The 54,894-nt window shown below is 47.4% G+C and carries 72 protein-coding genes and 2 pseudogenes (1 of these 74 only partly in view); 66 read left to right on the forward strand and 8 right to left on the reverse strand.

Going from position 1 to position 54,894, the window contains the following annotated elements; genetic code table 11:
- The 5 genes from ACTHPM_RS02155 to ACTHPM_RS02175 form a co-directional block, all read left to right on the forward strand.
- A protein-coding gene (locus ACTHPM_RS02155; protein WP_440393538.1) for a hypothetical protein crosses the window boundary here: on the forward strand, positions 1–1,915 show its 3' portion. The gene continues 137 nt to the left of window position 1, outside the view; the window shows 1,915 of its 2,052 coding nt (coding positions 138–2,052); its start codon lies beyond the left edge, outside the window; the stop codon is at positions 1,913–1,915.
- Positions 1,916–1,954: 39 nt separating this feature from the next.
- Entirely contained in the window at positions 1,955–2,710 is a 756-nt protein-coding gene (locus tag ACTHPM_RS02160) for a vWA domain-containing protein (RefSeq protein WP_440393539.1), read from the forward strand.
- Positions 2,711–2,723: 13 nt separating this feature from the next.
- Entirely contained in the window at positions 2,724–3,530 is an 807-nt protein-coding gene (locus ACTHPM_RS02165; RefSeq protein ID WP_440393540.1) for a hypothetical protein, read from the forward strand.
- Between the two features lie 219 nt (positions 3,531–3,749).
- Entirely contained in the window at positions 3,750–4,556 is an 807-nt protein-coding gene (locus ACTHPM_RS02170; protein ID WP_440393541.1) for an SDR family oxidoreductase, read from the forward strand.
- 136 nt (positions 4,557–4,692) lie between these two features.
- A complete protein-coding gene (locus tag ACTHPM_RS02175) occupies positions 4,693–5,070 on the forward strand; it encodes a DnaJ family domain-containing protein (RefSeq protein WP_440393542.1) in 378 nt (125 codons plus the stop codon).
- A 72-nt stretch (positions 5,071–5,142) separates the two neighbouring features.
- Here the strand turns inward: ACTHPM_RS02175 and gluQRS are convergent, their stop codons facing one another.
- Complete coding sequence (gene gluQRS, locus ACTHPM_RS02180) at positions 5,143–6,123, reverse strand: tRNA glutamyl-Q(34) synthetase GluQRS (protein WP_440393543.1); 981 nt, start codon at positions 6,121–6,123, stop codon at positions 5,143–5,145.
- A gap of 124 nt (positions 6,124–6,247) precedes the next feature.
- Here gluQRS and hrpB point away from each other — a divergent pair, with 124 nt between their 5' ends.
- Both hrpB and ACTHPM_RS02190 read left to right on the forward strand, forming a co-directional pair.
- A complete protein-coding gene (hrpB, locus tag ACTHPM_RS02185; RefSeq protein WP_440393544.1) occupies positions 6,248–8,743 on the forward strand; it encodes an ATP-dependent helicase HrpB in 2,496 nt (831 codons plus the stop codon).
- 53 nt (positions 8,744–8,796) lie between these two features.
- Complete coding sequence (locus tag ACTHPM_RS02190) at positions 8,797–9,393, forward strand: general stress protein (protein WP_440421412.1); 597 nt, start codon at positions 8,797–8,799, stop codon at positions 9,391–9,393.
- Positions 9,394–9,528: 135 nt separating this feature from the next.
- Here ACTHPM_RS02190 and ACTHPM_RS02195 read toward each other — a convergent pair whose 3' ends face one another.
- Positions 9,529–9,798 carry a hypothetical protein gene (locus ACTHPM_RS02195; protein ID WP_440393546.1) on the reverse strand — a complete coding sequence of 90 codons (270 nt, stop codon included), beginning with the start codon at positions 9,796–9,798 and terminating at the stop codon, positions 9,529–9,531.
- A 500-nt stretch (positions 9,799–10,298) separates the two neighbouring features.
- Between ACTHPM_RS02195 and ACTHPM_RS02200 the strand changes: the two genes are divergently transcribed.
- From ACTHPM_RS02200 to ACTHPM_RS02220, 5 genes are all read left to right on the forward strand, one after another.
- Complete coding sequence (locus ACTHPM_RS02200) at positions 10,299–10,685, forward strand: DoxX family protein (protein WP_440393547.1); 387 nt, start codon at positions 10,299–10,301, stop codon at positions 10,683–10,685.
- A 44-nt stretch (positions 10,686–10,729) separates the two neighbouring features.
- Positions 10,730–11,500: a pirin family protein gene (locus ACTHPM_RS02205; RefSeq protein ID WP_440393548.1), complete on the forward strand. Its 771-nt coding sequence runs from the start codon at positions 10,730–10,732 to the stop codon at positions 11,498–11,500.
- Positions 11,501–11,624: 124 nt separating this feature from the next.
- A complete protein-coding gene (locus ACTHPM_RS02210; protein ID WP_440393549.1) occupies positions 11,625–12,812 on the forward strand; it encodes an acyltransferase in 1,188 nt (395 codons plus the stop codon).
- A gap of 318 nt (positions 12,813–13,130) precedes the next feature.
- On the forward strand, positions 13,131–13,490 hold the full coding sequence (locus ACTHPM_RS02215; RefSeq protein WP_440393550.1) for a helix-turn-helix transcriptional regulator: 360 nt from the start codon (positions 13,131–13,133) through the stop codon (positions 13,488–13,490).
- A gap of 35 nt (positions 13,491–13,525) precedes the next feature.
- Positions 13,526–14,533: a Gfo/Idh/MocA family protein gene (locus ACTHPM_RS02220; RefSeq protein ID WP_440395325.1), complete on the forward strand. Its 1,008-nt coding sequence runs from the start codon at positions 13,526–13,528 to the stop codon at positions 14,531–14,533.
- 83 nt (positions 14,534–14,616) lie between these two features.
- On the opposite strand, the gene ACTHPM_RS02225 is transcribed toward ACTHPM_RS02220, so the two are convergent.
- Together ACTHPM_RS02225 and ACTHPM_RS02230 are read right to left on the reverse strand one after the other, a co-directional pair.
- Entirely contained in the window at positions 14,617–15,186 is a 570-nt protein-coding gene (locus tag ACTHPM_RS02225; RefSeq protein WP_440393551.1) for a TraR/DksA C4-type zinc finger protein, read from the reverse strand.
- Positions 15,187–15,296: 110 nt separating this feature from the next.
- On the reverse strand, positions 15,297–16,229 hold the full coding sequence (locus tag ACTHPM_RS02230) for a cation diffusion facilitator family transporter (protein ID WP_440393552.1): 933 nt from the start codon (positions 16,227–16,229) through the stop codon (positions 15,297–15,299).
- Positions 16,230–16,493: 264 nt separating this feature from the next.
- On the opposite strand from ACTHPM_RS02230, the gene ACTHPM_RS02235 reads away from it, so the two are divergent.
- The 16 genes from ACTHPM_RS02235 to ACTHPM_RS02310 all read left to right on the forward strand — a co-directional run bounded on the left by ACTHPM_RS02235 (position 16,494) and on the right by ACTHPM_RS02310 (position 28,097).
- Entirely contained in the window at positions 16,494–16,871 is a 378-nt protein-coding gene (locus ACTHPM_RS02235; protein ID WP_440393553.1) for a DivIVA domain-containing protein, read from the forward strand.
- Between the two features lie 183 nt (positions 16,872–17,054).
- Positions 17,055–17,714, forward strand: a complete 660-nt coding sequence (locus ACTHPM_RS02240; protein WP_440393554.1) for a DUF2625 family protein — start codon at positions 17,055–17,057, stop codon at positions 17,712–17,714.
- A gap of 114 nt (positions 17,715–17,828) precedes the next feature.
- A complete protein-coding gene (locus tag ACTHPM_RS02245) occupies positions 17,829–18,194 on the forward strand; it encodes a GNAT family N-acetyltransferase (protein WP_440393555.1) in 366 nt (121 codons plus the stop codon).
- A 156-nt stretch (positions 18,195–18,350) separates the two neighbouring features.
- Entirely contained in the window at positions 18,351–18,578 is a 228-nt protein-coding gene (locus tag ACTHPM_RS02250; protein WP_440393556.1) for a DNA-binding protein, read from the forward strand.
- 203 nt (positions 18,579–18,781) lie between these two features.
- Positions 18,782–19,264 (forward strand): tetratricopeptide repeat protein, encoded by a 483-nt coding sequence (locus ACTHPM_RS02255; protein WP_440393557.1) that lies wholly within the window; start codon positions 18,782–18,784, stop codon positions 19,262–19,264.
- 94 nt (positions 19,265–19,358) lie between these two features.
- On the forward strand, positions 19,359–19,724 hold the full coding sequence (locus ACTHPM_RS02260) for a DUF4180 domain-containing protein (RefSeq protein ID WP_440393558.1): 366 nt from the start codon (positions 19,359–19,361) through the stop codon (positions 19,722–19,724).
- A gap of 49 nt (positions 19,725–19,773) precedes the next feature.
- Positions 19,774–20,049, forward strand: coding sequence for a YciI family protein (locus tag ACTHPM_RS02265; protein ID WP_440393559.1), 276 nt, complete (start codon positions 19,774–19,776; stop codon positions 20,047–20,049).
- Between the two features lie 127 nt (positions 20,050–20,176).
- Positions 20,177–20,440, forward strand: a complete 264-nt coding sequence (locus tag ACTHPM_RS02270; RefSeq protein WP_440393560.1) for a hypothetical protein — start codon at positions 20,177–20,179, stop codon at positions 20,438–20,440.
- A 167-nt stretch (positions 20,441–20,607) separates the two neighbouring features.
- Positions 20,608–22,203 (forward strand): PucR family transcriptional regulator, encoded by a 1,596-nt coding sequence (locus ACTHPM_RS02275; protein ID WP_440393561.1) that lies wholly within the window; start codon positions 20,608–20,610, stop codon positions 22,201–22,203.
- A 132-nt stretch (positions 22,204–22,335) separates the two neighbouring features.
- Positions 22,336–23,601 (forward strand): cytosine permease, encoded by a 1,266-nt coding sequence (locus tag ACTHPM_RS02280; RefSeq protein WP_440393562.1) that lies wholly within the window; start codon positions 22,336–22,338, stop codon positions 23,599–23,601.
- Complete coding sequence (locus ACTHPM_RS02285) at positions 23,602–24,705, forward strand: DUF917 domain-containing protein (RefSeq protein WP_440393563.1); 1,104 nt, start codon at positions 23,602–23,604, stop codon at positions 24,703–24,705.
- Positions 24,698–26,248, forward strand: coding sequence for a hydantoinase/oxoprolinase N-terminal domain-containing protein (locus ACTHPM_RS02290; RefSeq protein ID WP_440393564.1), 1,551 nt, complete (start codon positions 24,698–24,700; stop codon positions 26,246–26,248). The genes ACTHPM_RS02285 and ACTHPM_RS02290 overlap by 8 nt, the downstream gene beginning before the upstream one ends.
- 205 nt (positions 26,249–26,453) lie before the next feature.
- Complete coding sequence (locus tag ACTHPM_RS02295) at positions 26,454–26,897, forward strand: GNAT family N-acetyltransferase (protein ID WP_440393565.1); 444 nt, start codon at positions 26,454–26,456, stop codon at positions 26,895–26,897.
- A 147-nt stretch (positions 26,898–27,044) separates the two neighbouring features.
- Positions 27,045–27,218, forward strand: a complete 174-nt coding sequence (locus tag ACTHPM_RS02300; protein WP_440393566.1) for a hypothetical protein — start codon at positions 27,045–27,047, stop codon at positions 27,216–27,218.
- Positions 27,219–27,222: 4 nt separating this feature from the next.
- A complete protein-coding gene (locus tag ACTHPM_RS02305; protein ID WP_440421414.1) occupies positions 27,223–27,657 on the forward strand; it encodes a GNAT family N-acetyltransferase in 435 nt (144 codons plus the stop codon).
- 14 nt (positions 27,658–27,671) lie between these two features.
- On the forward strand, positions 27,672–28,097 hold the full coding sequence (locus ACTHPM_RS02310) for an AAA family ATPase (RefSeq protein WP_440393568.1): 426 nt from the start codon (positions 27,672–27,674) through the stop codon (positions 28,095–28,097).
- 189 nt (positions 28,098–28,286) lie between these two features.
- Here ACTHPM_RS02310 and ACTHPM_RS02315 read toward each other — a convergent pair whose 3' ends face one another.
- Positions 28,287–28,922, reverse strand: coding sequence for a Vat family streptogramin A O-acetyltransferase (locus tag ACTHPM_RS02315; RefSeq protein ID WP_440393569.1), 636 nt, complete (start codon positions 28,920–28,922; stop codon positions 28,287–28,289).
- A 112-nt stretch (positions 28,923–29,034) separates the two neighbouring features.
- Here ACTHPM_RS02315 and ACTHPM_RS02320 point away from each other — a divergent pair, with 112 nt between their 5' ends.
- From ACTHPM_RS02320 to ACTHPM_RS02365, 10 genes are all read left to right on the forward strand, one after another.
- Positions 29,035–29,508, forward strand: a complete 474-nt coding sequence (locus ACTHPM_RS02320; RefSeq protein ID WP_440393570.1) for a GNAT family N-acetyltransferase — start codon at positions 29,035–29,037, stop codon at positions 29,506–29,508.
- Between the two features lie 88 nt (positions 29,509–29,596).
- Positions 29,597–30,586, forward strand: coding sequence for a phosphotransferase enzyme family protein (locus ACTHPM_RS02325; RefSeq protein ID WP_440421416.1), 990 nt, complete (start codon positions 29,597–29,599; stop codon positions 30,584–30,586).
- A 46-nt stretch (positions 30,587–30,632) separates the two neighbouring features.
- A complete protein-coding gene (locus ACTHPM_RS02330; RefSeq protein ID WP_440393572.1) occupies positions 30,633–31,433 on the forward strand; it encodes a GNAT family N-acetyltransferase in 801 nt (266 codons plus the stop codon).
- 584 nt (positions 31,434–32,017) lie between these two features.
- The gene (locus ACTHPM_RS02335) at positions 32,018–32,938 is read left to right on the forward strand and encodes a GNAT family N-acetyltransferase (RefSeq protein ID WP_440393573.1); all 921 of its coding nucleotides are present in this window, start codon (positions 32,018–32,020) and stop codon (positions 32,936–32,938) included.
- 53 nt (positions 32,939–32,991) lie between these two features.
- On the forward strand, positions 32,992–33,555 hold the full coding sequence (locus ACTHPM_RS02340) for a phosphoglycerate mutase family protein (RefSeq protein WP_440393574.1): 564 nt from the start codon (positions 32,992–32,994) through the stop codon (positions 33,553–33,555).
- 102 nt (positions 33,556–33,657) lie between these two features.
- On the forward strand, positions 33,658–33,861 hold the full coding sequence (locus tag ACTHPM_RS02345; RefSeq protein ID WP_440393575.1) for a zinc ribbon domain-containing protein: 204 nt from the start codon (positions 33,658–33,660) through the stop codon (positions 33,859–33,861).
- 252 nt (positions 33,862–34,113) lie between these two features.
- Positions 34,114–34,623: a GNAT family N-acetyltransferase gene (locus ACTHPM_RS02350; RefSeq protein WP_440421534.1), complete on the forward strand. Its 510-nt coding sequence runs from the start codon at positions 34,114–34,116 to the stop codon at positions 34,621–34,623.
- Positions 34,624–35,086: 463 nt separating this feature from the next.
- Complete coding sequence (locus tag ACTHPM_RS02355; protein WP_440395417.1) at positions 35,087–35,413, forward strand: hypothetical protein; 327 nt, start codon at positions 35,087–35,089, stop codon at positions 35,411–35,413.
- A complete protein-coding gene (locus ACTHPM_RS02360) occupies positions 35,352–35,576 on the forward strand; it encodes a GNAT family N-acetyltransferase (RefSeq protein WP_440395326.1) in 225 nt (74 codons plus the stop codon). The genes ACTHPM_RS02355 and ACTHPM_RS02360 overlap by 62 nt, the downstream gene beginning before the upstream one ends.
- 1 nt (position 35,577) lies before the next feature.
- Positions 35,578–35,850 carry a hypothetical protein gene (locus ACTHPM_RS02365; RefSeq protein WP_440393577.1) on the forward strand — a complete coding sequence of 91 codons (273 nt, stop codon included), beginning with the start codon at positions 35,578–35,580 and terminating at the stop codon, positions 35,848–35,850.
- Between the two features lie 93 nt (positions 35,851–35,943).
- Here ACTHPM_RS02365 and ACTHPM_RS02370 read toward each other — a convergent pair whose 3' ends face one another.
- Complete coding sequence (locus ACTHPM_RS02370) at positions 35,944–37,191, reverse strand: cytochrome P450 (RefSeq protein ID WP_440393578.1); 1,248 nt, start codon at positions 37,189–37,191, stop codon at positions 35,944–35,946.
- 249 nt (positions 37,192–37,440) lie between these two features.
- Here ACTHPM_RS02370 and ACTHPM_RS02375 point away from each other — a divergent pair, with 249 nt between their 5' ends.
- Positions 37,441–37,959: a PadR family transcriptional regulator gene (locus ACTHPM_RS02375; RefSeq protein WP_440393579.1), complete on the forward strand. Its 519-nt coding sequence runs from the start codon at positions 37,441–37,443 to the stop codon at positions 37,957–37,959.
- A 6-nt stretch (positions 37,960–37,965) separates the two neighbouring features.
- Here the strand turns inward: ACTHPM_RS02375 and ACTHPM_RS02380 are convergent, their stop codons facing one another.
- Entirely contained in the window at positions 37,966–38,268 is a 303-nt protein-coding gene (locus tag ACTHPM_RS02380; protein ID WP_440393580.1) for a DUF3889 domain-containing protein, read from the reverse strand.
- 267 nt (positions 38,269–38,535) lie between these two features.
- On the opposite strand from ACTHPM_RS02380, the gene ACTHPM_RS02385 reads away from it, so the two are divergent.
- The 26 genes and pseudogenes from ACTHPM_RS02385 to ACTHPM_RS02510 all read left to right on the forward strand — a co-directional run bounded on the left by ACTHPM_RS02385 (position 38,536) and on the right by ACTHPM_RS02510 (position 53,636).
- The gene (locus tag ACTHPM_RS02385) at positions 38,536–38,895 is read left to right on the forward strand and encodes a hypothetical protein (RefSeq protein ID WP_440393581.1); all 360 of its coding nucleotides are present in this window, start codon (positions 38,536–38,538) and stop codon (positions 38,893–38,895) included.
- Between the two features lie 179 nt (positions 38,896–39,074).
- Positions 39,075–39,593, forward strand: coding sequence for a YfiT family bacillithiol transferase (locus ACTHPM_RS02390; RefSeq protein ID WP_440393582.1), 519 nt, complete (start codon positions 39,075–39,077; stop codon positions 39,591–39,593).
- On the forward strand, positions 39,594–40,031 hold the full coding sequence (locus ACTHPM_RS02395; protein WP_440393583.1) for a helix-hairpin-helix domain-containing protein: 438 nt from the start codon (positions 39,594–39,596) through the stop codon (positions 40,029–40,031).
- Complete coding sequence (locus ACTHPM_RS02400) at positions 40,031–40,636, forward strand: histidine phosphatase family protein (RefSeq protein WP_440393584.1); 606 nt, start codon at positions 40,031–40,033, stop codon at positions 40,634–40,636. The genes ACTHPM_RS02395 and ACTHPM_RS02400 overlap by 1 nt, the downstream gene beginning before the upstream one ends.
- A 67-nt stretch (positions 40,637–40,703) precedes the next feature.
- The gene (locus tag ACTHPM_RS02405) at positions 40,704–41,510 is read left to right on the forward strand and encodes a GNAT family N-acetyltransferase (RefSeq protein WP_440393585.1); all 807 of its coding nucleotides are present in this window, start codon (positions 40,704–40,706) and stop codon (positions 41,508–41,510) included.
- Positions 41,511–41,664: 154 nt separating this feature from the next.
- Positions 41,665–41,913, forward strand: coding sequence for a hypothetical protein (locus ACTHPM_RS02410; RefSeq protein WP_440393586.1), 249 nt, complete (start codon positions 41,665–41,667; stop codon positions 41,911–41,913).
- A gap of 26 nt (positions 41,914–41,939) precedes the next feature.
- Positions 41,940–42,149 (forward strand): SDR family NAD(P)-dependent oxidoreductase, encoded by a 210-nt coding sequence (locus ACTHPM_RS02415; RefSeq protein ID WP_440393587.1) that lies wholly within the window; start codon positions 41,940–41,942, stop codon positions 42,147–42,149.
- Between the two features lie 7 nt (positions 42,150–42,156).
- Positions 42,157–42,708 carry an SDR family NAD(P)-dependent oxidoreductase gene (locus ACTHPM_RS02420; protein WP_440393588.1) on the forward strand — a complete coding sequence of 184 codons (552 nt, stop codon included), beginning with the start codon at positions 42,157–42,159 and terminating at the stop codon, positions 42,706–42,708.
- Positions 42,709–42,773: 65 nt separating this feature from the next.
- Entirely contained in the window at positions 42,774–43,235 is a 462-nt protein-coding gene (locus tag ACTHPM_RS02425; RefSeq protein ID WP_440393589.1) for a hypothetical protein, read from the forward strand.
- A gap of 121 nt (positions 43,236–43,356) precedes the next feature.
- Positions 43,357–43,428 (forward strand): annotated as a pseudogene (locus ACTHPM_RS02430) (histidine phosphatase family protein); the annotation flags it as partial.
- Positions 43,429–43,444: 16 nt separating this feature from the next.
- Positions 43,445–43,753 (forward strand): annotated as a pseudogene (locus ACTHPM_RS02435) (histidine phosphatase family protein); the annotation flags it as partial.
- Complete coding sequence (locus ACTHPM_RS02440; RefSeq protein ID WP_440393590.1) at positions 43,750–44,277, forward strand: SF0329 family protein; 528 nt, start codon at positions 43,750–43,752, stop codon at positions 44,275–44,277. The pseudogene ACTHPM_RS02435 and the gene ACTHPM_RS02440, both read left to right, overlap by 4 nt.
- A complete protein-coding gene (locus ACTHPM_RS02445) occupies positions 44,274–44,744 on the forward strand; it encodes a hypothetical protein (RefSeq protein ID WP_440393591.1) in 471 nt (156 codons plus the stop codon). Before ACTHPM_RS02440 ends, ACTHPM_RS02445 begins: the two co-directional genes overlap by 4 nt.
- Before the next feature lie 347 nt (positions 44,745–45,091).
- Entirely contained in the window at positions 45,092–45,376 is a 285-nt protein-coding gene (locus tag ACTHPM_RS02450; protein WP_440393592.1) for a hypothetical protein, read from the forward strand.
- 34 nt (positions 45,377–45,410) lie between these two features.
- Complete coding sequence (locus tag ACTHPM_RS02455; protein ID WP_440395327.1) at positions 45,411–45,932, forward strand: GrpB family protein; 522 nt, start codon at positions 45,411–45,413, stop codon at positions 45,930–45,932.
- 61 nt (positions 45,933–45,993) lie between these two features.
- Positions 45,994–46,704, forward strand: a complete 711-nt coding sequence (locus ACTHPM_RS02460; protein ID WP_440393593.1) for a class I SAM-dependent methyltransferase — start codon at positions 45,994–45,996, stop codon at positions 46,702–46,704.
- A gap of 39 nt (positions 46,705–46,743) precedes the next feature.
- The gene (locus ACTHPM_RS02465) at positions 46,744–47,289 is read left to right on the forward strand and encodes an NUDIX domain-containing protein (protein WP_440393594.1); all 546 of its coding nucleotides are present in this window, start codon (positions 46,744–46,746) and stop codon (positions 47,287–47,289) included.
- 34 nt (positions 47,290–47,323) lie between these two features.
- A complete protein-coding gene (locus ACTHPM_RS02470) occupies positions 47,324–47,830 on the forward strand; it encodes an N-acetyltransferase family protein (RefSeq protein WP_440393595.1) in 507 nt (168 codons plus the stop codon).
- A 144-nt stretch (positions 47,831–47,974) separates the two neighbouring features.
- Positions 47,975–49,207: an anaerobic sulfatase maturase gene (locus ACTHPM_RS02475; protein ID WP_440393596.1), complete on the forward strand. Its 1,233-nt coding sequence runs from the start codon at positions 47,975–47,977 to the stop codon at positions 49,205–49,207.
- A 115-nt stretch (positions 49,208–49,322) separates the two neighbouring features.
- Positions 49,323–49,460, forward strand: coding sequence for a hypothetical protein (locus ACTHPM_RS02480; RefSeq protein ID WP_440393597.1), 138 nt, complete (start codon positions 49,323–49,325; stop codon positions 49,458–49,460).
- Between the two features lie 60 nt (positions 49,461–49,520).
- A complete protein-coding gene (locus ACTHPM_RS02485; RefSeq protein WP_440393598.1) occupies positions 49,521–49,979 on the forward strand; it encodes an SRPBCC family protein in 459 nt (152 codons plus the stop codon).
- 69 nt (positions 49,980–50,048) lie between these two features.
- Positions 50,049–50,528, forward strand: a complete 480-nt coding sequence (locus tag ACTHPM_RS02490; RefSeq protein WP_440393599.1) for a hypothetical protein — start codon at positions 50,049–50,051, stop codon at positions 50,526–50,528.
- 27 nt (positions 50,529–50,555) lie between these two features.
- Positions 50,556–51,605, forward strand: a complete 1,050-nt coding sequence (locus ACTHPM_RS02495; RefSeq protein WP_440395328.1) for a DUF4037 domain-containing protein — start codon at positions 50,556–50,558, stop codon at positions 51,603–51,605.
- Between the two features lie 22 nt (positions 51,606–51,627).
- Positions 51,628–52,578, forward strand: a complete 951-nt coding sequence (locus ACTHPM_RS02500; RefSeq protein WP_440393600.1) for a helix-turn-helix transcriptional regulator — start codon at positions 51,628–51,630, stop codon at positions 52,576–52,578.
- Between the two features lie 35 nt (positions 52,579–52,613).
- Entirely contained in the window at positions 52,614–53,159 is a 546-nt protein-coding gene (locus tag ACTHPM_RS02505) for a GrpB family protein (RefSeq protein ID WP_440393601.1), read from the forward strand.
- A 63-nt stretch (positions 53,160–53,222) separates the two neighbouring features.
- Positions 53,223–53,636, forward strand: a complete 414-nt coding sequence (locus ACTHPM_RS02510) for a DUF6508 domain-containing protein (RefSeq protein WP_440393602.1) — start codon at positions 53,223–53,225, stop codon at positions 53,634–53,636.
- Between the two features lie 53 nt (positions 53,637–53,689).
- On the opposite strand, the gene ACTHPM_RS02515 is transcribed toward ACTHPM_RS02510, so the two are convergent.
- A complete protein-coding gene (locus tag ACTHPM_RS02515; protein ID WP_440393603.1) occupies positions 53,690–54,220 on the reverse strand; it encodes an SMI1/KNR4 family protein in 531 nt (176 codons plus the stop codon).
- A gap of 161 nt (positions 54,221–54,381) precedes the next feature.
- Here ACTHPM_RS02515 and ACTHPM_RS02520 point away from each other — a divergent pair, with 161 nt between their 5' ends.
- Entirely contained in the window at positions 54,382–54,855 is a 474-nt protein-coding gene (locus ACTHPM_RS02520; RefSeq protein WP_440393604.1) for a hypothetical protein, read from the forward strand.
- The last annotated feature ends 39 nt before the right edge of the window (positions 54,856–54,894 follow it).

Genomic DNA, 54,894 nt, shown 5'->3' on the forward strand with positions numbered 1-54,894 from the left:
CGAAGGCGGGCCGCAAGAGGCGAAGGCTTTAAAGGTCTTTTTTCCTAAATTTCGTATTCCGGCGATGGTTTATCAGTCGGAAACAATGGAGATTTACAGTGAAAGCCCGGGCTTGCAGGTCTGCAATCGAGACGTGCTCACTCCCGAAAGAAACGGAGAAATCATAGCCGAACATCCGGACCTGCTGTATGCAGTGTTGATGCCTTGGGTCTACGGATTAACCTGGTTTGATGTCATCGCAGACCAGCGGCAGCTCAAACGCACGGAGAGTCTCTCGCTCGCAAAGGCGCTTGCCAGCATCGGTTCCGGAATGGAGCAGCGCGGCCTCGCCCACTGTGATTTGTCCGCTCCAAACGTGATGCTTCCGTTTTTTTCTGAAGTCGATCTACCGGAAAAAAGCTCGGCCGTCGAGCTAGTAGATGTGGAGCAGATGTACAGCCCGAAAATGGACCGCCCGGACGTGCTGCTGACGGGCTCGCCGGGATATGCGGCCCACCGGACAGTACAGAGTGGTCTCTGGAGCGCGTATGCCGACCGCTTCGCCGGTGCCATCATTCTTGCGGAAATGCTTGGATGGTGCGATCCGCAGGTCGTGGGTAAAGCCTGGGGAGAAAGCTACTTCGACCAGCATGAAATGCAGAATCCTTGCGAACGGTATTTCGTGCTGAAAAAGTCGCTCAGTCAGAACTGGGGAGCCAAGGTTGCTGATTTGTTCGGACGTGCCTGGGAAAGCCAGGATGTAAGCAGCTGCCCAACCTTTGGAGAATGGCTCGTTACGTTGTCTTCCATTAATGAAGAACAGTTGATGCAGCGGGAATTTGAAATCGCAGCGGATCCGACTGGTGAAGAGGACATGTTGCCTGCGGCTCCGCAAGCAGCTGCTGAGGTGGCTGCGGCGGTATCATCGGCCTCAAAGGCAGAGCCCCCATTCCCTGCACCTTCACCGGAAATGAACGGGAAAGTTCAAGGGCCGGACAGCGGTGTCGTCAACCGTCTGTTCAACCAAGCCCGGGAGATGGAGCAGAAGGGGGATCTCAAAGGAGCGCTTGAAGTTTACCGCTCCGCGCATCATTTTGTGCCTGCCGGTTCGCCGATGCAGGTTGAGCTTGAAGCCGCTATTCAGGGGCTGGAGGATCAGCTGAATCCGAAGCCTCAGGCAGAGGAAAAAGGAAGGGTGCCGATCTATCGTAACCGCAAATGGATGGCGATTGGCATCGCGGCGATTATTCTGATCGGTGGCTCCGGGTTTACGGTGAATCAAATCCTGGCCGACCGGGCGGAGAATCGCCAAAAGGAAGCCGCTGCCAGCGAAGCCCTTGCGAAACAGCAAGCGGAAGCGAAACAGCGGGCGGAAGCGATGCTGGCTGAGCAGAAGCAGCAGGAGGAAGCGAAGCGGAAAAAGGCGCTGGAGGAGCAAAAACGCAAGCAGGCAGAAGAAGCTGCCGCCCTGGCCAAGCAAACCGCCGAAAAACAAAAGCTGCAGGAACAGTACGACAAGCAGGCCAAATATGAGGCATACCTGGCTCAGCAGAAGCTCAGCCAACAGAAAAAGGAAGCCGAACGCAAGCGTCTGCAGGACATGTACGACAAGCAAGCCAAATATGAGGCGTATCAGAAGCAGCTGAAAATACAGCAGGCCAAGGAGGAAGCGGCCCGCAAGGAGGCGGCAGCAAGGGCCAGAGCGCTCCAGCAAAAGCGCTCTAAGCAGGTCGTTTCCCTGATCGCTTACTATAACCAGGCGTATAATGCTCAGAAGGGCGGCAACGTGGCGAAAGCCAGAGAATACGCCAGAAGCTTTGCGAACCTGTATGAGCAGGATGCGAGATATTTCAGAACGGTAGGGAAAACAAGTACACGCGCGAACGGCATTTACAAGTTTCTCGCCAACAAAAACTATCTGCTGCCTAACATCTAGCCACGACTCATCATACACAAAGGGGAGTTATATCAAAAGATGAATTATACCATTCAGGCTTCCCAGCGCACGCCCGCGCTTATTATCTATTTGATTGACATCAGTGCGTCGATGAATATGCTGATGGATGACAAGCGCCGGATCGACGTCGTTTATGAAGCCTTATCACTCGCCATACGCCAAATGGTATTTCGCTCCACGAAGGGGAACCGGCTTACACCTCGTTACCGGATAGCTATTTTGGCCTACAGCGATGATGTCTATGACCTCTTGAACGGTATCAAGGGCATCGACGAAATCGCTGCCGTCGGCTCCCTGCCGGATCTGACGCCCAAGAGATTCTCAGATTCGGCCAAAGCCTTCAGACAAGCCGAACGGATTCTCCAGTCCGAGATACCGCACATGCAGGATTGTCCGGCGCCGCTCGTCTGCCATATGACGGACGGGGTGGCAACCGGTGACGATCCGGAGCCGATCGCTAGGCGCATTATGAGTATGAGCGTGCCGGATGGAAACGTGCTTGTCGAGAATATTTTCATTTCCGATCGAATGCTTGACCAGCCTATTCCACAGCCGCGGCGATGGAAAGGGATACTTCCGGAAACTGAGCTGCAGGACGAGCATGCATCCAAGCTGCGGAACATGTCCTCGCCGCTGCCGGAGAGCTATCGCGAGATGCTGGCAGAAGCCGATTACCTGCTCGCTCCCGGAGCCTTGATGATGCTTCCGGGAAGCTGCGCGGAGCTTGTGTCCATCGGATTCCAAATGTCGGCGGCAACGCCGGTCAGAGCGTAGGAAGGGGTAATCCATGAAAACCAATACGGCTGATACCCAAGACAGCTTTTCGTTTGTCAGTTCCCAGTCTTCCGAGCATCGGCTTTCATCTTACCAAGGGCGTTTTGCCTGCCGATATGCTTACGGACGCGCCATGGAAAGCCTGATCCAAGGGGAGAAGGGACAGGATTTCGTTGGTGTCCAAATTGCCGGCGATGCATGCAACTTTGTATTATGTGACGGTGTCGGCCAGAGCTACCAAGGGGATTTCGCGGCGAGGTTCCTCGGCAACACGCTGCTGGATTGGCTCGGAACGACCCGGGAGTGGTCCTCGGCTGCTTTTACCCGCTTTATGAAGGACATAACCGGTGCGGCATCGGACCAGCTCCAGCAGCTGACGCCGCCCGGAGGAGTTCCTTCGCTGCTGCGTGAAGTACTGGAAGATAAGCAGCGTTTGGGCAGCCAAACGATGTATATCTGCGGCCGGATCGAGCTGCCGCAGGCCAGGAAGAAGCACGGAAGGATCTGGATGGCTTGGCAGGGTGATTCCCGGCTGCGTTTTTGGAAGCACAACACGGAGATCAGCGAGCACTTTCATGCCACCATGCTCACCGCCGAACGATGGTCCACATTGACGGGACCGGTCGGAGGGGCTCCTCATGTATATCAAACCCGTCTGGAGTACGGCATTCCAATGCGCCTACAGCTTTATACGGACGGGCTGGACGATCTGGATCCGATCCGTCAGGTGCTGCCGGACGAACAGATTCAAGTGCTGCTTGACGCGCCGCATACAGGCGGACTGCAGGATGATGCGGCATTTCTCGAGCTTCAGTGGTAGGCAATCATGATGGTGTTCATCAAGCTGTGCTTTTCATGATGATGAAAAGCATGGCTTTTTCGTTTCTAAGCTGTGTGATTCATGGGTGCCCACATCCTTGTTCACATCGGACGGGAGCAATAAAAATGTTTCCCGCACCTGATTAAGCTCCTCCTCTTTTTGGGTAATCTTGAGACAGATGAAACATAATAGAATCAGGAACCCAAAGGAGAGATACGAATGAGCCAGGAGCAGGTAAATAAACTGCGTTTTACAGGAAAAACAGCGATTGTGACGGGAGCCGGTTCCGGCATTGGGAAAGCGGCCGCCATCAAGATGGCTACAGAGGGAGCCAATGTGGCTTTGTTCGATCTGCTGAATGACCGTACCGCCCAGACGGAAGCGGAAATCAACGCCATCCGGCCCGGCGCGGCCCGCGCATTTGACGTGGATACCTCTGATGCCGCACGCGTGGAAAAGGCGGTGCTTGAAACGGTGGAATTGTTCGGGACGGTCGATGTCGTGTTTGCGAATGCAGGCATCAACGGCGTGCTCTCACCGATCGAGGACATGAAGCTGGAGGATTGGCAGCAAACGTTGAACGTCAATCTGAACGGTACGTTTCTGACCGTGAAGTACGCGATTCCTCATTTGAAAAAACAAGGCGGCAGCGTTATTATTACGAGCTCCATCAATGGCAACCGGACGTTTTCCAACTTCGGAATGTCTGCATACAGCACGTCGAAGGCCGGTCAGGTTGCTTTCGCGAAGATGGCCGCGCTGGAGCTGGCCAAATTTAAGATCCGGGTCAACGTGATCTGTCCCGGCTCCATATCGACCAACATCGATCAGAGTACGAAAAAGACGGACGAGCTTAAGGAAATCACCATCCCGATTCAATTCCCTGAAGGACGGCAGCCGCTTGCCGACGGTCCCGGGGATCCGGCCAACGTGGCCGACCTGGTAGCGTTCCTCGGGTCGGATGAGTCCTGCCATATTACAGGGGCACAGATCATTATCGACGGAGCGGAATCCCTGCTCTGCTAAAGGAGATCCTCTCGCATCCTATCCAAAGCCGTTTCCGCCATTGCGGGGACGGCTTTTCTGCTTCCGTTTGACATTCCGCGCCAGCCATGATTACATGGATGAAGTAAACCTTATTCCAGAGGGAGGCTGCCTGGTAATGAGCATCATGTCTTGGCTTGCTGAACAACGAATCCATCAGGCCGTGGACCAAGGGGAATTCAAGGATCTGGCTGGCAAGGGCAAACCGCTTGTGCTGGAGGATCTTTCTCATATTCCCGAAGACCTGCGGATGTCATATAAGATCATGAAGAATGCGGGAATGATACCTGAAGAGATGCAGCTGCAGGGCGAACTGGTCAAGCTGCATCAACTCATTCATGTTTGCGAGAATGCCGGGGAAAAGGAGAAGCTGTCCCGGACGTTCACCGAAAAGAAGCTGCGCTTTCAGCTGCTGATGGAGCAAAGAGGACTCAGCGGCAGCACCGCCTTTCTCCAATACGAGCAGCAAATGCGCGATAAACTGCTGGATGAATAACATGTTCATTTACTCCAAAAACCTCTGTCTTGACCCTTTTCAAAGGTTGAGACAGAGGTTTTTGGCATAAAGTTATCGCTTATGCAGGGATTGAAGCATTTCATCCGTTATCGTGATGGCTTGGGACGGAAGCTTATCCATCTGAAAATGCGGAATGCATTCCCTTGGGGATAAAGGTTCCGGCTTCGGCTGAAGCCCGGCGACCCACATCAGCCAGCCGACGACCTGCCTTGCATCTGTTCCCTGCTCGCGAAGCCAGGCGAGGCTGGTTCCTCCGTGCCTTTTGGCCAGCCGTTTGCCATCCGGACCGATGAATAAGGGGACATGGGCGAAAGTCGGTGCATGAAGATCCAGCGCCTCGTAGAGCATCAGCTGCCGGGGGACCGAATCAAGGAGATCGGCGCCTCGCAGCACATCCGTGATTTGCATCAGGTCATCATCCACCACGACGGCAAGCTGGTAAGAAAACATGCCGTCCGCTCTGCGTACAATGAAATCGCCGCCTGCTGCGGCATCCCATTCCTGCGGACCGGCAATGCCGTCATGAAACGCAATGTGCTTGGAATCCACCTTAAACCGCAAGGAAGGCTGCTTGATCCGTGCGTGAATAGCGGCCTCTTCGTCCGAAAGGGTTCGGCATGTCCCCGGATAGGCAGGGCCTTCCGAAGAGAGTCCGTGAGGCGCGCTCGCGGCAGCGAGCAGATCGGCCCGGCTGCAAAAGCAAGGGTACAGGAGACCTTGACGATCAAGCCGCTTCAGAGCAGCCTCGTAATATTCCATCCGTTCACTCTGCGTGTAGGGCCCGAATGGACCGCCGACATCCGGACCTTCATCCCAGTCCAGCCCGAGCCAGTATAAATCATCTATGATTTGGCTTGCCAAGCGGGGCCGGGAGCGCTGGGTATCAATATCCTCCATCCGCAGCACGAAGGTTCCGCCAAGGCAGCGGATTTGAAGCCAGGAGAGCAAAGCGGCCCAGGCGTTGCCGATGTGCAGCTCTCCTGAAGGCGTCGGTGCGAATCTGCCCCGCACCGGACGTTGATTGTGGCTCACATAAATCGTCTCCTTTGTAAAGGCTTCGTACATTTTATAGCAAACCGGCGTGGATATCCAGTGCTCACGGGCTCTATAATGGAAACAGGACAAGTATATGACGGAAAGACATGGTGAGAAGAAGATGAATGAACTACCAATACAAAGGGTGCTGCCCGAACTGCTGGCAAACCTGAGATCGGGCACTTCCGCCGTTCTCGTGGCCGAACCGGGAGCGGGGAAGACGACACAGGTGCCTATTGCCTTCCTCGGTGAGCCTTGGCTGTCCGGTCGCAAAATCATCATGCTGGAGCCACGCCGTCTGGCGGCGCGGTCCGCTGCTGATTATATGGCTCGAATGCTCGGGGAACAAACCGGCGAAACGGTTGGCTACCGCGTGAGAATGGACAGCAAGACAGGCAGGAATACAAAAATCGAGGTGGTCACAGAGGGCATCTTAACCCGAATGCTGCAAAGCGACCCGGAGCTTGAAGGCGTAGGGATGATCATTTTCGATGAATTTCATGAGCGGAATTTGCAAGGGGACCTGGGTTTGGCGCTTGCCTTGGAATCCAGAGCCGTCCTAAGGGATGATCTCCGGATTCTGGTTATGTCGGCAACTCTCGAAGCTGAGCCGGTTGCCGCCCTCCTGGGCAGCGCTCCGGTGGTCAACTGCCCGGGAAGGCAGTTTCCCGTGGAAACTTTGTACAGGCCGCAGTCTTCCGGGATGAGGCTGGAGCGCCAGATGGCAGATGTCATTCGTGAGGCTGCTGCTGCCCATCCGGGCGATGTGCTGGCCTTTCTACCCGGAGCCGGAGAAATCCGGAGGCTTCACGCCGAGCTGATGCGAGGAGGGCTTCCCGCGGAGGCCGTGATCCGGCCTCTCTACGGACAGCTGTCGCAGCAAGAACAGGATGCCGCCGTGCGCCCGGACCCGGGCAATCGGCGTAAAATCGTTCTGGCGACCTCTATCGCAGAGACAAGCTTGACGATCGAAGGCGTCCGGATCGTGGTCGATAGCGGGCTGATGCGTACGCAGCTCTTCTCTTCCAGAACCGGAATGCCGTATCTGGCAACGGATCAGGTTTCGCAGGCTTCCGCGGACCAGCGACGCGGCCGGGCGGGACGTACGGCACCCGGTGTCGTTTACCGGCTATGGAGCCCTGAAGCACAGAATCTTTTGAGGATCCGGAATCAGCCCGAAATCCGGATGACGGACCTTGCGCCGCTGGTGCTGGAACTAAGCGCATGGGGTGTTCGAAATCCCGGTGACATGCTGTGGCTTGACCCGCCGCCTCAGGAGGCCTTCGAGCGCGGGAGAGAACTGCTGCAGCGTCTCGGCGCGCTGGGCCACGATGGAAACATCACGGGGCGCGGCAAACGGATGGCAGAGCTCGGTATGCACCCGCGGTTGTCGGCGATGCTGCTTCACGCTGGTGATATGGGTCTCGGCGATCTTGGTGCCATGCTGGCCGCGGTATTACAGGAGCGTGACCTGTTCCGCGGCCATGCCGTTGAGCGGGACGCAGACCTTCGGAGCCGCATCGAGGCCATAGCGTTGTGGGAGCTAAGGGGCTTGGCGGCTGCCGGGGCAGATGAAGCTGCGTTAAATCGCATCGCGCTGGAAAGCAGGCATATTCGCAAGCAGCTGGGAATCGCTGCGGTGCAGAAGCCGGATATCGAGAAGATTGGGCTATTGCTGTCCTTCGCGTACCCCGACCGTATCGGGCAGAACCGCGGCGACGGCAAGTTTCTGCTGACATCGGGTCGCGGCGTAGAGCTGCCGCGTGCTCAGCTGCTTAGCCGTTCTGCCTATCTAACCGTTGGCAGCGTCGATGATCAAAAAGGAGCGGACGGTAGAATTTTGCTGGCCGCTCCGCTAAGCCTGAATGACCTGCTGCAGTATCATCAAGACGGGATCACGGAAGAGCTGATTGTCGAATGGGATTCTTCACTCGGCGGCGTCAAAGCGCGAAACCAAGTGAAGCTGGGAACGCTTTTGCTGCGGGAATCGCAAGCAAATCAGCCTGATCCCGAGCAGGTGGCAGCGGCCCTGATTTCAGGCATTCGGCGTGAAGGTCTGGGCATTCTCCCCTGGACGAAGCAGGCCAAGCAGCTCCGTCAGCGGCTTCAGCTGATGCATACGGCGGATGCGAGCTGGCCTGATATGGAGGACGAAGCGCTGCTCGGAAATCTCGAAACATGGCTGTATCCGTATCTTCACGGCATGAGGAACCGATCCGATCTGCAGAAGCTGCAGCTCGTTTCAGTTCTGGAGCAAGCGATCGGCTGGGACAAGAAAACCCGCCTTGATCGCGAAATTCCGACGCACGTCACCGTCCCCAGCGGATCAAGAATCGCAGTGGACTACAGCAATCCGGGACAACCTCTGCTCGCTGTCAAGCTGCAGGAAATGTTCGGGCTGCAGGAAACGCCCACGATCGGTCACGGCAGAATTCCTCTGACCCTTCATCTCTTGTCACCGGCGCAGCGCCCCGTGCAAATTACGTCCGATCTGGCGAGCTTTTGGAGAAACGGATATTTTGAAGTGAAAAAGGACTTAAAGGGACGATACCCGAAGCATTACTGGCCGGATGATCCCCTTGAAGCCGTTCCGACGAGAAGAACGCGTCCGCAATAAGCGCCGCTATGCCCAGCTCTCATGTTGTTTGTTTTTCTATGGAAGAGGGTAATATGAAGACAAACAGTGAAATGGAGGAAAGGGTCATGGATGAGAAGAAAATCGTAGGCGTGTTCGAAACGGAGCAGGAGGCTTCCCGGGCCATTGAGGGCTTGCAGAGCTATGGCTTTCCTTCCACGGATATTTCAGTGATTACGAAGGATCGTGAGGATCTGGAGTCGATTACCGCGGATACGGGTACGAAAGCGCCTGAAGGCGTTGCGGCAGGGGTGGCGACAGGCGGCATGCTGGGAGGCGTTACCGGACTTCTGGCGGGCATCGGAGCCCTGGCCATTCCGGGCATCGGACCTATTCTGGCGGCAGGACCGATCGCCGCAACGCTGGCAGGGCTGGCTGTAGGAGCGGGAGCCGGGGGCATGGTGGGCGGTTTGATCGGCCTCGGCATCCCGGAGGATGAAGCGAAGGACTATGAAAACTATGTAGATAAAGGCAAAATTCTGGTCATCGTGAACGCGGAGGGAAGAGATCGGGAGATCTATGATGTTTTCCGGGAGAACCGCTCGCTGAATGCTGAACGCTATAATAATGATTTAGGCCTGATTACCGATGACACCATCCGTATTCCAAGTGATGATTCCAAACCTCATTAAACATACATGAAAAGCAAACCGGTTGCTGCCTCCGCAGGGCCGGTTTTTTTAAGGCTAAACATCCTTATCTCTTAAGGAAAAACATCTCTAAAGCGCGTTCTGTCACCTTTGAAAGTACGTCGATAGGCTTTTTTCTTATCGTTTCTGCGCAAGATGGCAGGCTTTTTTGGCCCAATTCAAATCCCTTTTCAGCTGCTCGTTCGGGTCCACGGTTAACCACTCCTTCGACAGCCCCAGTTCAAGCAGGCTCTGCTCCAGCCGGATACCATAGGTGAGCTGCAGCAGAAACTCTTGCACGAGAGCTTCCTCCGCTGTAGACTTCAGACTCTCCAGGAGCATCGTCATTCGAAGCCGGTTGCTCAGCAGCAGTTCTTCCGCTATGAATTGGTCATTGAAAGCTTTCATGCCTAACAGGCTTTCCACCACGGGATTCAATACCTTCACCTCTTCAGGTTATAACCGCTCAATTCATCTATTGAAAATAATGGTTGCTCAACAGCTCGAGGACTTGCTTATTCATCTTCATGTTCCTCGTTAACATCTCTTTGAGCTCCGGACAGGAGACCAACGGATACAACGTTTCGAGCTTAATCAACTGCAGGGTATCATGCCTGAGAAGGCCCTGAAATGCTGGGGCAGGTTCTTTTTCCATAGGAGAATTCTCCATTCTTTTCGTGTATTATCCGCAAGCACCGGAAGATCTATCCGTCCATGACAAGAAACGAAATAAAAAGGGGTTGACTAATATCTAAAAATAATATATCTTTAAATCAAGATAAAACAAACGATGCATACAGGAGAGATCAGGATGATCAAGTTTACGAAATATTAGCGGAGTACAAGAGAATCTTATATCTTGAAATAAAGCTAAATCAAATTAAGAATTATAAATGGAGGAATGAAATATGATCGCATGGGGTTTGTTAATTATTCGATTGATCGTAGGATTGACGTTCGCAGGACATGGGGCACAAAAACTGTTCGGATGGTTTGGAGGACCCGGCTTGAAGGGAACAGCCGGCTGGCTTGGTTCAATGAACGTTAAACCGGCGCTTCCGGCGGCAATCATCACAGGTTTGTTTGAGCTTCTGGGCGGTTTGCTCTTTGCGGCTGGCGTATGGACGCCAGTAGCAGCAGTCATGATTGCATTAACGATGCTGGGTGCCATCGTGACGGTACACGGTAAAAATGGATTCTGGGCCACCTCAAACGGCTTTGAATACAATTTGATCCTGATCGCTGTCGTCGTTGGTGTCGCTTTAACGGGTCCTGGCGCCTATCATTTGTTCTAATACAAAGTCGCTCAAGCCAATTGAACATGAAGGAGGACATTTCAATGAGAATGCGTTTATATACACCGGCGATGCAGGGTAAGGGAGCTTTTGACGGAGGCCGAATCACGGAACAAAAACCGATCGGCTTCCCTGGGGAGGGCTCCGTAATTAACCGGGTGGGTCCCTTGTTCTACTGGGCTTGGGCGCATACGCCAGAGGAAGGCTATATTCCGTCCCATCCGCATTACGGTTTTGAAATCATGACGTATGTGCTGAAAGGAACGGCCGCGCACGGTGATTCTCTTGGAACACGCAGCAGCGTGGGTGAAGGGGGTGCCCAGGTTATTAAAGCAGGCAGCGGCGTCAGCCATGAGGAGAGGTTCTTCGGACCGGATATGGAGGGTTTCCAAATCTGGTTTGAGCCTGACTTGCAGCTGGAGGCGAAGAAACAGCCGTCCTATGTGCAGTTTGACCATGAGGAGTTTCCGGTTTACCGGGAGGAAGGGGTACAGGCGAAGCAAGTCCTGGGCGAAGGCTCTCCCATTCAACTGACCGCGGAAGCACGCATGTGGGATATTGAACTGCAGCCGGGACATCAGTACTCGCATCACCTTCAGAAAGGAAAAACGCTGGCAGCTCTGTCCGTCAGCGGAGCGGGAAGCTGGGAATCGGGAGCCGAACGCAGGGAAGCTTTCCATCCGCGGGACTTTATGCTGCTGAACTCGGATGTGGATGAAACCTTCACCCTGCATGCCGCAAGCGAGCCTCTCCGCATGTTCGTCATTGAAGTGCCGGAGCGGGTAAACTATGGACTGATCCCCAAAAAATATTAAAACCATTTGTCAAAAGAGCGCGTCAGATGATATAGTCTGGCTGGCGCTCTTTTTTTCGTTTAAGAGGTGCCCCTAGAGGTTTATATGTGAATGAAGCTTTCTTAATCAGGACGGGAGTGAGATTATGCCGAAAAAGGCGCGGATACGGGAATTGGAGCTGCTTCGCGGCATGGCCTTCCTGGCCGTCGCGCTCCAGCATGCGATAGCCCATTATTCCGTGGTGGACGGAGTGAAAATGGAGGACGGCGTCATCATGACCGTGCTGCTGATGGCGAGCAAGTTTGCCGTTCCTGTGTTCATTTTTATAACAGGTCTCGTGCTTTTCTATAATTACGACGGCAGAATAAACTATTTTACTTTTATTCGCAAACGGTTTATGGATATTCTTGTTCCCTATATCATCTGGTCGGCTGTTTACTTTTTGGTGAGTCACGCCTGGGATATAAGTCAGGCAGGTCAATGGGTTATGATGCTTTTCACGGGAAAAAACAGCTATCATCTCTGGTACATCGTCATGATTTTTCAATTTTACCTGCTGTTTCCGGTGTTCAGGTACGTCATGCGCAAATTTGCGTCATGGATTCCGTTTAAATGGCGTGCTGCGGCATTGACTGTGGCAGGTCTGTTATGCCTGCTCCTCCTGGATCATCTGTTTCAGATCGGCGATGTGATGACCAGAAAGGACCTTCCTTTTCTTACGCCGTTTTTTACGAAGTATGCGGACCGGAACGTACTGTACTTTCTCATTTATTTTATTCTGGGCGCTGCCGCAGGCATGTACCCGGACCGCTGGCAGCACTGGCTTGAGAAGGGGAAGAAGGTGTACTGGCCGGTTTTCATCGCATTATTCGGTTATTTCATCTATGTTACGGTTCAAAGCTTTGGAGCGCAGGATGAGCTTCATATAACATTTAATAAGCTAAATCTGCTGCGGCCGCTGATCACCGTATTTCTTGTAAGCTCGATCTTCGTGTGCTACGAGTGGTCGAAAAGGAAGACAGAGCAGTCCGGGCAGACCGGTTTAAATGTAATGAACATGCTCGGAAAATATTCGTATGGAGCATACCTCGTGCATGCATTGATGCTAAGACAAGGCTACCGGATCGACGATTGGCTATTCGGAGGCTGGAATGTGACGCTTCGCATGCTGATGACCTTCCTGGTTTGCATTGTACTTTCTTACGGGTTGACGATCGCACTCTCCTATCTGCCTTTTGGCAAATGGGTGGTGGGCGTGTCCTCACTCGGTCAAAAAAGACGGCAGATTCCTCTTCAAGGACAAACTCCAATGCGTTCCATAGAGAGAAACTGATCCAATTAAGCCCGCTTTTCGCTTAAAGTCAATTCTTCGCCAGAAGAAGGTTAACGACATGAATCGAAGGCGGGTTCTTTTGGCGCCAACTAATTAATATTTCAACATATGAAAAATTCATAATAGTTAAGATATGTCCTTGTTTAGTTCTTTCTCAGCCTTGAGTTCATGTATCTTTGTCTTTCTCTTTACCGATACCGTATCAAAAAGGTCAACAACCTAACCATGAAAATGACATGCTATGCAATTTGGAAAATAGTCGTTTATAATGGATTTGAATTGGTTAATGAAGGAAAAGAAGCAAAGGGGGAAACAAGCGTGGCTTTTATGATCGCCCAGCGTGCTTTTATTAAGACGTATCTGATTACGATGGTCGAGCAGCACCGGGGATACGGGTATCAAATGCTGGAGGAGATGAGGCAGGAGTTCAAAAGCTTCGGCTACAATCCTCCGCAAAGCGAGATATACCGGGCGCTGCATGAGCTGGTGCAGGAAGGTGTATTTTACCGGACCAAGCAGCTCAAGGGCAATGATCCACGGGTGGATTTTCAGGAAATTGTACTTTATCACTTTACCGATGACGGTCCCGAAAAGGCCAAGCTGTACAAAAAGCAGGTCAAGACCGATTTGGATCGCTGTCTGGGCATGCTGAATAAGGCGGTCAAGGACAACTATTAACGGATAACTCAAAGACTGAAGGAGGAGAAGGGATGATGGAAAAGAAGCTTCGCTTTGGAATACTTGGCACGGCCAGCATCGCCCAGACCGCTTTTATTCCCGGCGTTCAGGGCTCGCGTAAATGCATCGTGCAGGCGATTGCCAGCAGGGAGTCGTCAAAGGCAGCAGAGGTGGCGGAAAAGTTCGATATTCCTGTCTCCTACGGCAGCTATGAGGAACTGCTGAAGGATCCGGAAGTCGATGCGGTATATATTCCGCTTCCGAACCATCTGCACAAGGAATGGACTCTCAAGGCCGCGAAAGCGGGCAAGCATGTGTTATGCGAGAAGCCTGCGGCTTTGAATGCGGAGGAAGCAAGAGATATGGTTGAAGCATGCCGCGATGCGGGCGTTATTTTTGCAGAGGCATTCATGTATCGTTACCATCCCAAGCACCGCCGGATCCGTGAGATCGTGGAAGGCGGGGAAATTGGGGAGATTCGGGCGATACACGGCTGCTTCACCTACAACGATATTCAAGACAAGAAGAATGTAAGGTACCAAAAGCATATGGGCGGCGGGTCGTTATATGATGTGGGCTGTTACCCCATTTCAGCAGCGAGAATGATCTTGAGGGAAGAACCGGTTTCGGCTTCCGTGCAAGCGATGTTCTCTCCCGAATTTGAAGTCGACTTAATGGCTTCGGGTCTGCTTGAGTTTCCGGGGGACGTGTCCGTGACCTTCGAATGCGGCATGTCGGCTTCTCCGCATTGCAAACTCGAGGTGATGGGCAGCAAAGGACAAATTGAACTGCCGCTTGCATTCGGCTGGGAGCATGATGAAGAACCGCCGCAATTGATCGTGCATGTCGGAGATACGCGGAGAGAGGAGCGCCTCGGCGTCTTTAACTCCTTCTCGCTCGAGGCGGACGCTTTGGCCGATGCGGTGCTGGATGATGAAATGCTTCCTTTCGGCCCGATGGATGCTGTCTTGAACATGAAGGTGATCGACGCATGCATGGAAGCAGCGCGAACCAAGACGAGGGTTGCCATCTCGGCGGACTGACAATAATGATGAAGACAAGAAACCCGGTCTCTCCAGAGGAGTGACCGGGTTTTGTTCTGCGTGTATCGTTGTTATCGTTGTTATTACATGCCGTCGTCATAATCCTTTACGTCGCGTTTGGCCGCCATCGCGGGGGTATTGGAGGTTCCGTACTCTTCAACGGTTTCCCAGGCATCCGCGTCGTCAAACCGTCGGTCATACTCCTGGCGTCCTTCACCTGCTCCGGTTGGCGGCGGAGTAATCACTTGCTCCTCGACGGGACGGTCATTTCGCAGGGAGCGCTCCGGCGTATCGTTCACACAGTATGCGGTGTACGGTATGGCTTCCAAGCGTTCGAAAGGAATGTCCTTGCCGCATACCTCGCATATGCCGTATGTTCCTTGATCTATGCGTTCCAGGGCGGCATGAATCTGATCCAGTTCGTCGTTCAGCGAATCATTAATGGCCAGATCCCGTTCGCGTTCGAATACTTCCGTCCCCTGATCGGCAGGATGATTGTCCACGCTAGACAGTTCCCCGGTGGAGTCGTTCAGCGATTCACCCAGGGCAGTGTTTTCTTCTCCGTTTGCCGTAAAATGTCGCTCCAGATCTTTCTTTTCCTCAAGAAGTGTATGTTTGAGCTCCTGGAGCTGAGCTTTGCTTAAATGGCTCATGTGTAAAACTCCCTTCCGCATGTTTAGGATAAGTGTCTGTACAGTTTCCTTACCCGAAAGTGATGCGGAACAATCACGGGAGCGTATGGCAATGGCCCTATTCCCAAAAGTTATAGCGTGTCTTCACCAGCGAGACGGCAAGGGTACGTCCCATTCTCAATCTGAATCGTCGGGTGTTCAATGCCGAACTGATCATGGAGATCCTGAACCGCCTGCTGTATGATCTGATCATTGTTGCCCGTTACAGAGACGACCAGGTGTACTGTGAGCGCGGTTTCCGTCGTACTCATGCCCCAAATGTGCAGATCGTGCACGTTCGTTACATTCGGGAGGGTTGATAGATAGCTGCGGATGGCCGCTGCGTCAATTTCGGGAGGCACGCTGTCAAGCGCCATGTTCAGCGAATCCTTCAGCAGGCCCCATGTGCTGATGAAGATGACGACCACAATCAGCAGGCTGACGACTGGATCAAGCCACAGCCAGCCCGTGAACATGATGACGATGCCTGCGATGACTACCCCTAGGGAAACACCGGCGTCCGCAGCCATGTGCAGGAATGCGCCGCGTACGTTGAGGTCGCCTTTTCGTCCCGAGAGAAAGAGAAGCGCGGTCGCAGCATTAATCGCAATGCCTACCGCAGCCACCCAAATGACCGTTGACCCGGTGACGGGCTCGGGATTCGCGAAACGCTGGATCGCCTCCCAGGCAATGATGAAGATGGCTGCCAGCAGAAAAATGGCGTTAAACAAAGCCGCCAAGATGGAGGAACGGCGGTAGCCGTAGGTTCTGCGCTCTGTTGGCAGCTTTTTGGAGAGCAGGCTGGCTGCCCAAGCCAAGATGAGTGCAAGCACATCGCTTAAATTATGGCCGGCATCCGCGACAAGGGACAAGGAATGGCTGAGATAGCCATACGCGGCTTCCACAATAACAAACAGGGTATTCAGGATGATTCCGAACAGAAATGCTTTGTTGTAGCTGGCCGGCCCGTGATGATGGCTGTGGCCTTCATGATGTTCATGATGATGGGCATGCGATGCCGACATGATAAACGACCTCCTGCAAAAGATAGTATGTGGTTGAATTTACACTAACATATGAATATGTACTCATGTATTGATACTACCACAATCCCGGTATAAGTCAATGTCTGGGAAAACCTGAGCGAAACCGGCCCATTTCTTTGGAACATTCTCCAAAAAAGCACCGAACCATTTTCATATTCACGCTGGTTGTGATATAAAAAATAAAGGGGATGTATATTATATAAGGATTACCTTAGCGTAGCAACCGATTTGGAGGTATTGGCAATGGATGAACATATGCAGCGCCGACTGGATAAACAGAGAAAGCTGTTCAAGCAGCTGGGGATACAATTGGATGCTCTTTCGATTCACGAAAAGGTATTTACAACAAAGCTTCGGGGGTACGATCCGGAAGAGGTGGATTCCTACCTGGATGAAATTATTAGCGATTATGAACGTTTTTACGCGACCATCTCAGATTTGATGGATAAATGGCAGGAGCAGCAGCTCGCACTGCGCGAAATGAAGTCAAGCTCCCGCCCTGAACCTGACCGTTTCGCGATCGATCCGAAGCAAATCGAGGATATCGTGCTCAAGATGGAGTACAACCTCAGACAGCTCAAGACCAAGATCAGACCGGAACCTGATTTCTTCGTGGATTGATAACGCAGCCTACATATGGACATGAGAAGCTCCTCCGGGATAGCGTAAGCTATCGTGGAGGGGCTTTTTGTTATGAGAAAAGGTGAGAGGAGGTGGGATATAGTGGTAAACTGGAAGGGAGCTTCAATACAGGAATAAGCCGATAAGAAAATGAGTTGGAAGAATAAATAAGGAGTGAGATGTATGAAAAATATGGAGGAACTTATTGTTGAAGATAACGCATGGACGATGATTCAAGAGTGGATGCGTGATTCAGAAGCCCATATCCATATCCTTGAGAACACTAAAGCGGAAGGTGAAGAAACACTCCATCGTCTGCAAATTACCAATAAATCGACGATGGGGGCCATTGCCCTGGAGTGTGGTGGTTTAGTTGTTGATCATGGTTGGCTGTACATACTTGGTTCCGGACACCCTGAGATATTTGGCTCTTTGATTCATAACAGACACCAATCGCTTCTCGAAGAAGGATTCGTTGTTGCTTATGATGTGGTTGGAGGTATTTTTGCTATAAATGCAGGAGAATTTGATCAGAGTACTCGTCATATTTATTATTTTGCGCCGGACACTTTGGAGTGGGAAGACACGGGTAAAGGGTATACGGATTTTATCTATTGGGTATTACACGGTGATCTGAATACCTATTACGAAACCTTTCGATGGAGGAACTGGAGAGAAGACGTGAGTGAATTAAATAGCGATCAAGGGATATCCGTATTCCCATATTTGTGGACAGAGCAAGGCAAGGAAATTGAAAACTGCCATAAAAAAGCAGTTCCTATTCAAGAAATATGGGGAGTACAAAATGATTTTAGAAATGCCATTAACAAACAGGGCAGTTAGTAAGATCGACAAACACTATAGATAGACAGAAACCTATTTATTAAAAGGCGGATATTATTCTTAGATCGCATCTTAGCAATGACTGACCCGCTAAAAATGGAAAGGAGCGGATTCATGGAAATTACTTTATTCAGGGCCAGTCTTCATGAAGCAGTAATCATACATGAGATGCAAGTTCAAGCATTTGATTCGTTACTGAAAAAATATCAAGATTATGAAACCAGCCCTGGAAATGAATCATTGGAACGAATTATAGAGCGGTTAAATCAGTCCGTTATGGACTATTACATTATAAATAGCTATGGCGTTCCCGTAGGTGCAATCCGAATTGTAAAGAAAGCCAATAGAACCTATCGAGTAAGCCCTATTTTTATATTACCTGATTATCAAGGAAAGGGCATTGCTCAAAAGGTCTTTCGTATGATAGAAGATTCGTATGCTGATGCGCTAATATGGGAATTGGATACGATCTTACAATAGAAAGGTAATTGTTATCTTTATGAAAAACTAGGATACAGAAACACGGGAGAATCCAAACAAATCAATGACAAAATGACAATCGTATTTTATGAAAAACATATGATCCGGATTTAACTTGAAAACAGATTACATCTATAAAATCGATGAGGGTGATGAATGGTGGAAGAATCAAATCAGACGGAAAGTATTGTAACCGACATACCAAATAACATAGGCAAACCGGCAATGCGCGCACTCACCCATGCCGGGTATCAGCATCTGGAACAATTCACAAACATTAGTGAGTCAGAAATTCTCAAACTTCATGGCGTGGGACCCAAAGCTGTGGCTACAATTCGCAGAGCACTCGAAGAGAAAGGCTTGTCTTTTGCAAAAAAGGCTTGAGTTTGAAATCTTTGATTCTTTAGGCGGGTTATTGGTCCTTACGGGATAGAAAATGCATACAAATCAATTCAGCTTACACAGGAGGCTTACATGTTTAGCAGGGATGGTGTAATGAATTGCTCGAGAATTTGGACATCGATTACCGAACGAATGATGCATTTGAATTTTTATTAGTGGCTCAGCGCTTATAAAGGATGGATCTTATGAATAAATTCGAAGAGGCAGTTCAATTAAGAAAATCAGGAAAATTCGAAGAGGCGCGATCTCAATGGCTTGAGTTACTCGATGAACAACCGTTGAATCCCTCTGTTTGGTATCAATGTGCCTGGATTCATGACATTCTTGGATTAGAACGTGAAGCCGTACCTTTTTATAAGAAATCTCTGGAGCTGGGGTTGCAGGCAGAGGAAAAACAAGGCGCATTATTAGGACTTGGAAGTACGTATAGAACTTTGGGAATGTACGAGGATGCCCAATTCATATTTGAGCAGGCCATGAGAGAATTTCCAGAGCGAAGAGAATATCAGGTTTTTTATGCCATGGTTCTATACAATCAGAGGGCATACGGTGAGGCCATGTCCATATTATTCAAGCAATTAGCAGAGACAAGCAGCGATGAGGGGATACGGAGCTATAAGAAGGCGATTTTGTTGTACTCAGATCAATTGGACCGGATCTGGGATTAAAGCGAAACATATCATGTATGAGTCTAAAAAGAGTTTATCGTCTGCCGAGATTTGAGTCGGTTGTGCAAACGAACGGATAAACTGGAGGTAGCGTATGAATATAAGAAAAATCAATGCCAATGGCGTAGGAATCGCTTATGTGGTCAGCAACGAAAAGATCATAACGGATGTTCAGTCTGCGCTGGATCTCTTGGCCACGGTCAGCTATGAAGTGGATTGCAATCGTATCATTGTAGAACAATCTGCGGTATGTGACGACTTTTTTGATTTAAGAACACGCCTTGCCGGAGAGATTCTTCAAAAGTTCATCAATTATCAGACTAAAATTGCAATCATTGGTGATTTCTCCATCTATTCAAGCAAGAGTCTTAAGGATTTTATATATGAATGCAATCATGGAAGGGATATATTTTTCCTGCCTGGTGAAGATCAAGCTATTGAAAAACTGAGCAAGGTGTAAGTTAAAAGTGCTTGAGAGAGCGCTGACTTTAGAAAAGGAGGGAGTATGGATGACATTTATTTATTTAATGAACAATCTGAAGCCGTTAACGAAAGAAATCATCGAGCGTCATGTGGAATATTTAAAAGGTCTGGAATCACAAGGAAAACTTGTACTCTGTGGCCCTTTTACGGATTATCCGGGAGGGATGGTCATTATTCTGGCGAAGGATTTAATTGAAGCAACAAACATTGCAAATTCTGATCCTTTGATTGCATCAGGAAGCAAAACATATGAAATAAGAACGCTACAACCGGCCAATGAAGAAAATAATTATTTGCTATAATCCAGGACAAAACATGTTCTTTGTTTCTATGGACTCCCTTTATGCGTAAGATTAACTCTACCAAGTACATAACATAACTTTAATTGGGACGAACGGGGGCAGCGTTTTGACCTATTTATTCCAAACCATGACGCAAGAACAGGCAGAATGGATTGCGTACCATTGGAAGTATGAAGATGAGTACTCTTTTTATGATATGGCGGCGGATCCAGAGGATTTAAAAGATTTTTTGGATGAGAAACAACGAGGTTTTTCATACTATGTTGTCTACAAACATCATGAGGTGCGCGGTTATTTTGTTTTTAATACAAAGGAGATAGGCGTTGTTCATATAGGCTTAGGTATGAGACCGGAACGGACGGGAAAGGGCGAAGGCATACGATTCTTATAATCAGGAATGAAATTCGCCCAAAAGAAATACTCTCCTGTGAAACTCACGTTATCCGTAGCAGCGATTGGTAGAGTAAAATGCTCATTTCATACATGGAAAAGGATCGTGCCTTGGTTGTTTATGATACGAGGGGTATACTAATGTAAGCAGCATGAATCGAACAAAAAGTGGTGATCGAATTGGCAGTAACCGTAAAGGACTTACTTCACCTGCCCTCGTTTAGAGGAGCTGAGGTGGTTGCCGGAACAAGCAGGCTTCATCAGACCGTCTCCTCTTTATCGGTATTAGAGGTGGCGGATGTCAATTTCTTTTCGCGAATTATTCAAACTGTTCAAGAAGAGTGGTATGCCGAAGAGCTGGTCATCAGTTCTTTCTATTCCATTAAGGATAGCGTGGAGCAGCAGTGCAGAACGGTTCAATATCTGCATGACCTGGGTGAAGTGGGACTGATTCTGTACTATGTCGGCATTGTGATGCCGGATATCGCCGATGAAGTGCTCGAGCTGGCCGAATCCCTGAATTTTATTATCATCTGCATGCCGAGAAACGATTACTCCCTCCGGTATAATGAAGTCATTTATGAAGTCATGGAGGCGATCGTCAGCAATCAGAATGTGAATGAGCATTTCGTCAATGAATCACTGGAAAAGGTTTCGCTGCTGCCGGAACATTTGCGGAGCGTTGAAATTACCCTGAAGCTGCTGTCAGACCGGATGAAGGCGAACATCGTGCTGACAAACAGCAACCTGGATATCATCAATCGCATCATGTGGCCGCGTAATTCATCGCTCGATGTGGCCGATCTGATCCGGTCCATGGCGCCAGCCATTCTGAACGGCAGAATGGGGGAAGGCGAGCTGAATACGTCCTGCTTTGTTGAATACAAACGTGTTCATCAGAAAAACGGGGAGACCCTCTATCTGTTTCTCATCAAAGAAAACACGAAGCTGCCACCGAAGACGATGGATCAGATCAGCGAGGTGGTGCAGGTGGCCATCAATTTGTGGGGAGACAAGCATAACGAGGTCAGCGAATATGCTCTGGTTAAGGCGATCGTGAATGATGAGAGCGAAAAAATGCGCAGATTGGCCCATTTGCTTCATATCGACGTATCCGCCATCCAAATGATGTGGCTCATTTATATCCGAGATCTGTCGGAGGAGAAGAGAATCCGGGAAGATCTGAAAGCATATCTCTCCCAATATTATAAAACCGCCGTCATTCAGACGATTGATCATGGGATTGTCGTATTGCTGGGAAACTGCTCCTATAAATACAATGAGTTTGAAATTGCAGCAGAATATATTGAAGCGACGAGTCTCATCGGTGAAATATCAAGCATCGTCTACTCCCCAAGGATGCGGAACACGCAGGATGTAAGACGAATGTACCAGCTCGTCCACGAGGTCTCCAAAGAAGTTCACCGCATCTATCATCACCGCAAGCTGTATACCGCTGCTGAAGTCCGGAACATGAAACGGGCCATCGACTTCAGCAAGCAAGGGGAAGAGGTCACCGAAGAATGCTTGTCCGTTATGGAGCCGATCATGGACGACCCGGACGCTTTGCAAACCCTGATGACTTTTCTTCTGGATGCGAAAGGAAATATGGATGACTGCAGCAAGCTGTTGTTCGTACACAAAAATACCGTAAAATATCGCATCAAAAAAATTTGCGAGCTCATCGGTTACGATGTAACGATCAATTCAGAATCGTACGATGTGTATACCGCCTGCATGGTCTATCGTCTTATCCATACCTGAACCCAAGTTCCGATGTTTTGTCCAATCCGACAAAAACATCGGATTTTTTTTTGTTTTCTGAAAAAGACGGCCTCCTGTGCTTTCTTTTACAATGAATAAAACAATTCGAACGAATCAGGGTGGAGGGATCCTATGAATACCGTTAAAAAACATCAATCCTGGTTCAGTCTAGGGATCATCTGGGCCGGAGCGGTCATCAGCATCCCGAGCTTGCTCGTAGGAAATACGCTGATTGCCGGCATGGGATTATCGAAAGCACTGCTCGTCACGCTCGCAGGGTACTCGATCATTGTGCTGCTCATGATTTTGCAGGGCATTCAAAGCACCGATTTGGGAAGACCGACAGTGCAGGTGGCAGGCCAGGTATTTGGCAAAAAAGGATCACGGACGATTCTATCCATCATCCTCGCCATTGCGTGCCTGGGATGGTTCGGTATCCAGGCGAATGTGTGCGGTGCGGCATTAGCCAATTTGTTGGCCGTATCCGGCATGAACATCCCGGTGCCGTTGGCATCTCTCATTTGCGGTTTCGTCATGGTCGTTTCTGCCGTCTATGGTGTTAAAGTGCTGCGGGTGATCAGCTATATCGCGGTACCTTTGTTAGTGGGAATCAGCCTATATGGGCTGATCGAAGCTTTAACCGGTAACTCCCTTCAGGTCATTCAGCATTACAAGCCCGAAGGAGCAATGACCTTTACAGATGGCCTTGCGGTCACCTTGGGTTCATTCGCCCTAGGCGCTGTCATCGCAGGGGATTACTCACAATTTTCGGGTAAACGGTCCGATGTCCTGAAAGCCGCTCTTTTTGGCATTATCCCTGCAGGCTTGCTGATGATCGGTGCAGGAGCGGTCTTGACGATCGCTTACCAGACCAGCGATATTACGGCAACCTTTTTGAGTATCACGACTCCGTTTATTGGCGGTGTGGTCTTAATCCTGGCCACATGGAAGACGAACCTCGTGAACGCCATTTCGGGCGGAATTGCCTTGATTAATGTGTTCAACGTATCGAAGGAGAAGGAAAAGTGGGCTGTCGGCATCGCGGGAGCGATCGGGACCGTACTCGCCGTCGTCGGCATTCTCAACTATTTTACTCCGATCATGTCCATCCTGTCGGCCATGATTCCGCCGGTGGCAGGCGTGATGATCGCCTCTTATTGGGTGCTTGGCAGAGGTGATAAGAAGCGCTGGCAGGAGGTCGAAGGGGTCAATATACTGGGCGTTGCTTCCTGGCTTGTAGGCGCGCTCATTGCTTGCACCCCGGTCGTGTTGTCCTTCTTCCCAAGCTTGCCGCAGGTGCCGAATCAGCCGTTGATCGGGATTGTCATTTCTTTTGTCGTGTATTATGCAGGATATCGTTTATCGGCTCATAAGACTGTCATATTGGAGGAAACGTGAATGAGATTAATAGATCAAGCAGCAGTTGAGAACATCGCCGTCGGCGCCGCATTCTTAGGAACCGGTGGAGGGGGAGACCCTTATATCGGCAAATTGATGGCTCTCTCGGCCATTCAGAAACATGGACCTGTCAAACTATACTCGGTCGATGAGATTCAGGATGAGGACTTTTTCATTCCGGCCGCGATGATGGGTGCGCCTTCCGTACTCGTGGAGAAATTCCCTAAAGGGGACGAATTCGTGAAGGTGTTTCAGAAATTAGCGAATTACTTGGGGAAAGAACAGATCGCCGGTACGTTTCCAATGGAAGCCGGGGGCGTTAATTCGATGATTCCCATCGTCGTTGCGGCTCAGCTGGGATTGCCCCTGATCGATTGCGACGGTATGGGCCGGGCATTCCCGGAGCTTCAGATGGTGACGTTTAACCTGGACGGCATACCGGCGACGCCGATGGCGATTTCGGATGAAAAAGGGAATATCGGCATCTTTGAGACCATCGATAATCACTGGACGGAGCGGCTCGCAAGAGTGGCTACGGTCGAGATGGGGGCGAGTGCTTTAGTCAGCCTGTATCCGGCCACGGGTGCTCAAATCAAGCAAAGCGGCGTTCATCATATCGTGACCCTGTCCGAACAAATTGGAGCCATCATTACCATGAAGAACCGGGACGCGAAAGACAAGCTTCAGGAACTGCTGAAGCTGGTGTCCGGCTATGAGCTTTTCCAAGGCAAAATCGTGGACGTCATCCGGGAAACCAAGGGAGGATTTAACCTCGGCCGCATGCATCTCGAAGGGATCGAAGCGTTTAAAGCCGGAGAGATGAAGGTTCATTTTCAAAATGAAAATCTGGTTGCCGAATTGAATGGTCAAGTGGCTGCAATCACGCCGGATTTGATCTGTCTGGTCGATTACGAAACCCTGCTGCCCGTGACGACGGAAAGCCTGAAGTACGGAAAGCGGGTACGTGTGATCGGACTGCCTGCTCATGAAAAATGGAGAACGGAAAAAGGCATCGAAACGGCAGGTCCAAGATACTTCGGATATGATTACGATTACGTTCCGATCGAGGAACTGGTGAAAAAGGCGGTGGCTGATCATGTATAGAATCGGGATCGATGTAGGGGGCACCAATACGGATGCCATCATCCTGGACGAGAATCATCATTTGATTCATGCGGTAAAATCACCGACCAGCCTGGATATTAAAACGGGAATTGAAACTTCATTGCAGAAACTGCTGCAGGAAGCAACCATTGATAAAACTCAAATTACGCATGCCATGTTAGGTACGACGCAGTGCACGAATGCCATTGTCGAACGTAAAAAGCTGGCCCAAGTCGGCGTTATTCGTCTGGGTTATCCTGCAACAGCTTCCGTCCTCCCGTATACGTCCTGGCCTGAAGATATGGTAGAGAAGCTGTCGGGTCAATATGCTCTGGTTCACGGCGGATATGAGTATGACGGGCAAGTGCTTGGAGAAGTGGACGAAGAAGAAATTACGGCTCTTCTAGAAAAGTGGCGCGGCAGCGTCGAGTCCATCGCCGTGATCGGCGTGTTCTCATCCATTAAAAATGATCAGGAATTCCGAATCCGCGATCTCATCGAGCAGGCGTATGGTCCGGAATTCCCTGTTTCCTGTTCTTCATTGATCGGATCGGTCGGCTTAATTGAGAGGGAAAATGCGACCATACTGAATGCAGCCCTGTGTAAAGTCATCGAGACGACAACCCAAGGGTTTGTGCAGGCGCTCGAAACAGAAGGCATCACCGACGCAGCGGTATTTTTATGCCAAAACGACGGGACATTGATGTCGATTGATTACGCCAAACAGTTTCCGATCCTTACCATTGCCTGCGGGCCGACGAACAGCATACGCGGCGCCTCTTATTTGGCGAAGATCAAAGATACGATGGTGCTCGACGTGGGAGGGACGACATCCGACATCGGGGTTTTGCAGGACGGCTTCCCGAGAGAATCTTCGGTTGCGGTCGAGGTCGGCGATATCCGGACGAATTTCCGCATGCCGGATATTATTTCCGTAGGGCTTGGCGGGGGAAGTATCGTGCGCTCTGAGAACGGCAAAATTACGGTCGGCCCGGACAGCGTCGGATACAAGATCGGACAGGAGGCCCTGGTCTTTGGCGGGAGTACGCTCACAACGACAGACATTGCAGTTCGGCTGGGTCTCGCAGAAGTCGGGGACAAAAACCTGGTAGCCCATCTAGATGAAAGCTTTGCTAAAGAGGTCCAAGCGGAAATTGCGACCATCATTGAGCAGGCGATTGATAAAATGAAAACTTCGTCTGGTGATGTGGAGCTCGTGCTGGTCGGCGGCGGCAGTGTCGTCATTCCCGACTCGATCCGCGGGGTATCCCGGATGATCAAGCCTGAGAATGGGGGCGTGGCCAACGCCATCGGCGCATGTATAGCTCAAATCAGCGGGCAATATGAACAGATATATATCTATTCTACCGAGCCCCGCGAGGAATCGTTAAGGGATGCACGGGAGAAAGCCGTGAATCAGGCGGTGCTGGCTGGCGCTGACCCGGCTACGATCGAGTTGGTTGAAGTGGAAGAAACACCGCTGGCTTATCATCCGGGCAATGCGACAAGGCTCCGGGTGAAAGTCGTAGGTAACATGAAGTAATAGAGAGGCTTCGCGCGAGTTGTTATAACTTGTGTGAAGCTTTTTTTGTTATCAGTGAAGTTCAATGTGATGAACCATGGATGGCAGATCAATTAGAACGATTGTGCGTAAATATGTTAAAAGGTAAAATATAGTGGATACCGCAAAAGATGATTTTGAATGAATGAAAACGTCATAGATCAATAATATATGGGAGAAACATACGATGCTAATTGAAAAAAATTTATCACTCCATGATTATGACCTGAAACGGATGGTCGAAGATAGCAAAGCTGAGGGCCATCAATTCGTAAAGAGATTGGTTGATGAATACGCGGATGGGAGTAACAAATTTGATAGAAGAGGGGAATCACTTTACGTTGCAAAAATCGAAGGTGAAGTAGTTGGAATAGGTGGATTGAATGTTGATCCGTATCTTGGCCGTAATGATGTAGGTCGAGTAAGGCATTTATATGTGTTGAGTAAGAATAGACGTGCCGGAGTCGGAAGAGAACTTTTAAGTACAATAATCATAGAAGCACAGAAGCATTTTGAGACTCTCACTTTATATACTACCAATCCAGTTGCAGATAAATTGTATAGAGATGTTGGCTTCTCTAAAGCTGAAGGGATTTATAAAGCTAGTCACGTATTGAACCTAAAGAAATAATTGCCGAAAATTTATAACCCGTGAGCTGCTCTGGGATCGTCAATGAGGTTTCTTGTGAAAATAAAGATGATTATTGTAACCGCAGTTCTGGTTTGGTTAGTACGGAATTCATCATGAGAAATCAAATTAGAATACAGGAGGTTAGTCATGCCTAAATATATAAAAGTTGAAGGAATAGTTGAAATTAAAGAAAACGAAGATAACGATTTTTTTATGGACGAATTTATAGAATTCATAGAAAAGCACAAATGGTATTTTGGTGGCGGAAGCAAAGAAGTAGATGAGAATGGGGAAGATGAAAATCACGATGATGAGGAGTAACTTGATGATAGCACTTAAAGAAATAGACCGAAGCAATTTTTTTGATGTCATTAAATTGGGTGTGTCTGATGAACAAAAGGGCTTTGTAGCGACAAATGTATTCTCACTCGCACAAGCTAAGGCTTTTCCGGAATGTATCCCTTTGGCTATTTATGCGGATGAAGTCCTCGTGGGATTTACGATGTATTGCTTAGATCAGGAAGATCATGAATATTGGATTTATCGGTTAATGATCGATACGAAGCATCAATCCAAAGGATATGGAAAGGCTGCGATGGAAAAGCTCATTGAAAGGATTCAAGACGATAAGCAGCACCGGGTGATATTCATCAGCTTCGAACCCGAGAATATGTGGGCACAACAATTATATGAAAAATTGGGATTTGAAGTAGACGGCCGGGTGATCGATGGGGAAATCGTATATAAACTGGAGTATTAATCAAGGAGCACACCATGAAGAGAATTATGGTCATCGGATCTGGCGGATCAGGAAAATCTACTTTTTCCAGTAAACTATCCGAAGTTTTGGGATTACCTGTATACCATTTAGATGCTTATTATTGGAAGCCGGGATGGGTTGCAACCCCTAATCACGAATGGGATGAATTTCAAAGAGAGCTTATTCTTAATGATGAATGGATTATTGACGGGAATTATAACAGAACGTTGGACATTCGAATGTCGAGGGCAGACACGATCGTGTTCTTTGATTTATCGCCATGGGTAACTACTTATAGAGTCATTAAACGAAGAATTACATACCATGGAAGAACGAGACCCGATTTGAATGAGGGATGCCCTGAGAATTGGATTGGGAATTCATCAAGTGGGTATGGAACTTCAGAAAACAAAAGAGACCGGGAATTCTCGAAAAGCTAACCAAATACGAACATGAAAAGAAAATCATCATACTGAGAACACGAAGAGAAGTTGCAGACTTATTAGATCAAATAAATTCGAAGACCTTGTAGTCATAGAATGATAGCTGATCTTTATTGGTCAGAACAGAAGAAAGCAGGACCATGGGGAAGCTTATCCGAGCCTCCCCATGGTTATTAATATAATGAGCTATCGAATTTCCTTGATCTTTGTAAGATCCCCGCTGCATAGAGCTTCAAGATGATCAAATATTTTACGAGCAGGCCAATCCCACCATTGAATGGTTAGGAGATGATCAATGAGTTCGTCATCAAATCTTTTCTTAATGATTTTGCAGGGATTTCCGCCAGCAATATGGTAAGGAGGAACATCTTTTGCAACGACTGCATTGGCTGCAATGATTGCTCCATCACCAATGTGCACACCGGGCATGATCGTAACATTTTGACCGATCCACACATCGTTTCCAATGACCGTATCACCTTTAAAGGGTAAGTCTTCCAGTGTTGGAGTCGACTTCTCCCAGCCGTTGCCCATAATGTTAAATGGATAGGTCGTGACACTGCCCATCCGATGGTTTGCACCATTCATGACAAATTCGATACCCTTTGCTATTGCACAAAATTTTCCGATGATCAGTTTATCCCCAATAAATTCATAGTGATGCGTGACATGCTCTTCAAATTTCTCAGCACCTTCATTATCGTCATAATAGGTGTAGTCACCGACTACAATAGTTGGACGTGTTACAACGTTTTTAATAAAGCATATACTTTTGATTGCCTCATTGGGGTAAACCGCATTAGGGTCTGGTCCATATTGCATATCAAATTCCCTCCTTTAAGAGAATACAGTGCTCTGCTCGATTATATCTTATAAATAATTCAACATACACCCATGTATGACCAATTTGTTTCCAAAGTTGAGGTGACATGAGATGTTTCAATCACGGGAAGCTCATCATGAGGATTTTGCGATCATAGCAGCCATGCCGCAGAATCAAGAAGAATTATTTTACATGTATCCTAAAGGCGTGTATCCCGTTCTTGCAGAACAGCTTGAAGAAGCAGCTTCAATGCGATTTTCACCCACGATCGTAACCTTTGAGGGAGCGGTAGCCGGATACTGTAATTTATATGATGTCACAAGAGAACAAGAATGCTGGTTAGGAAATGTGGTCGTCCATCCGTGGTACAGGAGACACGGTGTCGGAACGTTCTTATTGAACACGATGAAGCAAATAGCTGTTCACCAGTATCAAGCTAAACGGCTTCATTTGATTTGTCATAATACGAATACCAAAGCGCTGTTGTTTTACTATAAACAAGGGTTTAAACCATTTGACATCAAAGTGATGGAAGATTACGAGAAGAAAAGAATAGCCGGAATAATGATGTCTGTGGAACTTTAAAAAGGATGAGAAAATCATCCAGCGGCTTGATCTGATAATGAACAAAATTAATATAAACCTATCTGTTTGTAAGGGAAGGGGGAGACACTTGGTTAGCAATGAAATACAATCCCAAGCTGCCACTTCATTTGGATTCGATCCAGGCACATTAACATTTGTCAGTAACTCATGTAATGAAGTGTACAGATTTCGTAAAGGCAACCGCACATTCTTTCTACGCTTATCCGAAAAGCCAGCCGAATTTGAAATGAATATCAAAGCTGAAGTTCATTGGGTTCGGTATTTGGCTGAAAGCGGTGTTCGTGTTGCATTGCCCGTTGAAACAATTGAAGGTGAACTAACGGCTATATGTCAGGATCATGAGAATGAGAAATGCTTTATTGCAACCGTGTTTGAAGAGGCACCAGGGAAATTCTTTGATAGTGATCCAGAGCTGTGGGGGCCGTCTTTATTTAAAACATGGGGCGAGACCATGGGTGCTATACACCGGTTAACCAAAACGTATGATTCGGGTGATATGAAGTTAAAAAGAATGGACTGGAGACCCGCGGAATTCCATAACCCTCATTTATATCAGGGTCATTACTTTTTACTTCTTAGTAGGCTTAGAGCCGTAGAGAAACAGTTGGAGGCCCTGCCCAGGAACAATCATTCGTACGGACTGATTCATTATGACTTTCACCCCTATAATTTTCTTATTGATCATGGTGAAATAACCCTATTTGATTTTGATGATTCATTGCATGGCTGGTTTGCGATGGATATGGGGATTTCGGCTGCACATGCCGTGTGGTGGGGCTCACATCTAACAAAATGCGAATTTAAAAGTGAGTTTGCCAAGCATTTTTTATATGAGTTTCTAGAAGGTTATATCAAGCAAAACTATCTGGAACAGGAATGGATTCAGAAGATTCCCTTGTTCATGGAGTATAGAAATATCAGTTCTTACTTTTGGTGGCTTCATCAATGGGATGGCAAAGAAGAACATCTTACCGAATTCCAAAAAAATGCTATTGTCGATGCCGTAAACCGGATTGAAAAAGATATCCCTTTTGATGGTTGTGATATTCAATTATGACGAGTGTCGTCTAGTTAAAATAGGCTTAAGAAAAAGAGGATCAATGATGCAGGAATTAGTTCAAGAGGATTTTTATAGGGTCAAGTCTTTAATTGATGGCGGACATCCGCATCCAGAAGTGATTTCAATCATCGAGCTTAATAACCCAGGTTGTATATTTGTTGATCAAATATGTAATCCAAGAAGCGCACTCGTGTGGAGTAAGGGCATTCAAGGATTTTATCTCATAGGAGATCACACCAATGAATCATTTGTGCGTTCTTTGGATGGATTTATATCGGATCATGTGGAACCAAAGCTGAAGGCGCTTTCCTTGAATCGATTGGAAATATCAGGTCATCATACGAAGTGGGATTTTGAATCCATGTTTCCCTCAAGGCGGCTTTATCAATTTGAACAATTGATATTCAAGCTGTTGGATAAACCTAATATTATGAATCAGAGTAGGTTTAAAACGATCAATCTTAAAACGAACGATTGGGAAAACGGAAATTTAGCAAACGCAGAGTTCATAACTCAGCATATTCAGTTGTTCTGGTCTTCGCAGGAAGATTTTAAGAAAAAAGGATTTGGTTATGCTGCAAACGATGGATCAGAAATCATTGGTGTTTGTTACTCGAGTTTTGTGACGCAGGATACTCATGCGGTTGGAGTTGAAACCGTACCTCACTATCAGGGAAAGGGAATCGGAACGTATTTAGCATCCCTGTTAGTTGAAGAGATCTGGGAAAACGGATTTTGCCCTTATTGGGATTGCTCATTTGATAATGAAGCCTCGAAACAATTAGCACGGCGCTTAGGTTTTCAACTAGTTCACCGGTACATATGCAAGGGCTTTGGAATCTGAATATGCAGGTTAGGAGCCTTGGTCGTTAAATCCAAGACTCCTTTTTTGAATGATTTTTTAACTCCTTAAGCCTCAACGCAACATTTACGCCGGTTAGTTGTCCCTTTGAATTTCCAATAGAAGTTTAAGTTCATGTTCATCGAAACTGAAAATATGATATAACTTCAATACTTTTTGGATCGTTATACATTATGTATTAAAATCAAGGCGGAGAAAAAGGGGATTTACATAGATGAAAAAAACAGCACAAAGAAACCTGCTCATAGCCCTGGCATGTTCACTTTTTTTATCGGCAGCATTGTAATAGTAAGGCCTTAAATTAAGGATGCTATGAACAAGGAGCCAGTAAATAAACCAGGTGTAAGACATACAACGGAAGCAGAAAGACAACAAATTTTAAATTCCACCGAGTCAATCACAACGAAGTATGGAACTTTTAAACGAATGAATACGACCCAACCATTACCTAATGACGGTGTAGTCTATGATCCTAAAGATGTTAATAAAGACACAAAAGTCATTATGATGGAGGGTAGGAGATTCGATCGAATACCTGACTAAAAGAAGGGTTAGGGAGTGAATTTATGACAATTTCGAATATAGATGTGTCATTTCGAGTACATACGCGGACGGATACTGAAAAAATCGTAAAAATGATAAACCGCGATCCCTTTCACATGCTGAATGGAATATCTGTTATAGAGTTTGAACAAAGTTTGGATGAACCAGGTAGACGAATCCGAGACAATACTTTCGTTGTAGAAATCGGTCAATCAACCGTCGGTTATTTCTCTTTGAGTTTCGTTGAACAGAATATTCGTAACGATGTTACATGTTTCGGGACAGTGGATGCTGATTGGCGTAGACGTGGAATTGGTACGGCGATATTTAACTTTATATTTAAACAACTCGAAATGAAAGCAAGACAAGAGGCAAAGCCCATTTATTTCAAACACCGCGCGCTCACAAGTATTGTTGGAGAATCCGCTATAGGAATTAACTTTGGAATGCTGGAGCAAAACACCTTGGAGAACCGACGTCTGAAAAATATAAAAGATTATAATATGGTCAGCCAATCATCAGATTTTCAATTTCGACCCCCAACCGTGGATGATGCAAAAGCTTGGTCAGATATTTATAATGAAGCCTTCAAGGATCATAAGAGCATAGAGCATGTAGTTCATGAATTTCAGGGAGCCGGTTATTCTGAGAAGTTGTACTTGCTATGCTTAAATGAGTTTAATGAACCTATTGGAATTCTCTGTTCGAATCTTAGAGGAATTCATGCTCGAATACCAACTATTGCTGTGAAAAATGAGTGGCAAAGGCACGGTGTTGGGAAAGCTTTATTACAAGAAATCCTGAAGCGATTAAAGCAATCAGGTGCTGAGAGTGTTCGGTTAACCGTTGAAAGTAGGAACGATGCGGCGAAATCATTGTATAACAAATTTGGCTTCCAATTGGAATATAAGAGGATTCACTATATTGCTACATTTTTGCCTTAGATTTGTATCTAGCTTAACGATTAAAAGTCAACAAAACTCCCGGAGGTAATGCCATGGAGATCATATTCATTCGTCATGGACATGGCGAACATCTCATAGATCATCCGAATCGATTAAATACTCTACATCCTGGTCTGACGGAATACGGAAAGATGCAGGTTAGCCAACTGCGAGAACAATTGATATTTACGGACGATGACCTGATCCTGGTTAGCCCGACAAGACGAACGATTGAGACGGCTCAGATTCTGGACAATAAACATAACTTTGTGATCTCTCCCCTGGTAGGTCCAAGAATGTTCCCGCAAATTCCGGATTTGCCTTCCTTAGCTTGTGACCAGATATACGCCAAGGATGAGCTTGCGCATTCTTATAGTCATATCGAAATTATGGATTTAGGTTTGGACTGTTGGGGAGAGGGAATTAATAGAATAGATGCAGTGCTTTTTGAGGAGTATGCCAAGCAATTGATCGGTTGGTGTCAGGAAAGACGGAAGCGGCTGATCATGATTTCACACGACGGCACGATTACGAATTATCGCATTGTGTTAGGAGAGCATGGATTGACTAGAAAGGATTTCCTTGGCGAGGCAGGGATGTACCGAATTGAATTGTAAAAAGATTGAGGAATCCGGAGCAGCACGTATTGTTATTGTCGAAACCATCCGTCGATGGGTACCGTATAAGGAGATAACACGTGTATATGGAGGGAATAACATATGAGTGAACAAGGATGCATCAAGTGCGGTAGCAAAGAGGCACGGACGAAAGAAGTAGCCATGACCGGTACGGGACTTTCCAAAATGTTCGATATTCAGCACAATCAATTTATCGTCGTGTACTGCGAGAATTGCGGCTATTCCGAATTTTATAATAAAAAGTCTTCAGCGGGTTCGAATATTTTAGATTTGTTTTTCGGTTAATTTGGGAAAAGAAATCCCTCATCCGCGCAGGAAAAATACGAGAGCCACTTGAAATGAGGACCACACGACCCAGCCAAGGATAAGGGATATCTAAGGTCTGGGTCGTTTTATAGATGGGGATGGGGGCTAGACCGTTCGTGAATTGGTAGTATATAAATATGAAGCAGGCGTTTATGGAATGAGTGCTTCTCTATAGAATAATATGAGCACTTAGCGGAATAAGCGGGGTATAGGGGGATGAGAATGGGCGTTATGTATTGTGGTTCACCATCCATTAGAATAAGGAAAATAATCGCTGACGATTACTTGATGGTCTACCAGTGGAGTAAGGATGACTTGTTTTGTGATGCAAACGGTTGGGAGAAAAATAGAAAACCAGATGAACTTCAACGATGGTGGCTTCAGTGTGTCAACAATACTGCGGATGATTTTATTCGAATGGGAATTGAATACAACGGCAACCTCATCGGATATGCGGATTTGGCTTGTATGAAAGACCACACGGCCGAGTTAGGCATTGCCATTGGTGAGCGTACTTTGTGGGGGAAAGGCATTGGAATGATTTCCGCTAGATGCATGATGGATTATGCCGTTAAGCAGCGGGGTATCACACATTTTTACGCAGAAACGCACGAAGCGAATGTGCGGTCCCGAAGAATGCTGGAGAACATAGGTTTTAAAGAAATCAGTAGATTGGGCAGGGAAGAATACTTAGGCAAGGAGGACCAACTTATACAATTCAGTATTGTTTTAACGGCGTAGATTATAATTTGAATATTATCATGTTAATTTCAACTCGCCAATCTCTAACGGAAGGTAATAGGCCATGGCGGAGGGGCAGAATTAGACAAGCAAATAGACCATCTATCCTTATCGTAGAAAGGACAAACAACCATGAAGTTTTCATTTGACGTTGGGAACAAGGAGAGGCATAAAGTTGACTTTAGCTTTAATCAATTTTGGGGGAATTTAAGCATTCATGTGAATGGGAGGAGAATCGTTAGCACTTCAGAACGGTTTCATTCCATTTGACCAAAGTATACGAATTTACCGTAGGAACAAATGAGGTACACGTGGTTAGAATCGAAAAAATAAGGAAATTGGTATTTGCCGGTTTTCGAAAAACAAATTATAAAGTGTACCTAGATGAAGATCTGGTTGAGCAGTTAGAAGGCTGGTAAACCGGCAACCTTCCATACTCTTACATAGAATAGTGGGTGGTAAAATGGACCTGAAGCTTGTTCCTGTAACTCCAACGGTTAAAAATAAACTATCTAATTTATATCAGTTTTATTCTTATGATTTTAGTCCCTATACAAATGAGGATGTAAACACGGAAGGAACATTTGGAATCAACATTGATTTCTTCTGGGAGGGAGATGATCGGTGGAAACCGTATTTTATAGAACAGGCAGGGGCGGTTGTGGGGTTCTTGGTTGTATTATTAGAGAATTTAGATATCGACCCTGACCCTACCCATGTATTATTTTATGATTCTCCGAAAGTACAGAAGGAAGGGTATTGGCCATGCTGCAGCAAAAAAAGCGTTTGAGCTATATCATGCCGATTGGAAAGTCGTTCAGATGGCGAATAACACTCCAGCTATATCCTTCTGGAGAAAAGTCATTGGTGATTTTACGGACAATAAATACATAGAGACATTTAGATCCGATACAATGAAATATATTCAGGAATTCACTACTAAAGGTGGTTAATATGAAAAAGTTACTTTGGACGATTGCCGGGGCAGCCGTCGCGGTTTACATTATATTTTCCCCTTCGTTCACGGGAGAGCTCGCCGTTCGAAAGCACTTATTGTTTACTTTCCATCCGATCCAAGCCTTCAGCAATGCTGTTCAAGAAGGAAACATTAAAAATGACCCCAGATATGGAGACTTATACGTAGTCGAAGGAATGAAGACTCCTTATATCTATGTTAAAAAGTCTGCCCTTGGTTGGAGCGTATCTTCAAAAGGAACCGGGCCATAACACGGCAGGGCAAAATTCATTCGACTGTCATATGTAACATATAATTAATAAAGACTCTTCCGATCGGTCGGAAGAGTCTTTTTTTGTTCCCTGCTATGAACGGTGAACGATTAATGGCAGGCGGGTCAAGCCTTGGCCAATGGCCGTGGTAGTCAGATTCTCCTCGAGCTGAAAGCTGGGATCAGGTTCAATCCGGGAGAAGCTCTCCATGAAAGAATGGATGCCGATGAGGGCTTCCATTCGAGCCAGAGGGGCGCCCATACAGAAGTGTGGTCCATTGCCAAAGGCAAGATGTTTTTTGTTGTTAGGACGGTGTATGTTGAGGGTGAATGGATCTTCAAACATTTGTTCATCCATATTGGCAGCGCTCATCCATGCGACAACCACATCGCCTTTTTTCAGATCCATACCGAGCACTTGGTTGTCCTGCTTCACCGTCCGGTCCAGTTTGGTGATGTTGAACCTGTAGCGGAGCATTTCTTCGATTGTGCCTGGAAGAAGGTCACGGTTCGCATGTACTTCAGGGTATACCTCGTTGTTATCATATAAAAAGGAATAAAAGGTGTTGGCTAACAACTGGCTGGTTGTTTCGACGCCTGCACCTAGAATAAACATGGTCGTGCGGACGATCTCATCATCCGTGAATTTTTCCCCGTCCACTTCCGCTTGTATGAGATCGGAGATGATGTCATCGGCAAGCTGTGAGCGTTTCTGCACGACGTAGGGATAGAGGTACGCATAATATTCTTTGGCCGCTTGGCGCTTCTGTTCATTAACGACTTCCGCATTATCTTTCGTGATGGGAAGAAACAGAATATCCACCCATTCTTTAAACAGCTGCCGGTCTTTGGATGGGACGCCAAGCAGTTCAGACATCACGATCACCGGAAGCGGGCTGGCGAAGTCCTTAACGATATCAATAACAAAGCTTTCTTGGTCATGGTTACCCATATCTTGAATCAGCTGCTGAACAACCTCCTGAATCCGAGGTTCCCACAGCTTAAGGCTCCGTGGTGTAAAGGCAGCGGACAAGAGTGAACGCCGGTTCTTATGCTCCGGGGGATCTGAATTGATGGTATTGATCTTGCTCGTCCGGTTGCCTTCATCATTGTCCGCACCAACGCTTAGCGTTGTACGCGTCCGCACGCTGGAGAAATTTTCGTAATCACTTAATACTCTCTTGACATCATCATACCGGAATACATGCCATGTGTTGGTTTCTTCATCATAATGGATAGGCTCATTGTGCAATTTGTGTTTGTACCAGTCATAGGGGCTATATTCTTCGGATTTTGTCCGGAATTGGGTGATTCCGGCCAGTGAAATAATCTCATTTTGCATGGAACTTTCCTCCCGGATTGCAGACTTGTGTTGCAGCGATTGCCAATGCATATGTTAATTTAACATATGTATTTATTGGAAACAACCGCCTATCGCCCCATGCCAAAAGGTTTAATTCAAGTATTTCGAACAGGCATATTTCATTGCCGCAGTAAGCGTAAATTGGTATGCTAGTAAAGAAAAGTCCAGTCGAAATACTTGAGAGAAGACAGGGCACAATCACATATGAGAGAGCAGGAATTATGCATTATGTACATTGATTTACTCATTTTAATGCAGATCGAACAATCCCCTAAACATGGGTATGAGATAAAAAAGAATATACAAAATGACCTTGGACATTTGTTGGTGATTAACCACAATATGCTCTATCCGGCGCTGCGCCGTTTTACGGAAGAGGGAGCGGTCAGGAAGAGGGTGAATGAGCAGGAGGGCAAGCCGAATCAGGTTATATATGACATTACGGATTCCGGTAAGCGGAGAATTATCGAACTCATCAATGAATTTACCGAAAAGGACGCCAAGCACGAAATTGAATTCCTGGTTCGGGTGTCCTTATTCCATCGTATTTCTCAAGAAAACCGGCTGCGCATATTGGACATGCGAAAAAAAGATTTGGAGACCCGTCTGGCGGATATCGATCGACGTCAGAATAGGCAAGATGAGCAGAATGTGTTCTTGAGTGAGGTTTTTCAATTCTCCGGCTCGCGTGCGAGAAAGGAATTGACGTGGATTCATGAGTTGATCGGCAAGATTGAACATACATAGAATTTCTCAATAAACATCTACAAAATGGACAGAAAGGACCCGTTCCGTCGAGGTCTCAAACTGAATGGTCACAAATACTGCAAATTCCTTCGTTCCACTTCGAAGCAGAAGTTTGAATTTCTCTTCCGTAATATTGGACGCCGCCTGGGTACGGCCTACATGCAAATAATCAATGATGGAAGCCTGATAACGTTTCAGCGTCTCTTGAACCGCAATGTTCCCCCATTTGGCGTATTCCGGCTGGGCATGCGCTTGATTAGAAAATAATAAAATGAAGATGAGTAGAAACATGAATCGCATTTTTTTCAAGGTTTAGCCTCCTCCAAAGAATAATTCCATAGTTAGTAAAATCACATCAAATCATACCTCATGAGTCCGGATTTTCCTGTAAAATAATGTATGATAATCGTCCTTACCGAAAAAGCGATCCACGGAGGGAAAATGAAAAAAAGGCTGCTGTTGATCATCGTAAATTTGGCAGTGACTTTCTTGTTATTTATGTTCGGCCACTCCATGACGACTAAACCTGGAATCAGCTCCGGGAATGGAAACCCGGCAATTTTATTGTTTGTCCCGTTGGCCATTTTATTTATCATTTTGGTCCTTCAATGGGTTGCTCTATTCAAGAATACGAAGCTATCCTGTGCGAAAATCGTGATCCTATGGCTGATCATTGCCGGACATTTCACGATCGGAATTTATTATCAAATGACGAGTTACCGGAAATACCGTATTTTCCTGAGTCGTGTGTACGAAGAGAAATTTGGGGAGATCGATTGGCCATACATTAAATCCATTACTTCCGGACTGTCCATTCATATCAACAATCAATATTTTAATGGGAACACCTTTTTATTGTTTGTAAGCTTATCCTTATTTATATGGGGGCTGTTTCGCATGGTGAAATCGGCAGTGAAAAGGAGGATCGACCTATGATAGTTTTGTTAATCATATTCGTACTCCTCATATTGATGAGCCACAGCAGCCTGTATGTCATCCAAAAAAAGCAACTTGAAAACCAAGAGAAAATGATATCCCGGTTAGATCATATTTTGTTGGAAATCAAACAAAGAGATCAAAACCATTAGTCATCCATCACGTCTGGGGGAGATAGAATGGATCATGTCAGATATCCTATCGGAAATTTCGAGCCCATAACCCGATTATCCGCTGAGCAGCGAAAAGCTCTAACGAACCAGATTGCCGGACTAACGGGAACATTACGGGATTTAACCAAACATCTTCATGAGGAACAGTTCCATACGTCTTACCGCCCTGGCGGGTGGAACATTCAACAGATCATTCATCATCTGGCCGACAACGATATGAATGCCTTTGTGCGATTCAAGAGAACTCTAACGGACAACGAACCGGAAGCCTCGAGCTATCGGGAAGATTTGTGGGCTGAATTAAATGATTATCGCGATGTCCCGATACAAACCTCTCTCATGCTGCTCGAGGCCCTTCATACCAGATTTGCAATTTTGCTGAGAGGAATGACGGAAGCCGAGTTTAGAAGAACGCTGAGAACCCAAGTGCTCGGCACGATTTCACTGGATATAGCGCTCCAAAGATTGGTATGGCATAACCTGCATCATATATCGCATATTCAAATGATAAGAGGGATGAGATGAATGCCCACAACGCCAAAGCTGGATTTGACCGATTCGGAGAGAGCACTGCTCAGGAAATGCAAAATCAAAATAAGTGAAATCAAACAAGTATCCTTGCAGGAGCTAAGCTCCGCTCTGGATGTTTCAATACATAGGGCAAAAGAGCTGAAGGCACGGGTGGAGTTTCAGAGTATTCCTTCGATAGGACCGCGGTTTGCGGGTGATCTGATACGACTAGGCTATTATTCTTTAACGGATCTCATAGGCAAAAATGGAGCGCAGCTGTTCGAGGACTTAGAACGATTGGATGGGCCCGGCATAGACCCTTGCGTGGAGGATCAATTCAGATTGGTTGTTTATGCGGCAAGTCATGGCGAAAGTGATAGGCAGTGGTGGGATTTTACGGAGGAAAGAAAACGGTATAGGAGCAAGAGGGAGCAGAATGGGAGGTCTGTATGATGAGCATCACCTATTATCTCGTCAGGCATGCCATCAAGGAAAAAGCTGTAGGAGATGTGTCCATAACCCCTGCAGGTATGCTGCAAGCGCAGTTGACCGCCCGATTTTTCAAGAGTCTCCCGGTCACGATCATCGTCTCAAGTCCACTCCGGAGAGCTTGGAGAACGGCAGAGTATATTGCTCTTGAGACCCAATCCCCCTTAGTGACGGATGATCGCCTGCGGGAACGCGCGAACTGGGGAGATTTGCCGGGGCAATCATTCGAAGAATTCGTAGAAATGTGGAACCGATCCACGCATGATCCGGCATACGTACCTCCCATAGGGGATACCGCACAGCAGGCTGGCAGCAGATTGTCCTCCTTACTTGCTGAGCTTGCCGGGATCCATCCGCAGGACAGCCATATCGTTATCGTAACACATGGGGGTCTCATCACGGATTTTTTGGTGAATGCTTTACCTGAAAATCAGCTCCGGGTCTGGCATCCTGATTTTGTGGCTGTACAAAGCGAGCTCATCCTTGAGTGCTCCATTACCGAACTCGATTATGACAGCGGGCGTTACCGGATCAATGATTTTGCTTCCATAAAACATTTGAAGTCATAAATCGCATGAAGCACATGAAATCATCGTTATGTCAGACAAAATCCTATCATTGTTATGAGGTGTGCGAATGTCACAGGTATTAACCGCGGAAACAGTTCAACTCATCGAAAAATCCGAAATGGAGTATATGTTGGACCGAATGACAGCCATTCAGGAAAGAGTGGGCAACCCGGAAGGGGTTGAACTTAAACATTTTGGGAGTGCGCTGGCGTTATACAGCCGAACCATGCCTTGGCCTGCTTTTAACACCGTAAAAGGGATCGCAAGTGCAGATCTCGAATGCATGGATGCCATCCTTGATTTCTACCGAACCCGGGGAAGATCAGGTCAATTTGAAATCGTCCCTTCGCTGGTGGATCAACGTTATTTGAAGCAGCTGTCGGAGCGGGGGTACTACCAGTCCGGCTTCCATGCATCTTTGTATACGGAGCCGCGTGAAATTCATGAAACTTCTCCAAGCCATATTCGCATTGAGGAACTTCAGGAGGATCAGTTTATTCAGTACGCGGCCATTCACTGCAGGGGAACCGGATTACCCGATGAAGGAATTCCTTCTGTTGCCGCGAATAACCAGGTGTTATATGCACGTCCTGGCTGGAAATTTTATATTGCCTACGCGAATGAAGAACCCGCTGCAGTAGGCGTTATGCATATGAAGAACGGCATTGCTTCACTGACCTTTGCGGCTACGCTCCCTGAGTTTCGCAACCAAGGCATCCAGCAGCGCCTTCTGGAGACAAGAATCGATGAAGCGTATCGGAGCGGGTGCAGATGGGTTGTGGGACAATGTGCTTTTCTATCTCGGAGTCACCGGAATATGGAACGGGTAGGCATGAAATTAGGATACGTCAGAACCTCCTGGACAGAACGATGATGACTGGGAGGACGTTATAATGAGGTGGTTTAGCTCCGTCTTGTTATGTATTGTCTCCATGTCGTTATCTAGCTGTGCACAGGATTCAAAGTCTCAATTGATGGGTGTTTGGGAATCGGATCAAGCAACACAGGCAGCTGGGGAGAGGGATTTAGTGCTTGGAAGTTTCAATCATTTGGAAATCGGCAGTACCCATATCCATGCCACGACCTTTAATATGGTCTCAACAAATGGCGAGGAGACGCGGAAAACGTTCTCTTACGATTCTCAAGATTTGGCCTATGAATGGACATCTGAGCATCGGATTGAAGTGGACCAGATCGCGTACGAGGTACTGCTCAAGAAGAATGAAATGATGCTGAAAAACGACGTCATCGAAATTCACTACAATAAAATGAAATAATCTCTCTAGAAGGCAGGAGGGCCACGATGCTGTTAAAAGGGAAAAACGCAGTTATTTATGGAGCGGGAGGACATATCGGCAGTGCGGTTGCGCGGGCTTTTGCGCTTGAAGGGGCCAGGGTATATCTTGCGGGACGCACCCTGTCAAAGCTGGAGGTTGTGGCGCAAGAAATATCCGGCATGAATGGTGTAGCGGAAGCAGCCTGCGTTGATGCGCTTGATCCCGAAGCTACCTGAGCATCACTTGAGAGACATTGTGCACAAGACAGGCACCATTGATATTTCTTTTAATGCCATCGGAATTCGGGGAGACCTGCAGGGAACCCCGCTCCTCCAGATGCCATGTGCTGAATTTGTTGAACCCATTCAGACAGGGGTTACAACTCACTTCCTCACAGCGACGGCGGCGGCTCGGCATATGGTGCGACAGGGAGCGGGCGTTATTCTAACTCTATCGGCTTCCTCAGCCGTATTGTCAGGAAGAGAGCGGCGGTTTCACTGGATCGGCGGCTTCGGAACGGCTTGCTCGGCTATCGAGTCCTTTACACGCACTTTGGCTGGCGAGATTGGTCGGGATGGAGTCCGTGTAGTCTGCTTGCGGTCCGATGCTATTCCGGAAACATGGTCTGCGGGAGCTGATGAAATAAAGACATACATGGAACAAGGAACCGCATTGGGACGGCTTCCCACGCTCCATGATATGGCCCAAGCTGCGGTCCTCATGGCATCGGATCGGGCCAACGCGATGACCGGAGCCATTGCAAATCTGACTTGCGGCTCCATTATGGACCAATAGCATGAATTGCATCCGCTAATATGGCCTTATCCTATACATAGGATTTAAATGAGGAGTGACGTGGATTGCTTCATTTCATCAGTTTAAGTATCCCGGCGGCTGTATTCCTTCCAAATCTGTTTTTCTTCATCATGCCGCCAGTTCATTCACCGGAACAATCCGATAAAAGTGGAGGTTTGCTGCTCCGTGCTGCAGAAGGACTTGGGAGGCTTGGCGTGCTTGCGTTGCCTATCTTTTCGCCGATACATCTTAGTCGGCCCTATGAGCTTCTTTCTTTCATAGTCATGTTGGCTTTTCTCGCATTCTATTATGCCGGTTGGATTCGCTACTTCACCCGGGGACGTGAATATCGGCTTCTGTTTTCACCCATGATTCATATTCCCATTCCAATGGCGGTTGCTCCGGTATTGTATTTTATCGGTGCCTCGATCGTGCTTCATTCTTACGGGTTATTGATCAGCAGCGTGATTTTGGCCATTGGGCATATCCCAAGCAGCCTTATTCTAAGCCGCCAAATGAACGATTAATATTAGAATTTTATCGGGATTGGAGAAGAAAAAGTGAAAGTTTCGATCTATTTGACTGATTCGAGCAACGGTTAGATTTTTAGATTGAGGAATTAGACATCATGGGGTGTGGAGGTTAAGGATGAGAACGTATATTTACATAGTCAGGCATGGCGAAACTCCCAAAACCGAAGGAGACGAAAGAACGCGGGGATCCGCACCTGGAAAGCATGTTTTTGGATCCAGTTTACCCGTTGCCCGGGGGAGAATCCAATCAAGACTGTCAAAAGCGGGCTGTTGCGGTATTGACAAGGATTTTGGGAGACTATCAAGGACACCAAATAGTCATCGGCACGCATGGTATTGTCATGACACTGATGATGGGATATTTTAATTCACGATATGGCGGTTTCGAATTCTTAATGCAAACTTCGAAACCGGATATTTATCGGATGGAGTTCGAGGAAGAGCGGCTGATCGAGGTTCGGCGATTGTGGGATAGGGATGAAAAGGCGATAACAAGGAGGCAGCTTCGATGACATGGTCACAGTTACGGGCCACGATCCGGGGTTTCATTGCACCCGAACTGAGAAGTCGGATTGATATACATGTCACGCGATATCATGAAGCTCATGACGCTCAAGGAGAAGCATGGATTACTTTAGATGGGAAGAAGGTCTTCGGGTGCGGATATTATCACTGGTACATGAATCCACTGCCGATCACTGTTCACGATCTAAGCATCGAGCATGGCTATCATGAAGATTTTTTCGAAACGAACATTCAATCGCATGAAGTGGAGACGATTATGAATTCTGGTTTGCATGATACAGGCCATTTGACATTGAATTTGAAAAAATATCCTCAACTGCCTTTCCGCGAAATCATTGCCTCCAACAACCCGGTTTATAAAGCGTTCGGGATCATCGACCGCAGACTTGGAAAGCGAAGATTTAAGCGGATTGAAATCAACGAACATGACCATGCCCTAGTTAAACGGTTTTATCTATTGAGAAAAGAAACATTTGAGAGAGACACCAGATTGCATGGGGGTATACAGTGAGCCTATATCGTTTTGTTGCAGCTAATGCTTCTATACCGGAAGTGGATTGTACAGGTGTGCAAAAAATTAAAGTTAAGGATCTGGCCCGTATGAAAGCGAAGCCGCCTGCCGGCCTGTCTTGGGAAGACTTTGAAGAAGAGACCGAAATTTTGTATGCGCATTCTGAAGATGCTTTGGAGCAGCTGCATATATTCCACTGTACGAATCCCCCAAACGGGATTGAACAGTATATTACAAGCCAACAGGTGTATTGGCTGGAAGGCAGTTTAGGCCCAGACTGCATGCAGCAGTTATATCACTACATCATGAACTTACCTGCTGGTGTAAGCATTGAATTATGGTCGCTTTGGATGGGAACCGAAAAACAGCCCGTGGAGTACAAACGAATGGACAGAGCTTTACTGGAACCCAGTGATTTGAGTTTTATCCGCCAAGAAAACAGCTGTTTATTCATTGAACATATGTAACCAGGACAGTTGAAAGTGTAAAAAATGAAGGGGGAAGTTTATGAATTATGTATTCTTTTATCTCAATATGATTCGAAATGTCTTTATTAACTTTTTCCAGGATGGCATATGGGTTGTGGGGTTCTTATTTTTGCTGAACAAAACTTTTGAAAGCCAAAAGCTGATAAAATGTTCCAAAGTCGTCAGTATCATCGTACTAGCATTAATATTGCTGTATTCAATCTTCAGAAGCATATAACAGAAATAACTCACGAAGAGAAGATTCAAGGCCAAGACGGGAGAATACATAAAAATTTAACGCATAAAGTCTACTTGGAAAAATCATTACGGGGAGAGGGGTCCTGAAAATGAGGCGTACGCTGATTCAGTCCGTATTATTCGCCAGCCTTTTGATTCTTGTGTATTATGGCGTGCAAATGGGTATGGGGTATTTTATGACACTCCAATACGTGCCGGAGGCGTTCGATAACATTTCGTCTGTCGAATCTTTGCAGAGCTCTGTATCCTTCGGCTCTATAGCAAGGCCGTATAGCTTTACCGTCGAATTGTTGGGACTTCTGGTTATCGGAATGGCTGTCTTCATCGCTGGGAAGTTTCTGATCATAAGAATGAAGGGTTATTTTACGAAGTAAACTCACACAGAACCATAGAATGGAGAGATGAAGCATCGTGGAACAAGTCACCGTTTCGGCGTATGACCCGCAGTGGGCTGCTCAATATGAACAAGATAAAATCCTTATATCCGATGCATTATCGGATATTGTATTAGGGATCGAACATATCGGCAGTACATCCGTGCCAGGGCTTGGAGCCAAACCGATCATAGATATCATGGTTGGAATTCAGGATCTGGATCAACTGAAAGAAGAACACATCACCCGATTGTCTGGCATTGGCTATGAATTCGTGCATCATCCCGATTTTCCGGAGAGAAGATTTTTTCGGCGCGGTGCGTGGCGGGCAGGGACGCATCATTTGCACGTATATCAATACAAGGGAGACCACTGGAACAAGAACCTGAACTTCCGCAACTACCTGATTCGGCATCCGGATGCCTTGGAAGAATACCATCGTTTGAAGAAGGATTTAGGTGAGAAGTACAAGCATGACCGGGCCAAATATACGGAAGCTAAAGCTCCGTTTATTCAACATATTATCGGACAAGCGATGAAGGAAGAAGCTGAATGATGGTTGTGCAGGGGAGATAAGAGGGGAAGTCTACGCCCTTGCCTGAGAAAGAGGATGAATGATGCAGAGCAGAATCCAGAAGATTCGAGAAGAAGAAAGAAAATATCATGAAACCTGCTACAATACACATCAATTGTTTGAACAAGGGTCCTGGCTGCATAAGCCCGTCAAAACAGTCCTAGATGCACTCTCAAATTTTGATTCATCCCCTTGTGTCAAGGTGCTGGATCTTGGTTGCGGCGTTGGCAGGAACAGTATCCCGATCGCCGAATCGTTACGAGGACGAGAAGGGGGCGTCATATGCGTGGATTTGCTCGAATCTGCGTTGACGAAACTGACCCGCTATAGCCAAGCGTATGGAGTAGATGAGTATATCGAAACGAAGTGCTGCGATATTGGCGATTATGACATTGCCCCGGGTGAATTTGATTACATCGTCTCGGTGTCCGCGTTAGAACATGTGGAGTCGCTGACGAAGCTGCATCTGTTGCTGGAGCGAATGGTTCAAGGCACTACAATGGACGGAATCAACTGTATCGTATTGAATTCCAACATCCGTGAAACAGATCTGCTAACAGGTATGGAACTCGATCCCAATATTGAATTAAACATGACGACGAGCGAAGCCAAGCAATTACTTGCTGCGGTGTATGCAGGCTGGGAGCTGGTTTATACGACTGTAAAATCGCTTGAATTTACGATCGAGAGAGGCGGCCGGCAAATTCTTCTTGGTTCGGATGCCATCACATACGTGGTGAAGCGTGCGGGGTAACCATCTGAGAACGAATCATCAAGCAAGCCGCTTTAGGAGGTGTCCAAAGAAGATATGGAGTTCATCGGAGAAATAACCGATTCTGATGTAGGTGTGGTCCCTTCCGAAGACAAGGGTGCTTACCACGTTCGGAAGGCTGCCCGCGCCATCATTTTGAATGGAAACGACAAAATCGCTCTGCTCCATGTATCCCAGAAAAACTATCATAAGCTACCTGGTGGCGGATTGGAAAAAGCCGAAGATATTCAGGAAGCTTTGCGCCGCGAAACGCTGGAGGAGGTAGGGATAGAGATCGACGTAATCGATGAAGTGGGGATGATTATGGAGTTTAGAGACCAATATCAACTGCTACAAATTTCGTACGCCTATCTAGCCGTCGCTGCTAAAGAGGTTCGCTGTCCGGAGTTTACGGAAGATGAACGAAAAGATGGATTTGTATTGAAATGGGTAAGTATGCAGGAAGCTATGCAGCTGCTGGAACAGGATGAACCTGATGACTATACGGGGAAATTCATCGTCGCGCGTGACAGGGAATTACTGGCACAGGCAATTGTCCGATATGATAAGGCTGCCCGAAAGATGTAGCCCAAATAGAGATTCCGGAAGAGAGGTATGGCTAATGAATATACATATTCGAACGCTGAGAGCAGAAGATCCGGCGATCATTTCGCTCTCGTTCCAAGAACAAGGATGGGACAAGCCCGTCGACTTATATACGAGGTATCTCGAGGAGCAGCACAGAGGCGAGAGAGTCTCGATTGTCGCAGAGGTGGATCACCAATTTGCAGGTTATGTCAATGTCCTGTGGAACTCCTCGTATCCTCCCTTCGCTCAACAGAGCATCCCCGAAATCAATGACTTTAACGTTCTGATCCGCTACCAGCGGCAGGGCATCGGCACAAAATTAATGGATCGGGCCGAGGAGGTCATTAAGGAACGTTCAGGCATCGCCGGCATCGGCGTCGGTTTATTCGCGGATTATGGGCATGCTCAAATTTTATATGCCAAACGCGGATATATTCCTGACGGACGGGGCATTTATGATGGCCAAAAACACCTTGCCTATGGAGATAACCTGATCGTTAACGATGATGTAGCCCTGTATTTGACAAAAAAGTTGAGTTAGAAATGAATAACTATAAGCAAGGGCGAATTTAAGCCCGAGATGAAGGAGTGATGCATATCACTCCTTTTGTCGTTTCCGAGCATATACAATGGATTCCAAATACGAAAAAAGGTGGAGAACCTTATGGAATCACCTTGTGTTTCAATGGAAAACGGCCCGATCGGCGTGATGTGGAAAACGGTCTCCGAGGACTGCAATCTCGCATGCGATTATTGCTATTACAGCACATGCAAAGGCAAGCCGGGCAAATCAATCAAGAAAATTGATTCTGTACTGCTGGATTCATTCATTCAGGAGTATATGTCGGTATCCCAAGGGGCGGCTTCCTTTGCGTGGCAGGGCGGGGAGCCGCTGCTCGCGGGTTTGGATTTTTTTGAAGAGGTGGTGGCCCTGCAAGCCAAGCACGCTCCGGCGAATACGGTGATCAGCAACTCGCTGCAGACGAATGGTACGTTAATAACCGAGCGGTGGGCACGATTTTTCAATAGATACCATTTTCTATTGGGTGTGAGCTTGGATGGTCCGCAAGCGATTCATGACCTTCGAAGAGTGGATTCGCAAGGCGGAGGCAGCTTCGATCGGGTCATGAAAGGAATTTCGCACTTGCGGAACCATGATGTGGATTTCAACATTTTGACGGTAGTCCACAAAGGGAACGTAGGAAAGGCGAAGGAGCTGTTCGAGTTTTATGAGCAGGAAGAATTCAGATTTGTCCAGTTCATTCCCTGCATGGGGTTTCATTCCCAACATACGGCGCAGCCTGGCAAATATGAGATCTCGCCCAAGGAATATGGGGACTTTTTATGCGCCGCCTTTGATTGCTGGTACAACGACGGAAATCCGTACATATCCGAAAGGTTCTTTGATAACATGCTCAGCGTTTATGCGCATCGGGAATCCGAATTATGCGTTCACCGAAAGTCTTGTTCGCAGACCCTGATTTTGGAGCAGAACGGTGACGTGTTCCCTTGCGATTTCTATATTCATCCGGACTGGAAGGTGGGCAATGTTGGCGCCAACCGACTGACGGAAATATGGAGTCATCCCCTGTACCGCGAATTTGTGGAGTTGAAAACGAAACTGCCAAAGTCATGTCCTTCCTGTCCCTGGCTTTCACTCTGTTACGGCGGTTGTCCGCGCAGCAGGACATGGAGCGATGATATGCAATCCTCCGGGACGGCCTATTTCTGCGAAAGCTACCGGCAAGTTTACGCTTATGCGCATGAACGAATGAACTTCCTTGCAGCTCGGGTTAGGAGAGGTCTGTTTGAGCAGGGAACTGCAGCCGCATACCGGGGAAAGCGACCGGGCAGAAATGATCCGTGTGCCTGCGGCAGCGGCCGGAAATTTAAACATTGCTGTGTGGATTTAACTTGAATGCGGGCATGCCAGTTTAATATAAGTTAACTTTAATGGGAATTACGACCCATAATATGGTAAAATTAAGCTTGATACATCCGGATAATTTAAAAAATGATGCAATGGAGGTCTTATGCTCGTATTATTGGTGGTTATTGTCGTCGCGATCGGCTTTTTTGGTTTGATTGGAAATCAGTATTCATCGCTCAGAAGAATGGAAGAAATGCAAAAGACGCTGGAAGAAATACGGGATGAGATTAAATCCAACTAAAACCCACCTCAACTTCATCCATGGTGGGTTTTGTGCCATATTGCAGAAGAGGTGTTAGGAATGGTTATTGTGAAGACAGAAATTCTTATCGATGTTCCCGTGGAGACATGCTTTGATCTGGCAAGGGATATGATCCTTCATACCCAAACGGTATGGAAGCATACCAAAGAACAAGCCGTCAGATGTACCGTGGAGGGAAAGATCGGCCAAGGCGAAATCGTGACGTTTCAAGCGACCCATTTTCTTATCAGGCAAGAGCTGACATCCAAAGTAACGGACTATCAAAAGCCGCATTACTTTGCGGATGTCATGGTGAAGGGGGCCTTTAAAAGTCTGCGTCATGAGCATGCTTTTGTTGATATCCAGGGTAAGACGTTGATGAAGGACACGCTGATCTTTGAAGCCCCTTTCGGATTCATTGGATGGATGACGGAAAGGCTCGTGCTCAAGAGGTACATGAGAAGCTTTCTGGAGCATCGAAATCGCCAGCTGAAAAAGTACGCAGAGAATCAAGGCTGATGGATGTTTGGTTAATAGACGTTCGATGGAGGAGGGAAGCCAATCAAACTGAAAATCAAGCATTACATCATGCTGATCGTAGTCGCATCTATTTCGATTGCAATTGCAGTGAGTTATTTCGATTACAGGGAGATTCGGGTAAGCGACCGAGACATCAAACCATTCAAGATTAAACTCCAAGCTACCATCCAGCAGAAGCACTCGTTTACGATGAATGAGGTGACGAGTTTTGAGTGGGACCGAATGATCGTATTGGAGCCTTATATGTCAATCGAACAGATGGAGAAGGCTGCAGGGAGCAGGTGGACAACAAGTTCTTACATAGGATATTTGCTCGAAAGATTGAAAGTCGACAAGTATCCCCTACTTGATGATGCTTATTGCAAACTGGTATTTTTAAAGCAGGATCAAGTCGTGCTGGACGTAACCTTGGATCGCAACTCTGCAGATTTTCTCCCCATTTCTCAGCTCCATTACTCAGACAGGTCCAGACTAGCTGTCCATAAGGGAAATAACGGGGTTTTGATCACATGGAAAGAAAATGAATAACGCTGGGGAGGGAACATATTGCAAGGAATGGAACTGAGTCGTCGATTTTACGCGGAAATCGTGGATCCGATCATCGAATCTTATGCACCGAATTTAGCCTATTCTGCTGCGCTCATTGGTCCCGGCAGCGAGGTTCTAGGCTATGATACGGAAATGTCGAGAGACCATGACTTCGGGCCTCGTGTGATATTATTTATCTTGGATTCCGATAAGGAGCATACCGAAGCCATTACAGCCTTGCTGGGTCAACAGCTGCCGCAAACCTTCAACGGATTTCCTGTTCATAAATCCATGACCGTCATAACGACCTTAAAACAATTTCTGAAGAAACATTTGGCGATGGATATCCACGAACCGCTGGAGCTTACGGATTGGTTGACGTTTCCTTCACAATCACTGCTTGAGATGACGAGAGGTGAGGTTTTTAAGGACGTAACGGGACAGTTATCTGTCCTGCGTGAGCAGCTCCGATATTATCCCGACGATATCTGGTTGTATCTCATGGCGTCCGTGTGGCAGCGGATCGGACAGGAAGAACATCTCATGCTGCGTGCCGGTTACGTTCACGATGAGCTCGGATCGTCACTCATTGCTTCACGCATTGTGAGGGACATCATGAATCTTTGTTTCCTACTTGAACGGCAGTATGCACCGTATCCCAAGTGGTTTGGCACGGCCTATCAGACTTTGCAAAGCAGTGAGCTTTTAGCCCCCTGCCTGATGGGTGTGCTTACGGCGTCAACCTGGAGAGAACGGGAGCGACTGCTCCATGTGGCTTATACATATTTAGCAGAATGTCATAACAAGCTTGGGATTTCGGACAGAATTCCCGAGGAAGCTTCACCCTTTTATGAACGGCCCTTTAACGTCATAAAAGGCGAAGGGATCGCCGAGCGGATTGCGGGACGAATCCAGGACCGGGCGTTGCGTGAGTTATCTCGGCATCGGTTGATTGGCGGGATTGATCAGTTGACGGATAATACAGATTTTCGAAATTTGTGCACATGGGAAGGTGGACAAGGCAGGGCGGCAAGGGAACGCTTGAAGCGCTTTTATGACCCGGCCCGGAATGATTAGAATGCAGAATGGAGTATAACGTATGTCCAAATCCAAAAGGTTAATGGAGCTCATGATGGCAGTGAACCGAAAGCGAAAGTTTACGGTGAAGGAGCTTGCACAGGAGTTTGGGGTATCGTCGCGTACGATGCTCAGGGATCTGCAGGAGCTTAGCGAGCTGGGCGTTCCACTGTATTCAGAGGTTGGCCCCCATGGAGGATATCAGGTGCTGAGAGAGCGGGTGCTGCCTCCCATTGCTTTTACGGAGGAAGAAGCGGTTTCCGTCTTTTTTGCTGTTCATGCGCTCCGGCATTATTCGTCGCTGCCCTTTGCGGCAGAATCCTCCGCAGCCTTAAGGAAGTTCTATCACTACATGCCCGAGGACACCCGGGGGCGCATCGATCAAATGAAGAATCGTGTTGACTTCGTAATGGCTGTCAGGGATATTCCGGCTCCGCATCTTGCCGATTTGCTTGAAGCGGCCATTCGCCAAATCGTGCTGAAGATCGATTACCATTCCCGAACTGAGCGAACGCAAAGAGAGATCCAACCCATCGGTATTTTCACGAGAAACGGCCTATGGTACTGTTTGGCATATGCTCTTGAAAAAGAGGAAACACGCGTGTTCCGGTGTGACAGAATACATGCGGTGAATGCTTCGGATACGATTCCCTTGGATCTCCGGCATATTCATCTTGCCAATCGCGAAGAGCACGGGATGAACAGCGATGATAAGGTACGAGTGTATGCCGAGTTAACCCGCGCAGGCGTGATGACCTGTGAGACAGATCCGTGGCCGTTCTTGGCTCTTCATACCCGGGAGGATGGAAGCGGCTGGCTGGAAGGGAATATGTCGAGAAATGACTTGATGTTTTATGCCAGGTTTTTTATCGGATTGGGAATGGATGCCACCGTCAAAGAACCGGAAGAGCTGTTAAGCTGCATCCAAAGCAGCCTTACCGAACTGATGGCCAAATATAGCAGCAACAACTGAAAATCATCCCCGGATGCGGCGGAGAGGACATGCCAATGAACGAGGAACTGATCGTGATGCCTTATCAGCCCGGCTGGGCTAATGAATTCTATGAGATCGCAAGCCGATTACGCGGTGCACTACAGGATATTGCCCTGCGGATCGATCATATCGGATCGACGGCTGTGGAGGGGCTGGCTGCCAAACCGGTAATCGATATTCAAATTTCGGTCCGCAATTTGGAACCGGTTAGTGTCTACCAATCCCAAATGGAAGGTCTGGGATATATCTATAGAGCGGATAATACGGAAAGAACCAAGCGTTATTTTCGGGAAAGCGGATCGATGCGCCGAACGCATATCCATATCCGCGAAGCCGGGAGCTTCTCAGAGCAATTTGCTTTATTGTTCAGGGATTATCTGCGGACTCATGCGGCTGATGCACAACAATATGCTGAGTTAAAATATCATCTGGCGGACTTGTACCGTTATGACCGTGAGCGGTATGTTACAGAGAAAGAGCCGCTGATATGGGAAATCATGCGCAGTGCAAGCCGCTGGAGTCAAGACACAGGATGGAGACCCGGACAGTCGGACCTGTAGGATGTTGAGGAATATAACAAACGATATGGAATCAGGTAGAAAACGGAGGGAAGGGGATATGACATGTCAAATGACTTAAGCATTTCTGATATCAACAAATTACTGCATTATATGGATTACTTCTCGGGACCGCCAGATACGTTGTACCGGGAAGTCAACGGCTATCGCTGCGAAGCAGATACGATGCTTGCCTTCCGCCGAGCGCTCGATGAGACGGGTTTCCCGATCGTATTTGATTGGAGCCAATGGATTCGTGATCATGAAATGTATCAAAATATCAACATGGACATCGAGGAGCAGATCATGCATGCGGATCTGTACACCCTTCGTAAGCTGATGACCAGTTATATCCGCGGGGATCGTTTTAACGAGGGGCTGTTCCTGGCCGCAGCGACCGGCGGTAAAATCAAGCAAATGCTGATACGTCTTCAGGAACTGACAGAAGGAGGGACGGATGGATCCACCCCTTTTCGTTAGGATCGTCGATCCCTGTAAAATCAAAAAACGGTGATATTCATCACCGCCTTGAATCAATCTTCTTTCTCGTCTTCTTCCTGCAGGCATATTTCTATAAAATCGTACAGATTATTGGCTTCAACGGAGCGGTTGCCCCAGTCATGCCAAGCATATAATACCTGCCCGTAAACGCCGTCTTCCGCGGGATCGGTATCCAGGCATAAATAGTCTCCGGCACCGTTCTCCGCAATGGGAATCCATCTGGGGTTCCACAGCAGAGGCTTAATCCCGGTCCCGATATCCATTTCCATATGTTCCGGATTGAATTCTTCCTGCAAGAAGGTCCAGTTGTCCAGTATGGCGGAGGCGGGCGTCAGGGTGAGATTGCGGACAAAGCCGTCGGAACCAGCGGTCCAGTTCTGGCCGTTATGTACTTTATAGAACTCTTTCATTTCTACGGGCAGCTTGGTGCCCAGCTTGTCTTCCAGTGCCGATAATTCTTCATCTGACGCCCCGGGCAGCAGGTTCAAAGCTTGTTCATAACCCGCCGTATGCGCTGCTCCCTTATCGATGATGCGCTGCCAGAGCCATTCTGCTTTGTTCATTAGGCTACCTCTCTTTCTCTTCCCCTATCATACCCAATATGGTTGAAAGATGCATTAAAGTCTTGAAAATCAAGAATGCGATCGGCGCGACTTCAGCCTGTTGCCTTACGTATATAGAGAGAGGTTCCTTCGAAAATCATAAAATGTATGGAGACACAAATATGAAGCTAATGCCTGAATACGCCCAAAATATTATCGTGTGCGTTGTTTTCCAAAACACATGGAAATGGTATATCACGGAGCGGGAATATTGGTTCCTGAACGTCGAAATGGAAGACCGTTTTGGCATCGAAGTACTGGATGAATCGACTGCGGCGCGCTTTTTACATCAGATACAGGATTTAGAGGTGCCTGTCAGCGAACTGGCCAATATGCTCACGGAGCTTGAAGCAGTGTTCCAAAGCTATGATGATGTCCTGGAATTCATTCCGGCGATGTACGTCAATTTTGACGATAAGGTATTATACTCGTTATTTCCGGAGCCGATGTCCTTCGAGCATTACGTTCCCGCAGGATGGACTGGCGAGTATCTGGATTTTTTGAATATCCTGCCTGCAGACCAGCAGTACTGGATGATTCAAGGAACCAACTTTTTTGAGAACATGTATGCGAGATGGAAGCCCTCCGGCTCATGAATCCGGAACGCACGGACATGGCTTGAACACTCCAATGGC

The organism is Paenibacillus sp. SAFN-054 (assembly GCF_051966755.1).
Lineage (GTDB): Bacteria > Bacillota > Bacilli > Paenibacillales > Paenibacillaceae > Paenibacillus_AQ.

Bases quoted from the DNA above. Each gene is read 5' to 3' on its own strand.
- ACTHPM_RS02245 (WP_440393555.1), top strand. From the start codon at position 17,829: ATGGAAATTACTTTATTCAGGGCCAGTCTTCATGAAGCAGTAATCATA.
- ACTHPM_RS02210 (WP_440393549.1), top strand. From the start codon at position 11,625: ATGCCGAAAAAGGCGCGGATACGGGAATTGGAGCTGCTTCGCGGCATG.
- ACTHPM_RS02280 (WP_440393562.1), top strand. From the start codon at position 22,336: ATGAATACCGTTAAAAAACATCAATCCTGGTTCAGTCTAGGGATCATC.
- ACTHPM_RS02350 (WP_440421534.1), top strand. From the start codon at position 34,114: ATGTATTGTGGTTCACCATCCATTAGAATAAGGAAAATAATCGCTGAC.
- ACTHPM_RS02250 (WP_440393556.1), top strand. From the start codon at position 18,351: ATGGTGGAAGAATCAAATCAGACGGAAAGTATTGTAACCGACATACCA.
- ACTHPM_RS02375 (WP_440393579.1), top strand. From the start codon at position 37,441: ATGTACATTGATTTACTCATTTTAATGCAGATCGAACAATCCCCTAAA.
- ACTHPM_RS02315 (WP_440393569.1), bottom strand. From the start codon at position 28,922: ATGCAATATGGACCAGACCCTAATGCGGTTTACCCCAATGAGGCAATC.
- ACTHPM_RS02390 (WP_440393582.1), top strand. From the start codon at position 39,075: ATGGATCATGTCAGATATCCTATCGGAAATTTCGAGCCCATAACCCGA.
- ACTHPM_RS02195 (WP_440393546.1), bottom strand. From the start codon at position 9,798: ATGAAAGCTTTCAATGACCAATTCATAGCGGAAGAACTGCTGCTGAGC.
- ACTHPM_RS02310 (WP_440393568.1), top strand. From the start codon at position 27,672: ATGAAGAGAATTATGGTCATCGGATCTGGCGGATCAGGAAAATCTACT.
- ACTHPM_RS02190 (WP_440421412.1), top strand. From the start codon at position 8,797: ATGAAGACAAACAGTGAAATGGAGGAAAGGGTCATGGATGAGAAGAAA.
- ACTHPM_RS02265 (WP_440393559.1), top strand. From the start codon at position 19,774: ATGACATTTATTTATTTAATGAACAATCTGAAGCCGTTAACGAAAGAA.
- ACTHPM_RS02470 (WP_440393595.1), top strand. From the start codon at position 47,324: ATGAATATACATATTCGAACGCTGAGAGCAGAAGATCCGGCGATCATT.
- ACTHPM_RS02260 (WP_440393558.1), top strand. From the start codon at position 19,359: ATGAATATAAGAAAAATCAATGCCAATGGCGTAGGAATCGCTTATGTG.
- ACTHPM_RS02395 (WP_440393583.1), top strand. From the start codon at position 39,594: ATGCCCACAACGCCAAAGCTGGATTTGACCGATTCGGAGAGAGCACTG.
- ACTHPM_RS02355 (WP_440395417.1), top strand. From the start codon at position 35,087: ATGGACCTGAAGCTTGTTCCTGTAACTCCAACGGTTAAAAATAAACTA.
- ACTHPM_RS02240 (WP_440393554.1), top strand. From the start codon at position 17,055: ATGAAAAATATGGAGGAACTTATTGTTGAAGATAACGCATGGACGATG.
- ACTHPM_RS02345 (WP_440393575.1), top strand. From the start codon at position 33,658: ATGAGTGAACAAGGATGCATCAAGTGCGGTAGCAAAGAGGCACGGACG.
- ACTHPM_RS02365 (WP_440393577.1), top strand. From the start codon at position 35,578: ATGAAAAAGTTACTTTGGACGATTGCCGGGGCAGCCGTCGCGGTTTAC.
- ACTHPM_RS02320 (WP_440393570.1), top strand. From the start codon at position 29,035: ATGTTTCAATCACGGGAAGCTCATCATGAGGATTTTGCGATCATAGCA.
- ACTHPM_RS02270 (WP_440393560.1), top strand. From the start codon at position 20,177: ATGACGCAAGAACAGGCAGAATGGATTGCGTACCATTGGAAGTATGAA.
- ACTHPM_RS02175 (WP_440393542.1), top strand. From the start codon at position 4,693: ATGAGCATCATGTCTTGGCTTGCTGAACAACGAATCCATCAGGCCGTG.
- ACTHPM_RS02295 (WP_440393565.1), top strand. From the start codon at position 26,454: ATGCTAATTGAAAAAAATTTATCACTCCATGATTATGACCTGAAACGG.
- ACTHPM_RS02510 (WP_440393602.1), top strand. From the start codon at position 53,223: ATGTCAAATGACTTAAGCATTTCTGATATCAACAAATTACTGCATTAT.
- ACTHPM_RS02495 (WP_440395328.1), top strand. From the start codon at position 50,556: ATGGAACTGAGTCGTCGATTTTACGCGGAAATCGTGGATCCGATCATC.
- ACTHPM_RS02405 (WP_440393585.1), top strand. From the start codon at position 40,704: ATGTCACAGGTATTAACCGCGGAAACAGTTCAACTCATCGAAAAATCC.
- ACTHPM_RS02170 (WP_440393541.1), top strand. From the start codon at position 3,750: ATGAGCCAGGAGCAGGTAAATAAACTGCGTTTTACAGGAAAAACAGCG.
- ACTHPM_RS02220 (WP_440395325.1), top strand. From the start codon at position 13,526: ATGGAAAAGAAGCTTCGCTTTGGAATACTTGGCACGGCCAGCATCGCC.
- ACTHPM_RS02165 (WP_440393540.1), top strand. From the start codon at position 2,724: ATGAAAACCAATACGGCTGATACCCAAGACAGCTTTTCGTTTGTCAGT.
- ACTHPM_RS02205 (WP_440393548.1), top strand. From the start codon at position 10,730: ATGAGAATGCGTTTATATACACCGGCGATGCAGGGTAAGGGAGCTTTT.
- ACTHPM_RS02360 (WP_440395326.1), top strand. From the start codon at position 35,352: ATGATTCTCCGAAAGTACAGAAGGAAGGGTATTGGCCATGCTGCAGCA.
- ACTHPM_RS02500 (WP_440393600.1), top strand. From the start codon at position 51,628: ATGTCCAAATCCAAAAGGTTAATGGAGCTCATGATGGCAGTGAACCGA.
- ACTHPM_RS02400 (WP_440393584.1), top strand. From the start codon at position 40,031: ATGAGCATCACCTATTATCTCGTCAGGCATGCCATCAAGGAAAAAGCT.
- ACTHPM_RS02285 (WP_440393563.1), top strand. From the start codon at position 23,602: ATGAGATTAATAGATCAAGCAGCAGTTGAGAACATCGCCGTCGGCGCC.
- ACTHPM_RS02225 (WP_440393551.1), bottom strand. From the start codon at position 15,186: ATGAGCCATTTAAGCAAAGCTCAGCTCCAGGAGCTCAAACATACACTT.
- ACTHPM_RS02475 (WP_440393596.1), top strand. From the start codon at position 47,975: ATGGAAAACGGCCCGATCGGCGTGATGTGGAAAACGGTCTCCGAGGAC.
- ACTHPM_RS02235 (WP_440393553.1), top strand. From the start codon at position 16,494: ATGGATGAACATATGCAGCGCCGACTGGATAAACAGAGAAAGCTGTTC.
- ACTHPM_RS02515 (WP_440393603.1), bottom strand. From the start codon at position 54,220: ATGAACAAAGCAGAATGGCTCTGGCAGCGCATCATCGATAAGGGAGCA.
- hrpB (WP_440393544.1), top strand. From the start codon at position 6,248: ATGAATGAACTACCAATACAAAGGGTGCTGCCCGAACTGCTGGCAAAC.
- ACTHPM_RS02480 (WP_440393597.1), top strand. From the start codon at position 49,323: ATGCTCGTATTATTGGTGGTTATTGTCGTCGCGATCGGCTTTTTTGGT.
- ACTHPM_RS02305 (WP_440421414.1), top strand. From the start codon at position 27,223: ATGATAGCACTTAAAGAAATAGACCGAAGCAATTTTTTTGATGTCATT.
- ACTHPM_RS02340 (WP_440393574.1), top strand. From the start codon at position 32,992: ATGGAGATCATATTCATTCGTCATGGACATGGCGAACATCTCATAGAT.
- ACTHPM_RS02300 (WP_440393566.1), top strand. From the start codon at position 27,045: ATGCCTAAATATATAAAAGTTGAAGGAATAGTTGAAATTAAAGAAAAC.
- ACTHPM_RS02335 (WP_440393573.1), top strand. From the start codon at position 32,018: ATGACAATTTCGAATATAGATGTGTCATTTCGAGTACATACGCGGACG.
- ACTHPM_RS02415 (WP_440393587.1), top strand. From the start codon at position 41,940: ATGCTGTTAAAAGGGAAAAACGCAGTTATTTATGGAGCGGGAGGACAT.
- ACTHPM_RS02160 (WP_440393539.1), top strand. From the start codon at position 1,955: ATGAATTATACCATTCAGGCTTCCCAGCGCACGCCCGCGCTTATTATC.
- ACTHPM_RS02200 (WP_440393547.1), top strand. From the start codon at position 10,299: ATGATCGCATGGGGTTTGTTAATTATTCGATTGATCGTAGGATTGACG.
- ACTHPM_RS02485 (WP_440393598.1), top strand. From the start codon at position 49,521: ATGGTTATTGTGAAGACAGAAATTCTTATCGATGTTCCCGTGGAGACA.
- ACTHPM_RS02520 (WP_440393604.1), top strand. From the start codon at position 54,382: ATGAAGCTAATGCCTGAATACGCCCAAAATATTATCGTGTGCGTTGTT.
- ACTHPM_RS02290 (WP_440393564.1), top strand. From the start codon at position 24,698: ATGTATAGAATCGGGATCGATGTAGGGGGCACCAATACGGATGCCATC.
- ACTHPM_RS02255 (WP_440393557.1), top strand. From the start codon at position 18,782: ATGAATAAATTCGAAGAGGCAGTTCAATTAAGAAAATCAGGAAAATTC.
- ACTHPM_RS02370 (WP_440393578.1), bottom strand. From the start codon at position 37,191: ATGCAAAATGAGATTATTTCACTGGCCGGAATCACCCAATTCCGGACA.
- ACTHPM_RS02230 (WP_440393552.1), bottom strand. From the start codon at position 16,229: ATGTCGGCATCGCATGCCCATCATCATGAACATCATGAAGGCCACAGC.
- ACTHPM_RS02440 (WP_440393590.1), top strand. From the start codon at position 43,750: ATGACATGGTCACAGTTACGGGCCACGATCCGGGGTTTCATTGCACCC.
- ACTHPM_RS02505 (WP_440393601.1), top strand. From the start codon at position 52,614: ATGAACGAGGAACTGATCGTGATGCCTTATCAGCCCGGCTGGGCTAAT.
- ACTHPM_RS02330 (WP_440393572.1), top strand. From the start codon at position 30,633: ATGCAGGAATTAGTTCAAGAGGATTTTTATAGGGTCAAGTCTTTAATT.
- ACTHPM_RS02460 (WP_440393593.1), top strand. From the start codon at position 45,994: ATGCAGAGCAGAATCCAGAAGATTCGAGAAGAAGAAAGAAAATATCAT.
- ACTHPM_RS02490 (WP_440393599.1), top strand. From the start codon at position 50,049: ATGCTGATCGTAGTCGCATCTATTTCGATTGCAATTGCAGTGAGTTAT.
- ACTHPM_RS02450 (WP_440393592.1), top strand. From the start codon at position 45,092: ATGAGGCGTACGCTGATTCAGTCCGTATTATTCGCCAGCCTTTTGATT.